This is a genomic window from Edaphobacter sp. (assembly GCF_035763405.1).
Classification (GTDB): domain Bacteria; phylum Acidobacteriota; class Terriglobia; order Terriglobales; family Acidobacteriaceae; genus Edaphobacter.
Genome location: NZ_DASUBE010000126.1, coordinates 1 through 47931 on the forward strand (window position 1 = coordinate 1; position 47931 = coordinate 47931).

Sequence of the window (47931 nt, forward strand, 5' to 3'; positions counted from 1 at the left end):
CTCATGTACGCGCCTTCGGCTGTGTCCACGCGGATCTTCTCGCCTTCGTTGATGAACGGCGGCACCTGGACGACGAGGCCGGTTTCGAGCTTCGCCGGTTTGGTGACGGACGATGCGGTGGCCGACTTGATGCCCGGCTCGGTCTCGACGACGGTCATCTCGACGACGCCCGGAAGCTCGATGCCGACAGCCTTGCCGTCGTGGAAACTGACCGCGATGGTGAGGTTGGGCAGCAGGTAGTCCACGGCGTCGCCCAGCGTCTCGCGCTTCAGGTGCGTCTGCTCGAAGGACTCCATATCCATGAAGTAGTAGTCGTCGCCGTCGCTGTAGAGGTACTCCATCTTGACCTCATCGACGACGACACGGTCGATGGGGTCGGGCGAGCGGAACCGCTCGACGAACATGGCGCCGGTGCGGATGTTGCGCAGCTTGGCCTGGATGAAGGCGCGGAGGTTGCCGGGCGTGCGGTGCTCGACCGAGAAGACGAGGTGCAGGTCGTCCTTGAACTTGATAACCATGCCCGGACGCATCTGCGTTGCTGGAATTGACATAAGAAAACCCCTGATCTAGCGATCTGTGCTGACGGTCCGTGCGGAACGCAGCCTGAACTTTTGAGAATGGGCGCGGGGAAGGTGGAGGGCCAATGCGCCGCCGAGTCACCCGCTACCTCTTTTATTGTAACGTACTGCCGGGTTTCGACCTTCTGAACAGGCGCTTGAAAAAGTGGCCAATGGAGTGGCCGAAGCCCTTGCCTTTGGATGCAGGCGGGGGCGGGGCCTGCGCGGTGGCCGTCTCATCGGGAGACGAAGCTGCCTGCTTGCCTTGCGTGGAAGACTCGGCGGGTGTCGCAGACGAGGGCTTTGGGTGAGTGTCGGCAGCGCCGTCGTAGTGGAGCGTGGTCGCAACCTGCACGTGCGTCACGCCGGGTGTGGCCTGCGGGACGGCGGGCTTTGCAAGACCGTCGCTGATTGCAGCAGGAAACGGGTGCTGCGCGGCGGCGGTCTTGCTATCGACTTTGCTGCCTGGAGCGGCGGGCGTGAGCGAGGAGAGACCCGCATCCGCGACCGAAACGACGGGCGGCGGCGGGCACCCGCAGGGAGAGGTTTCGTTATCGACGACCTCCTTCAAGCTGGCGTGCTCGAAGAGCACATGCTGGCCGCCGATGAGAATGTACATCGCTCCGCCGAAGGAATCGGTGATGCGGAGCGCAGGGGCGTCCGCGCCGCGATTCTCCATGCACGTGTCGCCGCTGCTTGTGACCCGCATCCGCAGGTCGAGCGGGCCGCTGGCCTTCATGGCGATGCGCAGGTCCGGAGTCATCACGACGTCGCTTGTGGTGACGGGCATCTGGAGCTCGACCGCGCCGTGGTCGAGCGCGAGCAGCAGCGGCCTGGGGCCTGACGTGCTTTTGCCCTCGGTCAGGTGCAGACTGCTGGTGGAGCAGACGCGCACCTCGCCGCCGCGCGTCAGCTTCACCGTTGCCGTGTGGTCTTTCGCTGTGACCGTCGCGCCTCCTTCGAGTGAAGTGCGGCCATTGGCGACGACCAGCGCACCGGCAACGGTTGCGTCCTCGACCGAAACTGTACCGATAGGCTGCGGGACTGGAGCCTGTTGCGCTGATGCGAACGTCACCACTATCGCAAACATCGCCGCCAGCCGAAGCACCATCGTCAGGTCCGCCTACATCTTCAGGAAGTTGTGAACAATCTCTTTGCCATGCGCCGTCAGCACGCTCTCCGGGTGAAACTGCACCCCTTCAATCGGCAGCTCGCGGTGGCGCAGCGCCATGATGGTCTCACCGTCAAGCGTGCGGGCCGAGACCTCAAGCTCCTTTGGCAGGTCTTTGTCGGCGACGATCAGCGAGTGATAGCGCGTGCAGGTCATCGTGTGCGGAATACCGCTAAAGATGGTCTTGCCGTCGTGCTCGATCTCGCTGGTCTTGCCGTGCATCAGCTTAGGCGCGCGCACCACGTTGCCGCCAAACGCCGCGCCGATGGCCTGATGCCCCAGGCACACGCCGAGCAGCGGCACTCGCCTTCCTGCGCGATTAATCTGTGCGAAATGCCGGATCAGGTCGATGGAGATTCCCGCATCCTGCGGCGTACATGGGCCGGGCGAGATGAGAATGCGGTCGGGATGCAGAGCTTCAACCTCGGCGGGCGTCAGCTCGTCGTTGCGGCGGATGACCATTTCGGCGCCCAACTCGCCCATGTATTGGACAAGGTTGTAGGTGAAGGAGTCGTAGTTGTCGAGAACGAAGACCATGGCGATATTTTGATTTTACGCTGACCGGCGTGCTGGTAAGGCAACAGGCTGGGCCGAGCCGGTCTCTAACCGAGAAGGTGGTGCGCATGTCTCACGAATCAAGACGCTGGAAACACTTTGCAGCCATGGCCCTGATCGGCGATGGCGTGATGGCGGTCGTCAGGCCGGAGGACGACGCTCTCGCCTGGAAGCATGGCCCCGCGCCCTGGAAGGCGCTGATGGGCAGCCTCGAAGAACATCCCACGCTGACGCGGTGCATCGGCGCAGCGCAGATCGTGGGCGGCATCTGGTGGGCGCTGCATCAGGATCATCAGTACCAGCGGCAGACCGTGAAGGCAAAGGAATCGCTGCCGTCGTAACCTTTGGCATCAGCTCTGGCGGGCGCGTTCGATGGCGCGGACAACGGCCTGCGCCTTGTTGAGGCTCTCCTCGTACTCCTTCTCGGGTACCGAATCAGCAACTAACCCTGCTCCAGACTGGATGTGTCCTTTTTCGCCGTCCATGTAGAGCGTGCGGATGGCGATGCAGGAATCCAGATTGCCGTTGAAGTCCGCATAGAGGACGCTGCCGCCGTAGACGCCGCGCCGTGCCGGTTCCAGTTCTTCAATGATCTCCATGGCCCGGACCTTCGGAGCGCCGCTCAACGTGCCTGCGGGAAAGCAGGCACGCAGCGCGTCGATTGCGCCGAGTTCCGGCTTGAGGCGGCCTTCGAGCGACGTGACCAGGTGCATGACGTGGCTGTATCGCTCGACGAACATCAGGTCCTTGACGCGCACGCTGCCGAACTCGCTGACACGGCCCACATCGTTGCGCCCCAGGTCCACAAGCATGATGTGCTCGGCACATTCCTTTTCGTCGGCGCGCATCTCGGCCTCGATCTCGCGGTCGCGCACCTCATCGGCGCTGCGCGGCCGCGTTCCGGCGATAGGCCTGTACTCAATGTCGCGTCCATGCACGCGCACCAGCAGCTCGGGCGATGAGCCGACGATGTGCGCCAGCTTCGGCTTGCGTTTGGCGCTGCCACCATCCTCCTGCGCGAATCTGAGGAAGAACATATACGGCGATGGATTCACGATGCGCAGCGCACGGTACACATCGAACGCCTCGACGCCCGGCTCGCAGTCGAAGCGTTGCGAGAGCACGCACTGGAAGACGTCTCCTGCCGCAACGTACTCCTTTGTCTTCTCCACGCCGCGCAGAAACTGCGCCTTCGACGTGCGATGCACCAGCTTCAGCTTGCCGTCTGCCTTCTTCTTCTTCGGCCTGGGTAGCGCTGAGGCGAGCCGCTTCTCCAGTTTGTTCAAGCGCCTGACCGCGCGCTCGTAAGCTCCAGTGAGCGGCTCGCGCTTCAGGTCGGCTGTGACAATCAGGTGAATCTCCTTCTTCACGTGGTCGAAGGCGAGCACCTGGTCGAAGAACATCAAACATGCATCAGGCACGCCCAGCTCATCCTTCGCAAGGGACGGCAGCTTCTCGATCAACCGCACAGCATCATAAGCAAAAAAGCCCACCGCTCCAGCGGTGAAGGGCGGAAGTTCGGGCAGCCGCGCCGGTGTGTGCCCACTCAGCTCGCGCTTCAGCTCATCGAAGATGTCGCCGGTCAGGTTTCGCTGGCGCTTCCCTTCGCTGATCTTGATGGACTGTCCGCGCGCGACCATCTTCTTATACGGCTCGATGCCGATGAACGTGTAGCGCCCAACGTGCTCGCCGCCTTCGACCGACTCCAGCAGGAACGCCTCCGGCTCCTCGGCTGCGATGCGCAGGAATGCCGACACTGGCGTTTCCAAGTCAGCCGTCACCGTGCGGTATACCGGCACCAGCGAATGCTTCCGTCCGAGCTTCAAAAACTCCTGGGCAGAGGGCAGAGCGTTGGTGGCAGGCTTCGACGCAGATTTTGGCATAGGTATAACCATCATAACCCGCGCATAAAAGCATTCTCCCTGTGTTTGCGCCTGTTAACTGCGCACATGCGGGTAATTGCCCACCTTCCCCGCCAAAGCCTATACTCCATCGGGCCTGGCCACAGACCGGTCTGGCGCAGGCTCAATTCTGCTTCCCGCAATGGGGAAACAACGGCCGGAGAACCGCTGATACCAGCGACGGACAAGAAGGAACCCACCATGCAGACCCTCACACTCGAGCAGGAGACCAACCCCTGGGAGGCCCAGGCCGCTCGATTCGACTTCGCCGCGAAAAAACTCAACCTCGACGAGGGCATCTGGCGCGTTCTCAGCCAGCCCAACCGCGAGATCATCATCCACATCCCCGTCGGCATGGACGATGGCTCGATTGAGGTCTTCACCGGCTATCGCGTGCAGCACTCTTCTGCGCGCGGCCCGGGCAAAGGCGGCATTCGCTACTCGCCCAATGTCACACTCGACGAGGTGCGCGCGCTGGCCAGTTGGATGACGTGGAAGTGCGCGGTCGTCAACATCCCCTTCGGCGGCGCCAAGGGCGGCGTTATCTGCGACCCCAAAAAGATGTCGCAGGGCGAGCTGGAGCGGCTGACACGCCGCTACACCGCTGAGCTGATCGAGTTTCTCGGCCCGGAAAAAGACGTCCCAGCGCCGGACATGGGCACCGACGAGCAGACCATGGCATGGATTATGGATACCTACTCGATGCACATGCGCCAGACCGTCAACGCCGTCGTCACGGGCAAACCGGTCAACCTGGGCGGCTCGCGCGGACGCAAGGAAGCCACAGGGCGCGGCGTCTCGGTCGTCTGTGACGAAGCGCTTAAGCAACTGGGCATGACGGCGAAAGGGTGCAGGGTCATCGTTCAGGGCTTCGGCAACGTGGGGTCGAACACAGCGAAGCATCTCGCCGAGAAGGGCTACGCGATCATCGGCATAGCGGAGTACGATGGCGGACTCTTCAATGCGAAAGGCATCGACATTCCTGCATTGATCGAGCACCGTAAGCAGGCAGGCACGATCACAGGCTTTGCCGGAGCCGAGGCCGCCGACAAAGACGAGCTCATCACCCGCCAGTGCGACATTCTGATTCCCGCAGCCACGGAGAACGTCATCACCAGTCACAATGCTGACCGGATACGCTGCCGTATTCTATGCGAAGGAGCCAACGGCCCCACAACGCCGCTGGCGGATGAAGTGCTCGGCGACAAGCACGTCTTCATCATTCCGGATATCCTTGCCAACGCAGGCGGCGTGACGACCAGCTACTTTGAGTGGGTGCAAGACCGCATGGGCTACTTCTGGACGGAGCCCGAAGTAAACCAGCGGCTGGATCACATTATGTCGCAGAGCTTCAAGGACGTGACGGCCTATGCGAAGACCCACGGCGTGAACAACCGCATTGCAGCCTACATGCTGGCCATCGACCGCGTGGCCTACACCACAAAGCAGCGCGGCATGTACGCCTGACCCGCCTTAGGCGAACAGCGTGTACATCGGCGAATCGATGGAGACGGTCTGGACGGGTCCCGTAAGGCGGCCCGTCCCCTGCTCGCGGCGGAAGACCGTCACGTTCGCCGAGTCCTGGTTGCCGCACAGAATCCACTGCGCCGTTGGATCGAGCGTGAAGTGGCGCGGTGTTTTGCCGCCTGAGGAGATGCGCTGCACCAGCGTCAGGCGCCCATGGTTGGCATCAATCGCAAAAACCACCAGCGTATCTTCGCCACGATTGCTGGCGTAAAGGAAGTCGCCGTCGGGCGAGACCGCGATCTCGGCAGCAGTGTTCTTCTCCGCCGGAAAATCCTTGGCGATGGTGCTGACGTGATGGTTCGTCGTCACCAGCAGACCCTCGGCAGGCTTGAGCGCATGGGTTTCGGTCCAGAGATAGTGGTCGATGGTCGAGTCAATCTCGTTGATACCATAGAGCCATCGGCCATTGGGATGGAAGACGACGTGGCGGTTGCCTGAGCCGGGCCTTCCGTTTGTGAACAGATATGGCTGGCTGGTGGTCAACCGGGCGGTCTCTGGATCGATGCTAAAGACAGAGATGTGATCGGTGCCGAGGTCGCAGACCAGCAGAAACCGGTTGTCCGGCGAAATGGTTGTGCAGTGAGGATGCGAACGGTCCTGCCGGGCGGCGTTTGGACCAAGCGCGCCGAACTTCGCGTGGTCATTGAAATCAATGCGTTCGACCGGAGAACTGAGATCACCGTCGGGTTCAATGCGGAACGACGCGACGGTCGAGCCGAAGTAGTTGGCGACGAACGCTGAATTGCCGGTTGAATCGACCGAGACATACGCCGGGCCAGCGCCGCCGGAGAGCACTTTGCCGATGTAACGCAGCCCGCCGTTTTTTTCCATCGCAAAGGACGAGACCGTGGCAGCAGGATCGTTGATGGCATTGACGGCGTAAAGGTAGCGCGGGCCGCCGCGAGCGGGCGTCAGCGCAAGAAACGATGGCCGGGCTGTGGCAGCGGCGAGCAGCGGCGGAGTCAGATGGCCGGTCAGCGTGTCGAAGCGCGACTGGTAGATACCCTTTGCGCCCTTCATCGTGTCGGTGCCGAAGTAGACCCTGACTGGCGGAGGAGGCGCGGGCTTCTTTTTGTGAAAGAGAGAGGCGAGATCCTGCGCAGAGGCAGTTGCCGCCGGAAGGAGCAGGAGAAATCTGCGCCGCGTCAGCATTGGCACCTTCAAGCCGGCTCGCCGGGCAAGTGGATGGCCATCTCATCCTCGGCCCGGATATTTTCGTTGATGACAGGCAGACTGGGCAGCTTGTCGGTGCGGCCCGCCTCCTTCACTACGGCGTTGGCGTGTTCAAGCACTTCATCGACCGTCATGGTGTACATCTCGCGGCCGTTGTCGTAGCCGGAGAGGATGGCGTGCTTCAGGTAGCGTCCGGCAGTCTGCGCGGCCAGATAGTCAGTGATGACATGGCCGGTGCGGCGCTTCTGCTCTACCCAGGCCTGGTTGGGCATGGCGATCCAGACCGGCTTGCCGTTCACGGCGAAGCGAATGTCGGTGGCATCGGCGTGGCGAGTCGCAATCGCCACCACCGTTCCCTTCCAGACGCAGCGGAGTTTTTCTCCGGTCCAGCGGTCGGTTACATTGAAGTCTTCATACATGGTCAGTTCCAGATTAAACGCTGCAGGCCGCAACCGCAAGACGTCCATCTGCGCCCTTCCCGTCGAAGATAGTCGTAATGATGATTTTGCGCTCAGCATGTCTTATAGTTAGTCACTCCTGCGCTCAAGCTCGATTGGAGCGACGGTTCGTGACCAGACTGTGACTTTAACCCTCACCAATCTCTTCGGACTGCTCGGCGGACTGCTTGTGCTCGCCTACGTGGCGAACCGCTTTTCGCGCCGGACCCGTGTGCCCGACGTGATTGTCCTGCTGGGCAGCGGTATCATTCTGGGCCCGGTACTGCACTGGATCGACGCCGCTCGGTTTCCGGAGATCATACGCGGTGTGGGCACGCTTGCCCTTATTCTGATCCTCTTCGCCGCCGGCCTTGAACTGGACTTGCGCCGCTCGTGGAGGCAGTTCTTCTCCGGGATGGTACTCGGCATTCTGAGCTACGCCCTCACCATGGGGGGCGTCACCTGGTTCTGCCTCCGTGCGCTTCACATGCAGAAGCTGCCGGCGATGCTGGTGGCGGCTCCGCTGGCCTGCATGAGTGGATCCATTGTGCTGCCCATTCTGGATCAGCTCGATCTGCGTTTCGATCTGAAGACAACGCTGGTCATCGAGGCGTCATTCGGCGACGGCCTCGGCGCGCTCGTGGTGGGAGTGCTTCTGAGCATGGCGGACGGTACACACATGCAGAGCGCAGGCGCCATCGTGCGCGGCATGTTTGCCATGTTCTTCTTCCGGTTTCTGCTGGCGGTCGTCATCGCTATCGTGGCTGCGTTTCTGTGGGTGCGGCTACTGCCGCATATCTCCGACAAGCAGTTCTGGCAGGCCCTCACCTTCGCCGCAGTGCTGATGGTCTACTCGGCAACGCATGCGCTGGGCGGCAGCGATCTCGTCGCGGTCATGGTCTTCGGCGCAACGCTGACCAGCCTGCTCGATCCGCAGAACCCCCTGCAGCAGGGCTTTGAGCTGCTGCCCGCAGGCCGGAGCAACCAGATTCACTCCTTCCACTCGGAGCTGGCCTTTCTGGTACGGAGTTTCTTTTTTGTGCTGCTCGGCGCGATGATCCGCTTCAGCGGCCTCAAGGAAGAGCTTCTTTCGAGCGTCGGCATTCTCGTGGTGTTCCTTGTCGCACGGATGATCGCCGTTACCGCGAGCCGCGTGGCGTGGCGCGGAACCTCCTCGCGCGAGCGCGAACTGGCTACATTGCTGATTCCGCGCGGTCTGATCACGGCCGTCCTCGCGCTCGCAGTCGTTCAGGCCATGCCCACAGAGCTTGCCTTCCTTCCCTCACTCACCTTTGCGCTGATCCTGTTCACGAATGTGCTGGTGCTGATTGCATCCATCCGCGCCGTACCGCTGGCGGTGCCCCGGTCCGAAGAGGTATCGACGGCGAACAGCCTCCCGCCTTCCTGATGAAGGAGACGGTCGAGAGGCACTTATGCTCCAAGCTCCGCGCGGATGGCATTGGCGATGGTCTCGGCGTGATGGCGCATCAGCGGCTCTGATTCGGCCTCGATCATCACTCGCGCCAGCGCCTCGGTGCCGCTGTAGCGGATCACGACGCGGCCTGAGTCGGCCAGTTCCTTCTCAGCCGCTGCGATGGCTGCAACGACCGTGGGAATCGTGTCGAGCGGCTTCTTTTCGCGCACCTTGACGTTGACGATCACCTGCGGAAAGACCTTGAGGTCCGCAACCAGATCGGCGAGAGGCTTGCCGCTGCGATGCACCATGTCGAGCACCAGCAGCGCCGTCAATAGGCCATCGCCCGTCGTGCTGCGGCCCGAAAAGATGATGTGACCGGACTGCTCGCCTCCGAGCGCCGCGCCGGTCGCGATCATCTGTTCGAGTACATACTTGTCACCCACGTTGGCGCGGTGCATCTGGATGCCGCTGCGCTTGAGCGCGGCTTCGAGGCCCATGTTAGACATCGTGGTAGCAACAACGGTGTCGTTAGCCAGCAGACCACGCGCCTGCAAATCGCGCGCAGCCAGCAGGAGCACGGCGTCGCCGTTGACCACGCGGCCACGATGGTCGGCGAAGAGTACGCGGTCGGCGTCGCCGTCAAAGGTGATGCCGAGGCTTGCGTTGCAGCGGACGACCTCGGCGGCAACGGCCTCCGGGTGCAGCGCTCCGCATCGCTCGTTGATATTGCGACCGGTGGGGCTGGCGTGGGTGATGGCGACCTCGCCACCAAGATCAGCGAATAATTGCGGAGCTACGCTCGAAGCCGCTCCGTTTGCGCAATCCACCACAATACGCTTGCCGTCGAGCGAGAGCCCAGGCACGGCAGCCAGCAGAAAGTGAATATAGCTGGCGCGGTCAGCCTCGTTCACCGCAGGCGGAGCTGCGTGTTCCAGCGCCGCCGGAGATACGTTCATCTGACGAAAGATCTCTTCCTCGATGGCCAACTCGGTTGCGTCGGGCAGCTTGTATCCGTCCGAGCCGAAGACCTTGATGCCGTTGTCCTGCCAGGGATTGTGCGAAGCCGAGATGACGACGCCGGCTGAAAAGCCCCGGGAGTGCGTCAGAAACGCGATGGCAGGCGTGGTGATGATTCCCGCGCTCTCGACCGATGCTCCGCCGGCAGTCAGTCCCGCTGTCAGCGTCGCCGCGATCCAGTTGCGCGACTCGCGTGTGTCCATGCCGAGCAGCACACGCGGCGCAGTGCCGAGATGGTGCGCCAGCGCAACGCCAATCGCATAGATTGTGGCGGCGTCCAGGGGGGGCTGCCCAGCCACACCGCGAATACCATCGGTTCCAAAGAGCTTCTTCATCGTTTTCCTGTCTCCGTAAAGTTGGTCGCTGTTACCGTGGCATCGAGCGAGCCCGTGCCGAGTCTGACGTGAATGTTTTGTCCTGTAGCGGTATCCGCCGCCGAGTGCAGTAACCCACCATCTTCAGCGTAAATGAGCGCATAGCCCCGCGACAGCACCGCTACGGGCGAGAGCGCCTCAAGCTGAGCGGACGCGCGTTGCAAGCGAATCTGGAACGCCGCGATGGTCTGGATCGGAGCGCGGCGCAGCCGTTCATTCGCGCTCTGTAATTGGCGCTCGGCTGCGGCAATCAGATGAGAGATATTTTGACTTCGCAGCCGCTCGGTCAACACTCCCAGCCGTTGTGTCTGCACCTGAACACTCCGGCGTGCCGCTGCTTCAAACCGCAGTTGAAGCTCGTCGATGCGCTGTCCGCGACGATCGACCGCGTCGCGCAGACGCTCCATCACCGACTCCGGCGAGAGCTTTGCATAACGCTGGCGCGCGTGCATCAGATGGAAGCGGCCTGCACGATGAATGCGCGATGTCAGCGAGTCGATGCGCTCTTCGACGCGATGCTGCGCCGCCGTCACCAGTTCAGCAGCAGCCGAAGGCGTAGGCGCGCGCAGGTCAGCGACGAAGTCAGCAATCGTGAAATCCGTCTCATGGCCAATCGCCGAGACGACAGGGATAGCGGATGCGGCAATCGCGCGTGCCAGCGCCTCATCATTGAATCCGGCGAGGTCTTCCATTGATCCGCCGCCCCTGGCGATGATGATCACATCCACAACACGGCGCTCGTTGAACCAGTGGATACCCGCCGCGACCGTGGAGCTGCACGTTGCGCCCTGCATCGTCGCGGGATAGACCAGCAGGTTCAGCCGCGCATGACGGCGGCGACCGACTGTGACGATGTCGCGGATGACTGCGCCCGTAGGCGACGTGATGACACCGACACAGCGTGGAAACGCAGGCAGCGGACGCTTGCGCTCTGCATCGAAGAGGCCTTCGGCCAACAGCCGCGCCTTGAGCTGTTCGAAGGCAAGCTGCAACGTGCCCGCTCCGCGCGGCTCCAGTGTTTCGGCGATGAGCTGCAACTGACCACGCGATTCGTACACCGAGATACGCCCACGTACCAGCACCTGAAGCCCATCGGCAGGCCTGAACCGCAGCAGCATCGCCTGACGGCGAAACAGAACCACCGGCAGTTGCGCTTCGCCGTCCTTGAGCGTGAAGTAGATGTGACCCGAAGGCGCTGGGCGGCAGTTGGAGATCTCACCTTCGATCCACAGGTCGCTGTAGCTCTCTTCAACTTGTTGCCGGATGCTGGCGACCAGCGAGCGCACGCTCCAGATGCGTCGCTCGGGTGCTCCCTCGTCCGGAACCGGCAGGATGTCGGCAGGCGTCGCGCTCTCCGCCTGAGCGGCCCTGCGGCGCGCCGGCACCTTAGCCGAACTCGCCGGGTCTTCTGGCGCAAAAAACAGGTCTGCCTGATCAGACGGATCAGTGCCGCGCTGAGATGCTCGCCGGGCTGGCTGCGCCTTGCCACGGCGCGCACGCAGACTGGCCAGTGTAGGCGGATTGTCTTCAGGGGCAGGCACGATGCTCCAGTTTACCGTGCAGGCGACATCATTTGCGCTATGGACGGAACCGGCCAATCACCCACAGCACGACGCTGATCAGCACGCTCAGTGCGATGCAGGTGACGATGGGGAACGAAACCGACCAGCCATGCCCACGCCACGTTACATCTCCCGGTAGATGTCCGAGTGGAAGATTCAGCTTTGTCAGGCCGATAACAACAAGACCGACTACGACCAGGACAATGCCGAAGAGTACAAGAAGACGGCCCAGATCGAACATGGCACAAAAAACCTACGCGGTGGACAGCATCGCCGCGGCCTCGCGCAGAAGCTCCGACGGCTGGCACGGCTTGGTGAGAATACCTACAGGACGCGGCAATTTGCTGGCCTGCTCGCGGACGTTCTTGAGATTCGAGTAGAACGCCGTGAGCACAATAATGCGACAGGCAGGAAACTCGCCGGTGATGTCATTGACCAGCGAAAGGCCATCGCGCTCCGGCATGGTCACGTCGCACAGCAGCAGGTCAGGGACGAACTCGCGGGCGCACTCGAGCGCCTCGTGAGCCGAGTATGCGGCCTTCGACGCAAAGCCGCTCTTGGCAAAGACGAGGGCGAGTGTGTCCGCGACAAGGCGATCGTCATCCACAACCAGCACGCGCCGCATGGCACTCTCCTTTCCTCCGCTTCCATAGGATGGACTCAGAAGCCCACTCAATGGTCATCAGGATAGGCGGAATCATACGCCATTTTCAGTGAACTTTTCGTGTATTTTTTCGATCCCGGTACGAATCGATTTATATAAAACGGGAGGGCGGAAATAAGTTCCACGCAGCCGGCACATTCCTCTCTACGGCGCGACAAATGTACCCAATCCGCTACAACGGATGCTCTGCTATGGTTGACCCAGAAGCTCCGTTTTGACTTCGCTGAAGGACATTCGCCCTGCACACCGCCGCTCTCATCGCCGGAGTTCTGTGTTGTCTGGCCGTCGCGCTCGACGCCTTCCAGACAATTATCCTTCCGCGCCGTCCCTCCGGACGCTTCCAGGTTACGCGCTTCTTTCTTGCCGCTACGTGGGCACCGTGGGCCAATGTCGCGGAGCGTATGAAGAACCCGAAGGCGCGTGAGCAGAGCTTCAGCATCTACGGGCCGCTCTCGCTGCTCATGCTGCTTCTCATCTGGGCGTTGCTGCTGATTCTCGGCTTCGGGCTGTTCTTCTTCTCGATGGGCTCACCCTTTGCCGACTCGATCGTCGGCTCGGGCGCGGGCGCCTGGACGCGCTTCGGCTCGGACCTCTACGTAAGCGGAACGACGCTGGGAACGCTCGGTCTGGGCGATGTATTGCCGCGCAGTCCGCTGGCGCGCACGCTCGTCATCTGCGAAGCAGGCGTGGGGCTAGGGTTGGTTGCGCTCGTCATCGGCTACCTGCCGGTGTTGTACCAGGCATTTTCACGGAGAGAGGTCAGCATCGCGCTGCTTGATGCACGCGCCGGCTCACCGCCCACGGCCATTGAATTATTGCGTCGACACAGCTTCGAAGGTGGCGATCATGCGCTTGAGGCGCTACTGTCCGAGTGGGAGCGGTGGTCAGCCGAGATACTCGAGTCACACATCTCCTATCCCATTCTGTGCTACTATCGCTCGCAGCACGACAACCAGAGCTGGCTCTCGGCGCTGGTGGCCATCCTCGACACTTGCGCGCTGCTGATCTCCGTGCTCGAAGAGAGACCGTCGCGGCAGGCGCAGTTGACCTTCATCATGGCGCGCCATGCGCTGATTGACTTGTGTCAGGTCTTCCATCTCCAGCAGAAGAAGACCTGGCAGAATCAGGCCCAGCAGGATCGACTGCCCACCTCCGAATTCGACCTTCTCTGTAGTGCGCTGGCGGATGCACATCTGCGCCTGTGCGGCGACCCGGCGACGTTGCGGAGGCTGCGCACGATTCGCTCGCTATACGAGCCCCACGCGCTGGCGCTGGCGGGGTACCTCAGGATGCCGCTACCAGCCTGGATTGCTCCACCTCGCGAAAAAGACCAGTGGAACCTGCTGACCAGGCTGCGCTCGGAAGCTGTTCTCGATGCGGAGCAGGCCAAAACGGGAGTCACTTCCTCATTTTTACGCGAGGACGAACATAGCCACTAAGCATGAAGGAATCTATGGCAACCGATAACCCACAACCTGCAACTGATGTCATGCTCACGATTCGCCCGGCCACGCCCGAAGACGTCCCGCAGATCCTCGCCTTTATCCGCGCCCTCGCCACCTATGAGCGCGAGCCGGATGCGGTCTATGCCACCGAAGCGGACCTCCTTCGCGATGGATTTACGGAAGGCTCTGCTCCACGCTTCTACTGCTTGATGGCCGAGCTGCGGCAGAGTTGTCACCTCGTCCCTGTCGGCTTTGCGCTCTATTTCCACAACTATTCCACGTGGCGCGGACACCACGGCATTCATATCGAAGACCTCTTCGTCCAGCCTGAGCATCGCGGTAAAGGCATCGGAAAGGCTCTGCTCACCCGCGTCGCCGCCATCGCACATCAGGAAGGCTGCTCGCGCCTCCAGTGGGATGTGCTCACCTGGAACACTCCAGCGATTGGCTTCTACGAACAACTTGGTGCAAAGGTGCTCACCGAATGGCGCACCATGCGCGTCACTGGCGAAGCCATCGCAACGATCGCCGCACAAGACAATCAGCCTCCACGGGTTTCGTAGAGGCTGATGGGGAAAAAGGAATGTTGACCGCTTTCAACGCCGGTCAGATATGTGTTCAGATATGGCAGCTCACCATGCCGCGTTTCTCCAGATACCGCTGGTGGTACTCCTCCGCTTTCCAGAACGAAGAGGCCGGAACGACCTGAGTCGCAATGGGGTTGCGATACGTACCGGAGGCATTCAGCTCAGCTACCCGGGCTCGTGCCTCGCGGAACTGTTGGTCGTTATGCGTGAAGATGACGCTGCGATACTGGGTGCCGAAGTCGGGTCCCTGACGATTCACCTGAGTCGGGTCATGGAGAGAGAAAAACGTATCCAAAAGCGACTCGTAAGAGATGCGCGATGGATCAAATTTGACTTGAACGACTTCCGCGTGGCCGGTGCGGTCAGTACATACATCCTGATAGGTTGGGTGTTCGAGTGTGCCGCCTTCGTATCCTACGGCTGTATCGATGACGCCTGTGAGTTCGCTGAATCGGGCTTCTACTCCCCAGAAACATCCTGCACCAAATGCTGCTGTTTCAATTGCCACTCGTATTGCTCCTTCTACGCCTATTGGATGCATTCGGCCCGCGATTGTCATCACCCGCGCTGTGAAAAAATCAACACAAACTCAACAACTTAAGTTGCACAGCGGGAAGTATTTTTGCGCTGTCCGAACACAGAGTCAAGAGACGAAAGTGTTAGACACTCAGGGGGTGCCTGGAAGGGTACATGATCAGCCGAAACGCCTCCCCCAGGCTAGCTGGCGGGGCGCCTGCCCGAACGCGATTTTGACGCTGGAGCCCGGTGTTGCTTCACAGGCTTTCGCTTCGCGGGAGCCTTCAGTTGAGCAAACTCCGGCGTCCTCTTCTTCGGGACGACCTTCTTGCCCTCGGCCGCGCGGCCCAGCGCCGTGACCTCACCCGGCGTCAGTTCGCGGAACTCGCCTGGAGGGACATCCAGACGCAACGCGCCATAGCCGATGCGGCGAATCTTTTCGACGTGATGGCCAATCTCCTCGAACATCTTGCGTATCTGTCGATTGCGTCCCTCGGTCAGGGTCAGTTCATACCAGGGGTTGTCGCCGCCACGCACCTGCTCCACCTTGGCCGGAGCGGTAATCACGCGGTCCCGACGCCCGCCGCGCACCTCGTTCAGCCGCCCGCGATCAATCATGATGCCGCGGCGAATCTGGTCGATCCCACTCTCCGTCGGCACGCCGCTCACCTTGACCAGATAAGTCTTCTCAACACCCGTTGCGGCCTTCGAGAGCGCATTGGCCAACGCGCCGTCGTTGGTCATCAGCAACAGGCCCTCGCTCAGGTAATCCAGTCTTCCCACTGGGTACAGCCGCACATGGTCGCCATGCGGCCCCTTGTGCTTTGTCATCAGCTGCATCACAGTAGGGCGGCCCTCCGGGTCATCGAGCGTCGTGACATAGCCGCGAGGCTTGTTGAGCATGTAGTAGCGTTGCTGCTCCGGCCCATGCAGCAGCTTGCCGTCGACGCGAATGTGGTCGCGCGCAGCATCGTGGCGTGTGCCCAGCTCCGTCACCACGTTGCCATTGACCTGCACTCGACCGGCAAGAATGAGTTCTTCGGCCTTACGGCGGCTGGCAATGCCGGCCTGCGCAAGGATCTTCTGTAGGCGGTCGCCTTTAGGTTCAGTATTTTCGACCATAGGCTCTATTATCGCCTGTTCCGTGAACTGCCAAAATCGCGGGGGCACCCTGCCCGGATTTCACTTGACTAACTGGCCGCGGAGAGGCTTTATGGATGCGTCTCTTTTTCGGGTTTTCCGCCGCGCCAGAACTCCCGGCTGCACGGCCAGCGTTGCAATGGGCCCCTTCAAAATCCTGCGCCCAAGGCATGATCGAGGCGCCGGTTTCCAGCACAAAGGAGATTCCTGTCATGGCAAAGTTTTGTGGATCATGCGGCGCACAGCTTGGCGACGCCTCTTCGTTCTGTCTTCAGTGTGGAGCGCCGCAGAACACCGCGCCTCTGCCGCAGCCCTCGGCCCAGCCTCCGCAGCCGCCCCCCGCGCAGGACTACGCGCAGGTGACTGCTCCGCCAGCCCAGCCTGCTTACACACCCGTCAACGCGCCACAGCCAGCGCAGTACGCTCCGGTGAACCCTCCGGGCGGCGCGCAGCCTTCCTATTCGGGGTACCCAGCAGCGCCGGTAGCCAAGAAGTCAGGCTCCGGAGTGAAGATTGTCCTCGCTATTCTTGCTGTGCTGTTTGTCGGCGCAGTCGTCGTGCTTGGCGGCCTCTTCTACGTAGGGCACCGCGTGGTCAACAAGATCAAGACCGAAGCCGCCGAAAAGGGCCTGTCGCTTCCCAGCGGAGACAACAGCTCTGCATCTGCATCTGCATCGACAGCAACGCACACCGACTACTGCGCCCTGCTTAACAAAGAAGATGTCGGTGCAGCCATCGGAGTGCCCATCGTTGCCACGCAAAGCACAGACGAGGGCTGCTCGTATCTCGCCAAAGGGACCCAAGCCGACATGACCGCAAGGCACATGTCCGCGCTGGCAGGCACCCGCGGAGCCGATAGCCAAACGCAGGACCAGGTCCATCAGATGGCAGGCACGCTTTTCAAAGCGTTGCAGGAAGAAAACAAGGAATCCGGCGCCGATGCCAATGGCAATGTGCCGGTCCTGGCATTCTCAATCGACACCACAGGCGCTCGTGAGCAGATGCAACTGAACTCGAAGGTGCTGGGCGTCCTCGGGCCAAACGGATCGACTGCAATTCCTGGTATTGGCGACGAGGCATTCGACTCGTCTGGGGCCATGATGTTCGTCCGCAAAGGTGACAAACTCATCCGCATCATCTATACGACATGCCCATGCAATACCGAAGCCATCAAGCCGCTGGCGCGCAAGCTGGCCGATGCAATCTAGCTTCCCGAAGCGGATAAGAGGCTTCCCGGCCTCTCATCCGCGTCCTAATTCTCTGCCGGCTCCGTGACTTGCTCTGCAACCTGTTCGATACCCTCACCCGGAGTCTGCACGACAGCCTCGCCTTCCGCGGGCTCATTCTCCCCATCCACACTCGCGGTCTGTTCGTGCTCAGCGCCTTCTGCCGATGCCGGCTCAGAGTGCTCCATGGGAATCTCTTCCTGCTCGGCAAGTTCTCCTGCCATCTTTTCGAACTCTTCGATGCTGGGAAGCTCGCCGATGTCCTTCAAGCCGAACCTCACCAGAAAGTCCCGCGTCGTCTTATACAGAATGGGACGCCCGATGACCTGCTTGCGTCCGGCTGTCGTCACGAGCTTGCGCCCCATCAATGAGCCGAGCACGCCGCCTGAATCCACGCCGCGAATCTCTGAGATCTCGGGAGCGGTTACAGGCTGCTTGTAGGTAACCACCGCCAGCGTTTCAAGCGCCTGTAGCGAGAGCTTCAGCGGCGGCTTCAGCGACTTCACAAATCCGCGCACTGCGTCGTGATACTCGGGCTTCGTAGCCAGGCGATAGCCACCGGCCACCTCGCGTATCTCCAGACCGCGATCCCCGTTGGCGTAATCGGCGATGAGCTGGTCGAGGATCAAACGGAAGTACTCACGCAGCCTGCGCTCCTTCTCACGCGCCTCACGCGCAGCCTGCTTGTCCTCCTTCGCTTCAGGCGCGGAACTTGCCTGCTCCTCGTTTGCAGTCGCGGCTGGCGCAAGATCCGTTGCCGTCTCATGGAACGGCACCGTGTCTTCAGCGGAACTCATGGCAGCGGCGTCGGCTTCCGCGTGATGATGCGCGGCGCGCGTGGCGGCTGCCTCCTGAGTCGCGGCAATTTGAAGGGCATGGCCAAGTGCCGCTGTTGGTTCGGTCTCGGCGTTCAACGTGTCCGCATCCGCAGACCCGTCTTCGAGAGTGAGCGCCTGTTGCGCCGATTCCTGGTGATCCAGCTCCGCTTGGCCCTCGTGGCCAAGCAGGCCCACAAGCTGGGCTAGCGTGACTGGTTCTTCGGAGGCGTAGATGACTGCTTCGATCTTTGCTTTGAGGCTCATAGTTTCGGTGTTCTACTAAGCATACCCAACAGCGCCCATGATTGCTTTCGCTAAATCAGGAGACCCAGACATGATGACCCGCAGAGAATGGATGAGACAGGCTGCCGGAGCCGCAGCAGCCGCAGCGTTGCCTACTGTGCTGACCAGTTCCGGCCATGCGGCAAGCGACAAAGAAGCGACCCCCGGCGCAGGTTCGCTGAAGGCCCACGCAGCAGCGCGTGGTCTGCTCACAGGCTGCGCCGTCAACGCAAACCTCTTCCGCGACGACCCGGCCTTTCGCCAGCTTCTGGCGGAGCAGTACAGCATCGTGGTCCCAGAGAACTGCCTGAAGTTCGGCTATCTGCGCCCCACGCCGGACACCTGGAACTTTGCCGACGCCGATGCGCTCGTCTCCTTTGCCGAAGCCCACAGCATGAAGGTGCGCGGCCACAATTTCGTTTGGCACGAGGCCCTGCCCAACTGGTTCGCCTCGACGGTGAACAAAGACAACGCGCGCAAATTCCTTGTCGATCATATCAACACCGTCGCAAACCGCTACAAAGGCAAAATACACTCCTGGGACGTGGTGAATGAGGCTATCTGGATCAAGGACGGCCGCGCAGATGGGTTGCGCTCTTCTTCGCCGTGGTTCCAGATGCTTGGCCCGGAGTACCTCGACCTTGCCTACCGAACCGCGCGCAAGGCCGACCCCCACGCCCTGCTGACCTACAACGATTACGGCATCGAATACGACACGGAAGATGACACGAAGAAGCGCGATGCAGTGCTCAGGCTGCTGCGCCGGATGAAGGCCGCAGGCACGCCCATCGACGCACTCGGCGTCCAGTCGCATATCCACACCGGCGATTCGTCTTTCGCTAAAGGCACCCGAGAGCTGCTCGACGGCGCTCGCTCGCTGGGCTTGCAGGTGTTCATTACCGAAATGGACGTGAACGACGACGGAGTCGCTTCCGATGACATCGCCGTGCGCGATCAGGAAGTTGCCGAGGTCTATCGCAACTATCTGAACGCCATGCTGCGCGGGCCTGAGGTCAAAGCCGTGCTGACATGGGGCGCTACCGACAAAAACACCTGGCTCAATAACGGGCCGAAGTTCCACCCCAAGCACCCCACGCGAGCAGAAAGGCCGCTCCCGTTCGACGCGGACTACAAACCGACACCCGCGTTCTTCGCCATACGCACCAGCTTCGACGAAGCGAAGCGCCGATAGCGGAGCCGCGGTCCTTTGCATTTCCATTCCATACCCTGAGCAAAGCCGAAGGGGAAGGAATCTGCTTTTACCTGCTGCTTCCCGAAGTCACTTCAGCGCCAGTCGTCACGCGCCTGCGTCTGGTCGGAGACCACCTGGTCAAAGGTTTCGGATTTCTTGACCAGAATATCGCCAAGCTGCACGGGCTGATGCAGCAATACTGCCTGTAGGCGCACCAGCTCCAGCATCGCCAGAAACATGCAGATCAACGCGCGCTCCGTGTGTGTGTTGTGCAGCAGACGCTTCAGACTGACCGGCTTGTCCTCCATGACGAGGCGGCGCTTCACATAATCAATCATCTGCGCTACGGTAACGGACTCCTCATCCACATTCAGGATGGGTCGCTCGCGCATCCGCGTCAGGATGTCCTGAAAGACACGCACAAGATCGACGGTATCGGCAGCAATCTCCTGATCCAGCCCGGCGTCTTCGCCCTGATCGCGGCGAAAGTTCTTCAGGCCGGGATTGCTCCAGGTCGCCTCTTCAATCTGCTGCTTCTGGAGCAGCATCTGCGCGGCGGCCTTGAATCGTTCGTGTTCGAGCAGTCGCTCGACCAGTTCGCGACGCGGGTCTTCAGCGTCCGCCCCAGTCACATCCGAAGGATCGCGCGGAAGCAGCATCTTCGACTTGATGTGAATCAGCAACGAGGCCATGTAGATGAACTCGCCCGCAGAATCGACGTCAACCTGCTTAAGCTGGTGCGTGTAATCGAGAAACTGGCTTGTAATGCGCGCGATGGGAATGTCGTAGATGTCGATGTTCTGCTTGCGGATGAGGTCGAGCAGCAGGTCGAGCGGCCCATCGTATACCTGGCCGACCGTGACGGAGAAGGGCGACTGCGACGCCTCCTCTTTTTCCCTCTTCTCCTTTTGGGCGGCGGCCAGCTTCGGATCGGGCAACGGCTCAGGCACAGGAGGGTGCTGGAGCGCGAAGGGCTCCTGCACAACGGGCTGGCCGGACGCCGGAGATTGCAGCTCCGCTCCTGCTTCCTGCTCGACAACTTCGGGTTGAATGATCTCGTCAGCCATGCACAGTTCTTCTAGTCACCGATGATCTGGTAGCCCGCCTCGGTGTCAGTCACGTCAATGCCTGGTGCGCCGGGAAGATGCAGAACGTAGTTCCCACCTTCACGCACCATGGAAAATTCAATGTTGTTCTTGCCCGCCTGCTTTTTGGCCGCGACCCAGGGAGCCAGATAGAGCTTCTGCGGAACCACAAAGTCACGGACGCGATAGTCTTTGCCCCAGCAGAGCAGCACCAGCATCTCGTAGGACTTGGGCTTGACCGAAAAGCTCCACGACTCCGCGCCATCGTCTTGTTTCGCAACCGCCACAAAGATGCGCCGCCCATTCTGCGTAATCCACACGCCATCAGCATCAGCCTTAAGCGACGTTCCTGCCGGGACGAGGTCCTTCTTCCAAAGCTCCCGCAAGTTGCGCGCCAGCACGGGCGCGGGCACATCCCACCAGTGCTTGAAGCTGGCCAGATTACGCGCGATCTGTGCGTCCTCCACACTGGAGGCAGCACGCTCCAGACGCACTCCGGAGCGGTCGCGCGAAAGCCCCGTCACCGCGCGAACAGCCTGCATCGTCTGCTCAGCGCGCTTCGCAGCCTGAACGGCTCCAAGGTAGAGCACCTCCCACACCTTCTCCGGGTTATCTTCCAGCGCCTCGCGGCGATCGCGGATGGGCGCAAGGTGCTGGTTGATCGAGTGCGCCGCCAGCATCTTGCACTCATCGCACCGGATCGTCGCCGCCCTGCAACCAGTCGTAATCTGCGTGAGGACCTCTTCGGAGCTGAACAAGCGATGCATGTCGCCAACCGGGCAGATCTCGGGGTCGCCTGGGTCCGACGGCACAGAACGCTGCCCGCCGTTGGTCATGCTCTGCATCTTGTAGACAACCTCTGCCGGTTTGGCCGAAAGCAGGATGCTGTTGCCGTAGCTCTTGGACATCTTGCGGCCATCAATCCCAGGCAGCTTGGGCGATGGCGTCAGCAGCACCTGAGGCTCAGGCAGCAGCAGCCGTTCCGGATCAGGTTCCGTAATCACCCCCGAGCCTTCCGCACCAGGCACCACCCGCTTCGGGCTGTAGAAGTAATTGAATCGTCGCGCAATCTCGCGCGTCAGTTCGACGTGCGAGACCTGGTCCTGTCCAACCGGAACAAAGTCAGGCTGGTAGATAAGAATGTCGGCAGACTGAAGCAGCGGATACCCCAGAAAACCATACGTCGCCAGGTCCTTCTCCCGAAGCTGTTCCTGCTGGTCTTTGTACGTTGGAACGCGCTCCAGCCAACTGAGCGGAGTAATCATGCTGAGCAGCAGATGCAACTCGGCGTGTTGCGGAACATGCGACTGAACGAAGATAGTGCACTTCTCCGGGTCAAGGCCAGCAGCAAGAAAATCGAGCGCAACCTCGAAGAGGTTCTGCTTGAGTTGGCTCGGATCGGCATAGTCGGTCGTCAGCGCGTGGTAGTCAGCGATGAAGAAGTAGCACTCGTACTGATGCTGGAGCTGCACCCAGTTGTAGAGCGCGCCCATGTAATTGCCCAGATGCAGGCGTCCGGTGGGCCTCATACCGCTCAGTACGCGGGGGCGCGAGGAGTTGATAGTCGTGTCAGTCATTTGCAGTCAAATGCAAGGGTAAATGATTCGGCAGGAAAAGGCCGCACCGCCGCACACACTCAGAGCGTAAACAGAAGGTGGTTGAAGGTGCTGAAGATCGGGCCAAAGAAGCTGTAAATGAAACCTCCGCCAACGAGAAAGAGTGCGATGAGCAGGACCATGCCCAGGCGGTCGTAAATCTGGACCGCGCGATAGGGGAGATAGTGGCGAAGGATGTGGCTGCCGTCGAGTGGCGGGATAGGAATGAGATTGAAGACGAAGAGCAGCAGGTTAATGAAGATGACGTAATACAGCAGAAGCGCAATGGGCGTAAGGACGGGCAGCCCAGCCGTAGCAACGCCCGGGGCTCTGGTGACAAGCGCAACGGCAGTTGCCACTGCCTGCGTTCCGCCAGAGTGCTTGATGACTATGAGCAGGATGAGCGCAACGATGGCAGAGAGCAGATTGCTGGCCGGACCGGCAAGTGTAACCAGAATGTCGTCGCGCCGGTAGTTCTTGAAGTTGCGCGCAGTGACAGGCGTGGGCTTGGCCCAGCCGATGAGCATTCCCCCATAGTAGAGGCCAATCAGCGGAAAGATGACCGAACCAAAGAGGTCGAGGTGCTTGAGCGGGTTGAGCGTGACGCGCCCCAACATCCGCGCCGTCGGGTCGCCCAGCCGCCAGGCCGTCCAGGCATGGGCGCACTCGTGAAAGCTGAAGGCGAAGACCAGCACGACGACCTGAAACACAATCAGAACGACTTCTTGGTTCATGGATATAAGTTTACCGGAGCTATCAGCCTACTCCTTATAAAAACCAGTCGTTCCCGGCTGAGTCTTTTGCCGCTTCGTCTTTGCCGGAATACCGACCGAAACGACCGACGGTGGAACGGGCCTGGTTGCCACGGCCATCGCCCCAACCATCGCATCTTCACCCACATTCGCCCCGGCAAGGACAGTGGCGTGGTAGGTCACGCGAGCGCGGGGGCCGAGCACGGTCGGCTTATTGATCACATCGGCCTGCACATTGATGTCGTGGGTGTGGGAGTAGATATTGGCGTAGTCCGAGACGCTGGTGCCCTCGCGGAGAATAAGTTCGCCGCGATCATCGAGCATAACGTTCTTGTGAATCGTACAGCGGTCTTCAATCGTCAGGTTGTAGCCGAAGGTGAACTCAACGTTGTGGAAGATTTTGACGTGCTTGCCCAGGTGCTTGAAGATATGCCGGCCTAACATGCAGCGGAAGCGATAACCAAGCCAGTTGTTGAGGCCAAGCGAAGAACGGTCGAACATCTGCCAGAAATAGATGAGCGGCTTACGGATGGCATATTGCTGAGGATCAACGTCGCCATAGTACTCAGGTTCGAGCGTGGCGTTGCGTGGGTCAAAGGACTCGACAAGAACGTTCGAGGCCAGCTCAGTGGTCAGTGAAGCCATGGCACGCCCGCTGTGCGCCCGGCCCAGGTAGATCTGGTACAGTTCGTCGCGGACAATCTCCGAGCGGCGGTCAGGCGACTGATGCCGCGTAAAGTCTTCGTTCAGTTGCGAGAGCCAGCGGCGGTAGACAGCCTCTGCTTCGGCGGTGGGCTTGGGATCGCGGTAGTTGAGGACGGGCATGGGGGTTCCTCCGAGAGCTTGCTATTCGATGGCGAAGACAGCATACACGGTGGCATTTTTTTCGATCTGGCGCGGATTGATGGCAAGCGGCTCAACCTTCTGCTCTGCCATCGGAGCGGCAGCCATCGCACGCATCAGCGGACGCACCGGCGTAGCCTGAACCTCGTTGCTGGCATAAAGCAACGCGCCGAGTTTGGCGTTAAGACTCTGCGCCATCTGCTCGGCCTGATCGCGTGCACGCTTTAGCGCCTTCGCAGCGGCCTCGGCCTGCGGCGCATTCTCATCCTTGAACGACCAATCAATCTGCCCCGACTGGTCGGCCCCGGCTTTGACAGCAATGTCCAGGGTCTTCGCGGCATCGGCAGCCGGCACCCGGACGGTCCAGCTCTGCGTCACCTGAAACTGCCGTCGGGCGCGCTCGGCGGCATCGAGCTTTTCAACCTGATATGGCTGCACCGGCGAGACGTTCTGGTTCTCGCTTTCAATCGCGTCCTTAGGAATGCCCGCTCCAGACAGCGCATTCATAATGGAGTTCGAAATCTTCGAACCTGTAGCGTAAGCGGCTGCCGAGTCCGGGCCGTAATCGATGAACCCGACGTGAACGGTAGCCGTGTCGGCCAGCGCAATCACCTTATCAGTCGCAGTGACAGCGATGGTGCGGTTTTCCTTGCTCACCTGAATGGTCTGGGCCGACGCAGGCAGGGCGGCTGGAACGACGGCGGCGAGGAATGCTCCGAGAAGAACGAGGACCGGTGTCTGCTTCGGACTGCGAGCGGGGCTGACGTGCGCGATAACGGCAAACGGTAGCTTCATTCGAGGTTCTCCTTATGGTTGCTCGGTCGCGCTGAGCAGGTCTGCGAGTGTGGTTTTGTGTTTTGGTTTGGAGGCGCGCTTCTGCTTGGGGTCAGGCAGGACGCGGGCAGGCGGCGGCGTACCGACGCGGTCCCGTGCGTTGGCCTTGGCGGCCTTAACCTTCGAAAATGTCCGCTTCTTTGGCTTGCTCATTCTGCCCGCCGGATTTCGCAACTTTCGAACTCATGGGAGATTATGCCTTACTCTTGCCCATCGCGGCTCATGTGATGCACGATTGCAGGGTGGCCCGCATGCGCAGGGATGCGTCCGGCGTCCGGGGCCCGCGAGGTGCAGGATGGAAGAGCGCGATTTTTTTGATGAGAAACCCGAGCAAAGGACGCACACGATGACGTGTCCTCACTGCGGCCAGCAAGGGGAGTACGAATTAAGCTGGCTGGTCAGGCGCAAGAAGGCCCAGTTGCCCAAGGGGGCCGACGAGCGCGACAGGGCGCGGTTTGCCAAGGCCCAAAGTTACATGGTGCGTCGCGACGACATGGTAGGGTGCAAGAACGTCCGGTGCAGAAAGCGGTTCGACGTGGCGGGAATTCAGTCGGTGGCCTTTATATAGCAATCGAGCGTCATCATCCGGTGCAGCTTTACCAGGGGATGACGATTCCTATATCCTTCTCGATCGAAGACACAGCACGCTTTTTCCGCTCCCGCACTCCGACGAGGGAGACGGTGTGATTTAATAGTGCTAGCTGGCGCCCGGCGGGACGGCAGCACCGAACAGAAACGTTACGCGGGAGATTTGTACAGAGACATGGCAAACACACTGCTTCCCCCTGAAGAGCGAAACCTGACACCAGACGAGGTCGAGCAACTGGACCGGCGGCGGCGGCGCGGGCAGACCTGCCTGACGTTGAGCTGGCAGTGCCTGATCATTGCTCTGCTGGTGCTCTGCTGGGCCGGGCAGGACTGGACCCTGTCGCCGGGTTGGGACAAGCCGATGGTCTACTGGGATGCAATCCTGTTCCTCGGCTGGATTGTCTTTGGCGCACTGGGCATTCGCTATCGCCGCGGGCTCACGGAGTTCTTCAGCTACTAACTGGTCCAGAACAGACCAGCTTCCACGGAGGCTGTCAGGATTTTTGCCGCGATGGCGTTAGAGCGTCGCCGGTGGATGGATTCGGATGGTTGATGTGACGCTTGCCGCTGTGACGTGTACCCACCCTTCGGGAACCATGCTCTTTCCGGCAATGTGGGTTTCAACCACCCTGGCCGAGCCAGCGCATTTTTCCTGGCTTGAAACCGGCTTGCTCGTAGCAGGCATCGTAGCTTCCATAACGCTGTTCTTCTGGCGTTTCGGGCCGATCCTGCGGAACATCTTCCACTCCAAAAAAGATGCCGACTTTTCACTGCACCCGGTAGGGCGCCGGGTGTGGGACTTCTTCTGGGAAGTTCTCTGCCAAGGGAAGGTCATCCGCCAGCGCCCGCTGCCGGGACTGGCCCATGCGTTCGTGTTCTGGGGATTCCTCGCATTCGCGCTGGTCAGCTCAAACCACATCGCCAACGGGCTGCAAATAGGATTTCTCTCCCCAGAGAGCTACATCGACAAATTCTATTTTTTATTCGCGGCGGCCTGGGCCTTGCTGGTAGCCGTGGGGATTACCGGTCTGTTCATCCGGCGCTTTTTCGTGCGGCCCATCTGGCTGGGCAAGAAGGTCTCCATCGAGTCCGGGTGGATTGCCTTCCTCATTTTTCTGCTCATGGTCAGCTACCTCGGCGCATTCTTCGTCAGCCCCGACGGCGCTGCCGTGAAAGCCCTATGGTGGACCCACACGCTCACCCTGCTGGTCTTTCTGCCGCTGATTCCGCACACGAAGCACCTGCATCTGGTCATCAGCCCGGTCACAGTATTTCTCAAGCGCGACGGCTTCTCGAAGATTCCGCCGCTGACGGGCGACGAAGACTTCGGCCTGGTTGCGGGCAAGGACGTGACGCAGTTGGTCTCGTTGCAGGTCTATAGCTGCGTGGAGTGCGGCCGCTGTACCGAGCACTGTCCAGCGGCAAACTCGGGCAAGGTGCTCGACCCCAAGGAGATTGCGCTTGGAGTCCGCTCGTATCTGAACACGCTTGGACCGGCGAGCGACGTGGCGCTGCTGGCCGAGGCAAGGCCAGAAACCAGCTTTGCCCCGCTGCTCTCCATGGAAGCGGCGTTTGAGTGTACAACCTGCGGTGCCTGCGAGTATCAGTGCCCGGTCGGCATTCAGCATGTGCCGGTGATCGTCGGCCTGAGACGCGGGGCCACCAACACCGGCATGTGGGAGGACACCTACGGCACCAAACTCTTTCTGGCGCTCGAAAAGAACGGCAACGCGCTGGGGCTCAGCTCAATGGAACGCGACAAGTTCATCCAGAAAGAGGCGTTCCCCATCTTCGACGGCACGCAGGAGTACTGCCTGTGGCTCGGATGCATGGGCGGCTACGATCCCAAGGGCCGCGAGATCATCGCCGACTTCGCTCGCGTGATGAACTATCTGGGCGTCACCTTCGGCGTGTTGAAGAAAGAAAAATGTACAGGCGACCCGGCGCGGCGGCTGGGCAACGACCTGGCATTCCAGACGCTCGCCGAAGCTGGACTCAAAACATTCGAGACCGCAAAAGTGCAGAAGATCGTCGCCATCTGCCCGCACTGCGTCAGGACCATCGCCAACGACTGGCGCGAGTACGGCATCGCTCCCGAGATCGAGCACCACTCCGAATTCATGGCGAGGCACAAAGACCATCTTCCGAAACAAGCCTCCGGCGAGAGCATCGTCTATCACGACCCCTGCTACCTGGGGCGCTACCGCGATGTCTATGAAGCTCCGCGCGAGATAGTGCGGCAGGCCGGCACTCTGGTCGAGGCCCCGCGTTCACACGAGCGTAGCTTCTGCTGTGGGGCTGGAGGCGGACTGGCCTTTCTAGGTGAAGAGCAGGGCGAGCGCGTCAGCCACATTCGCGCCGCTGAACTCGCAGGCACAGGCGCCAAGGTGGTAGGCACGGCCTGCCCCTTCTGCAATACGATGTTTCGGGATGCACTGGCAGAGATCAGCGAGGCCCCGCCGCAGTTGCTGGATATTGCACAGTTGACCGCACGGGCTCTGCCGAACGCGAGCGAGTCAGTAAATCAACAGGTGCGCTAATTCCGTTGTGGGAGAGATATGAAGATACTGGTAGCGATCAAGCAGGTACCGGAGCGTGACGCGCAAGTTCACGTTGCCGCCGATGGCAAATGGATTGACGAAAGCGACTTAAACTACACCATCAACGAGCCGGATGCATACGCGCTCGAAGAGGCGCTGCAGCTCAAGGAAAAGAACGGTGGCGAAGTCGTCGTCGTCTGCGCCGGGCCGGAGCGCGTAACGAGCACGCTGCGCGAGGCATTGGCCAAGGGTGCTGACCGCGCCATTCACATCGAAGCGGACGACCTTGGTGCCCGGGACACGCTCGGCGTGGCGCAGATTCTCGCCGACGCAATGAAGGCCGAGTCTCCCGACCTCATCCTTACCGGTTTGCAGTCCGACGATCTCGGCTTGGGCCAGACCGGCGTCGTCATGGCTGAGCTGCTCGGAATTCCTCACGCCACCATCATCATGCATGTAGAGGCGACCGGAGGCGGCCTCAAGGTGAAGCGCGAACTCGAAGACGGCTGGTTCCAGCACGTCGAGATGCCTCTGCCGGCTCTGCTCACAATCCAGTCGGGCGGCAACAAACTACGTTACGCCACGCTGATGGGCATCAAAAAGGCCAAGACCAAAGAGACGAAGACCGTGCAGGCCGCAGCCGCAACCGCTCCGGCGATTGCACTCGAGCGCGTGTACCTGCCCGAGAAACAGAAAAAAACCGAGATGCTGACCGGAACGCCCGACCAGGTGGCCGCAAAGATCGTCGAGAAGCTGAAGTTCGAAGTGAGGGTGATATGAGCGGCGTTCTGGTAGTGATGGAGCAGCGCGACGGCAACTGGAACCGCATGAGCTTTGAGGCGCTGACGGCGGGCCAGCAGCTTGCGGCAAAGCTCGGCGTCGAGTGCTCGGCCATTGTGATGGGCGACGGTGTCGGCTCCTTGGCGGTAGAGGTCAGCAGCAAGAAGCTGGCGAAGATCATTGCGATCGAGCACACTTTGCTGAAGGCATACACATCAGACGCCTACGTCGCCGCGCTCGATCAGGCCGTCAAGCAGGCAGCACCGGCGTATGTCATCTTCCCGCATACCTATCAGGTCAGGGACTTCGCTCCAGCTCTGGCAACACGCTTCCGGTCCGTGCTCATCAGCGATGTCATTGCCATGCATGACGGGCCTGTATTCGTCCGGCAACTGCTGCAAGGCAAGTTGAACGCCGACTACAGACACACAGCGGCGGGGCCGTGCTTTGTCTCGATACAGGCCGGAACGTTTCGCGGAGATGCCGTCGAGGCCGGAACTGCCGCGGTCGAAACGTTTGCGCCAACCCTCGACGCTGCGCAGATTCGCAACAAGCCCGGCGAACTATTCCGCGAGTCGGCACAGACGGTCGATCTGAGCGCGGCGCCGGTCATCGTCTCGGTAGGTCGCGGCATCGGTGAGCAGGAGAACATCCCCCTGGTCGAAGAACTGGCGAAGGCGCTGGGCGCTGAGCTGGCTGCCTCGCGTCCCATCTGCGACAACGGATGGCTGCCCATGGAGCGGCAGGTGGGCAGCTCCGGCCAAACCGTCTCGCCGAAGCTCTATCTTGCGGTAGGTATCTCGGGCGCAATCCAGCATCTCGTCGGCATGAAGGGCTCAAAGACGGTCATCGCCATCAATAAGGACGAAAACGCGCCCATCTTTGAGGTAGCCGACTATGGCGTCGTGGGCGACCTGTTCGTGATCGTTCCCGCATTAACCAAAGCGGTACTGGCAGCCCGGGGGTAGGAGATCCCCAAAAGAACCATTCGGTGCTAATGGGCAACTATCCAATCAAGTTGCCCCTGGTGGGGCGGATTCCTTCTATACAGTTGCATTTTTTTGCAACACGCGGTACTGCTGAATAGGACGCATCCGTGGTTCGCGCAGAACCACCAGATTTCCGGCGTTGAGGTGTGGCCGCCGAACAGCGATAATAGCAACCAAAACTGTCTGCACCGTGGTTGTCCAATGGGCGGAACAGCAATCGGCCCCCTACAGCATCTCTGATGACCTTGTAACCCTGCCGGCTCAGGAGGAGAGATTGAGTGGTTGATGCCCCGGTTCCTATATGGAACCAATGGGATGCATGGGGCGTATATCCACATCAAGTTGCAAGACAAAACGAACGATTGGCTACTGAAGGAAGGATCTTGAGAGACAAGCGTCAGTTTGAAGTCATCGAAAGCCGCCAGATGGATCACCTGCGGGTGTTCCACGACGTGGCGCGCGCCCTGACGTCGAGCCTGGAGTTGGAAGACATCCTGGGCACAATCATGGACAAGATGGCCAAGTTCTTCGGCCCGGAGCGATGGTCATTCCTCATGGTGGATGACGCCTCGGGCGATCTGTACTACGCGATTGCGGTGGGTGAGAACTCGCAAAGCCTGAAGGGGCTGCGCGTTCCGCTGGGCGAAGGCGTTGCCGGATGGGTCGCCTCGACTGGCAATCCGCTGATTGTGCCCGATGTGCGGCTGGATCGGCACTGGTCCACATTTGCAGCAAACCACCCCGAGCTGAATATCCACTCGATTGCCTGCGTGCCCGTACGCTCCAACAACAAGACGCTCGGCGTCATTCAACTGCTCAACAGCAAGCTGGATCTGCTCTCCGAATATTCAGTCTCGTTTCTACGCATCCTGTGCGACTATGCAGCGATTGCCATCCAGAACGCACGGTCGATGACGCTCATTCAGGAGTTGACCATCACCGACGACGTCACCGGCCTGTTCAACGCCCGACACCTGTACACCATGCTCGACAACGAGGTCAAAATCGGCAAGCCGTTCAGTCTGCTCTTCGTCGATCTCGATCACTTCAAATCTGTGAACGACACGCATGGCCATCTGATCGGCAGTCGTCTGCTGGCCGAAGTAGGCAATCTGCTGAAGCGCAGCCTGGGACCGAACAACTCTGCATTCCGGTACGGCGGAGACGAGTTTGTGGCCCTGCTACCTGGAATGGGCAAGGCCGCCGCAACGGGCGTCGTCATGGCCGTGTGCGACGATCTGCGTTCGTCGCGCTTTCTCGAAGGCGCCGGCCTTTCGCTAAACCTGTCAGGCAGCTTTGGACTGGCGACTTATCCGGAAGACGGCAACTCCGTGCCGACGATTCTGCGCTCTGCGGACACGATGATGTACGAGGCCAAGACGACACGCGACAACGTGGCCGTTGCCGGAAAAGGACTGATGCTTGAGCGCGAGCGCGTCGCCAATATCGGCAGGGGCTCGCGGCAGGCGGTTGGCGGACTCTACGTTGAGCGCGACCCGGCACAACCAGTTTAAGGAAGCTCTGATTTAGTTTGGTTTTGTTAAGGGCACGGCTTCATAGCCTGTCCTGAGCGTAGTCGAAGGATGCCGCAAGCGGCTTCGATTCAATGAGGCTTCAGCCTCTGAGGAAATATTCGCTGACTAAGAGTGTTCCCGGAGTTGAACTCCACTCAACGATTAGCCCGGCGCTCAAGCGTTGCAGGGCGTCGTGGTTCAGGCTTGATGACGTCGCGGTTCTCCGGCGCAACCGGGTGAACGCCAAAATCCCAGACGCTCAGATTCACGGCATTGTCGGAGATGACTTCCATCAGGGCATACTCGCCGAAGTCCAGAGGCTGCGTGGGGGTAATCTTCATCCAATGGCCACCCGGTAACACCTCGGTGGTCGTCTCGACGACATCCTGCTGTAGGTGGCCGCTGCCCAGCAGGTTGATCTGGAAGCTGGCAATGACGCGCTCGTCGGTACGGACATCAGCCCGCACAATCACATAGCGGCTCTGAGAAGAACCGCCGCCGGGTCCATTTTTGATGGCACTGGTAACCCCATGAGTATCGACCGTAAAGGGAGCCCCTGCCGTGGGGGCTACGGACTCGTCACCAACGCGCAGATAAAGCACAGGTTGTGCAACATGGACCTGCACGTAGGACCGCTCACCCTTGAGCGTAATAATCTGGTGCGCCGCCGCGAGCGGATTGATGACCGCGCGCAGCAGATTATGCGCCGTGTTGCGGTTCAGGTCGCTATTCGTCTGCGGCAGCGGCACGAGCTCAGGCGTGCCATGGAAGGTATCGAGAATGAGCGTGTCATACTCTTCCGGCAGGCGAAGGTCCTTCGCCACCTCAGGCGTCAACGCCGCACGATCAGCCTCTTCTTTCAGCAACTCAGGATCAATCGGCGGTGCCTGCGTCGGACTGGCATTGTCGCCGGAAGCAGCCGCGTGCTCCTGCTCCCAGCGGCGCGTGGCCGCGAAATCGACCAGCGAGGCCGGGACCTCTTCCTCTTCGCCGCCACGCTCGGCGCTGATGTAGCGAACGACGTTGCCGACCACGCGATAGCTCATCACAATCTGATAGCTCCCATCCCTGAGGATGAGCCGCGTGCGGTGCGGGGTCGTCGTGTCCGGCGACGAGGCCGGGACAGGAAGCGGCTTTTGCTGCGCAGCCTGCCCCAGACCAACCGACGCAGTACAGAAGACCAGCCCTGCCGCAACCAGAAGAAACGTCGCCGCCTGAACAAAGCCTTTTGCCGGAGTAACGGGATGTGTAGTCATAGCGCCGATGGCAACAGTTTAGACGCTTCGCCACGCGCGCGGTTTGCATCACGCTTCGCCGAAGGGCTCCAACTGGCTGGCAGACGGCGCTGCGGTGAAGAGGCTAACGGCAAAAAGGCAAAGAAGCGAAGCAAACAGCGCAGGAAAGATGGCGTCTGCAGCGGCAAGCGTGGGTGGCAGATGCGAACGCATAAAGGCAGTGTCCCAGCAGACCGTAACCACTGTTCCGGTGGCGATGCTGGCGACAGCAGCGGCCGCTGTAGCCCGCTTCCAGAAAAACGCCGCCAAAATCACCGGAGTAAGCGACGCCGCGTAGATCGTATACGCATAGAGCGACTTCGCCAGAACCGACGTGATGCTGACCGACTGATACAACGCCCAGATGCCAAGCAGAACAACCATCAGGCGCGAGACGATAAGCACGCGCTTGTTGGAAGCATCGGGCGAAACATAGCGGACAAAGATGTCGTTGACCAGATTCGTGGCAGGTGAGAAAAGGTAGTTATTCGCGGTTGAGACGATCTTAGCGAAGATGGCACCAACCAGCAGCGCACCAAAGAGCGAGAGCGCCCGGGAGCCGGTGAAGCCATGCAGACCGCAGTAAGCAAGTATCTCGCGCGGCGCGGCGGCCACCTCGCCCGTGGGATAGAGAACCGAGCCGACGACAGCAATGGCGACAATTACCGTCTCCAGCACCAGCGTACCCGCCAGCCAGCCCACAACGGCTTGAGTCGCAGCCTTCTCTGACTTGGCAGAGAAAAATTTCTGGTACATCGACTGATTGCCCAGAAGCAGCAGGCACGTAGGCAGAAAGAGTTCCAGCGCCGACGACACGCGCTCGCCACTCGGCAGAACTCGTCCGTTGAAGAACGGGATGTCGCCGAGGAACTGGAAGTGCGTGGAAGGAAGAGCTGCATGAACAGCAGCCCATCCTCCAGCCCGATGCGTGAGAAGAGGAAAAGCGATCAGCAGGGCAGCGGTCGCAATCACGCCAATGGCGACATCCATATAGGCAACCGATGACATACCCGCAATGGCGGTGAAGAAGATAACAAAGACCGCAATGATGAACTGGCCAAAGGTCGGCGAAATGTACGCGGGAAAGATCAGGTGCAGAATATCTCCGCCCCCGACGAACTGATAGCTGGTGATCGCGGTATAGGTAAAAAGCACCGCAATGACACCGAGCACGCGCGCAGTCTGGTTATAGCGCGCTTCCAGCAGATCGGGAATGGTGAACTGCGCAAACTTCCTCGCCCTCGGTGCAATGAAGTAGATGAGCAGCAAGCCGGCCCATCCTCCGCCGCCCTGCCACAGCGCAGCGAAGCCGTGACGATAAGCATTCTCGGCCCCGCCCAGCAGTGACCCCGACCCGATCCAACTGCATAGCAGCGTGAAGACGAGGACATAGGTCGGAAGCGTGCGTCCCGCAACAAGATAATCGGCCTTGGTCTTAACCTTGTTGAGACGGGTGAGCGAGACAGTCAACAAAGTAAGAACGATGGCGGCCAGAACGATAACGTAGACATTCATGCGATGGGGAGATTGTAGCCTGCGGGGACAGATGTGTAACTTGGTTGGTAAAGAAATCAGCAGGAGCATGCGATGACCGGTCGATTGAAACAGCATTGGATATGTATTGGGCTGATGGAGTGCCTCCTGCTCGGCTGCTGCATTGCAGTCGCGCAACCCCCAACGCCAGAGCAGCGACGAACGGCCGGCGTGGGAGAGGCCGTAAAGCCAGAGGCCCCGGCAAAGGACCTCACCGCGAAGCAGCAGGCCGCGCGTCTGGCCCAGTGGCGGCAGACGATCCGCAAGCAGCTCTACATCCCCACGCCGCTGCCGAAGCTCGACGCAAAAACCTGGTCTACGTTTTCGCCTATGCCCGGCGTGCTGGCCGACCGCGTCACCTACAACACCGCCGATGGCATGGTGGTCCCCGCGATTGTCTACCGGCCCGATCCAAAGATAGTGAAGTGGGAGGGGAAACTGCCTGGCATCGTCGTCGTCAACGGACACGGTGGCGACAAATTCAGTTGGTACGCCTTCTACAGCGGCATGCTCTTTGCCAAAGCCGGAGCAGTCGTCGTGACCTACGACCCCATCGGCGAAGGTGAACGCAACATCGACAAAAAATCCCGCGCCGGCGCGCACGACAAATGGGTGGACCCACCCGCAGGTCTGCCGCGAACAGATTGGGGCCAGCGCCTCGCCGGGCTGATGCAGGTCGATGTGATGCAGGCGGTCAGTTATCTGATCTCGCGCCCCGAGGTGGACCCGTCACGCATCGCCACCGTGGGGTATTCGATGGGCTCCTTCATCACCGGAATCACCGGAGCCATCGACACCCGAATTCACGCCGTGCTCTTGAGCGGAGGCGGCGACTACGACGGCCCCGGAGGCTACTTCGACTCCAATCCCCTGCCCTGCCAGTCGCCTCCATACCGTTCGCTCGCCGTGCTGGGCGACCGCGGCGCAATTCTCTACGCACTGAACGCAGCACGCGGACCGATGTACGTCATGAACGGTGCAGCAGACAAAGTGATGGACATCCCACACCACGACGCCGCATGGTTTGCCGCCGTCCGCCAGCGCGCAATTGCCCTCCGCGGCACAGACAAAAACATGTTCACCACGATCTTCTACCCCGGCATCGACCACCGCACCTCGTGGGTAGACCGCGACGGCGTCGAATGGCTGAACCAGCAACTCCATTTTGCAATCTGGAATGCAAAGACGATCACAGCCGAGCCCACCACCCACGTCAGCACCTGGGCCCGGGCTAACAATGTGGACATCACCAAAAACTACATGCGCGAAGACCGCGAAGGCGGCCTCGACGCACTCGGCACCGGATTCCCCGGCATCCAGCGCAAAGACCTGATGGTACTCCCCGAAACCGACTGGCTTGCAATGAAGGACCGGCTGACCTATGCGGCATGGGCTCAGAAAGCGATGGCAGCAGAATCCAGCGCGGCAAAAGCACTGACGGCGAAGTGAGTCGCAGCATGATGCGCAAACACCCGAAACGGCATCTACTCTCATAGAGGAACCATGTTCAGTTGGTGGCGGCAGCAGCCGTTTCTTGTAACCAAGGTGCGACAGCTTGCGCGGCTGGCTCGGGAGAGCCACGCCCAACCGATGACCGGCGTCCCACAACCCGCCGTACTCGTCGGCCCGGAAGAGCTCGGCGTAACCTTCATTGGCCACTCCTCCTTCCTGCTGCAAATCGGCGGACGCCGCGTCCTGGTAGACCCTGTCTTTGCCAAGCGCCTGATTCTGCTGCGCAGGCAGCGATTCCCGGGACTGCTCATCGAAGAGCTGCCCCCCATCGATGCAGTACTGTTGACCCACGCGCACATGGACCACCTGAACCTCGCCTCGCTGCGCCGCGTTGTGCGGGCCACACGACAGCTCGCGGGCCACGCTCCCGAGGTCGTAGTGCCCGCAGGCGTGGAAGACCTCGTAGCCGACCTTGGCTTTCGTCGCGTCCACACGCTGGAGTGGTGGCACGAGCTGGAAATGCAGGGTCTGCGCATCACCATGACTCCCTGCAAACACTGGGGCGCGCGCATGTTCCGCGACACCCACCGAGGCTATGGCGGATACGTCGTGAGCAACGGCGAGTTCTCGGTCTATCATTCCGGAGACACAGCCTACTTCAGCGGCTTCCGCGAGATCGGCGAGCGGCTGGGGCCGCAGATTGCCCTGCTGCCCATCGGCGCATACTACCCGGACAGCTACCGCGTCGTGCATACCAGCCCTGAAGACGCGCTGCGCGGCTTCGTCGAGATGGGCGCCGATCGCATGGTGCCCATGCACTACGGAACGTTTCAGCTAGGCCGCGAGCCAATGGACGAACCGGTGCGGCGACTGTTGGCAGAAGCCGAACGGCTCGGAATCAAACAAAAGATCAAGGTGCTCGAAGAAGGCGCAACAATGCGACTTCCTACGCGATAGCGGCACAGCCCATCAATCGCTATGTATTCGGCGAGCCGAGATCGAGCGGCCTTTGGCTGCCATCCTGGTTCGCCCACCCCGGCAACTCCTGCGATCCGGTAATCAACCGCACGCCGTCATTGAAGGTGAGGTACGTCCATGCCCATTGCCTGAAGACAGCCATGCGGTTGCGGAAGCCAATAAGAAAAAAAATGTGGACGACGAGCCACACAAACCACGCCGGGAATCCGCTCCAGTGGCCTTTGAAGGGCCACTTGATATTGGCAACCGCTGCCTTCCGCCCGATAGTGGCCATATCGCCTTTGTCGAAGTAGTGAAACGGCGCGTTGATGCCGCTCCCATCGCTGCCAAAATCCGCCGCGACCAGTCTTGCAATGCGTCGCGCAGCATAAGCGCCCATCTGCATGGCAGGCTGGGCAACGCCAGGGACCTGCTTGCCATCCTGCTCTACATGCGCCAGATCGCCGCAGATAAAGATCTCCGGATGGCCCGGCGGATTGAGATGTGCATCGACAAGTACGCAGCCCCTGCGATCCGTCTCGAAGCCCAGCAGCTTGCCAAGCGGAGATGCCTGCACACCCGCGGCCCACAACGTCACCACCGCATCGATGCGCTCGTCGCCAAGCATGACATAACCCGGCTGCACATCCGTAACCTTCGCATGAGTGCGAACATTGATGCCAAGGTCACGAAGCTGATCGAGCGCCTTGGCCTGTAAGTCTTCAGGATATGCGCCAAGAATATGCGGCGAGCCTTCCAGAATCAGTACCTGCGCCATCTTCGGATCGATGTGGCGAAAGTCCTTCGTCATATACAGCTTGGCAATGTCACTGATGGCGCCTGCCAGTTCCACGCCGGTAGGGCCGCCGCCGATGATGACAAAGTTCAGCGGAGGATGGCTGCCGACCTCCTGCATCTGCCGCTCCGCAAGCTCGAACGCGAGCAGCACACGGCGGCGAATCTCAGTCGCATCTTCGACCGTCTTCAGGCCCGGTGCAAGTTTGGCCCAGTCATCGCGGCCAAAGTAGGAGTGCGTAGAGCCGGTAGCGACAATCAGATAGTCGTATTCAATCTCCGCGCCGGTCTTGAACTTCACATGCTGCTGCGCAATGTCGAAGCCGACCGCCTCATCCATCAGCACTTCAATGTTCTGATAGTCGCGCAGAATCGAGCGAATCGGCTGTGCAATCTCTCCAGGCGAAAGCACCGCGAGTGCCACCTGATAAAGCAGCGGCTGAAAGGTGTGATGATTCCTGCGGTCAACAAGCGTCACATCCACCGGCAGGTTGCCCAGACGCATCGCCGCGTTGATTCCACCAAACCCGCCTCCCAGAATCACGACTCGCTTGCGTACACCCACATTGTCCGACATCTGTGCCATAGCAGCCTCTCCAGATTCATTCGTGTCTACCTCTATTGTGATGCCTCGCACAGATTCCCGGCTTCTCTTTTCGCTCCCCGGTCACGGATGCTTTTGAATGGCGAGCGAAATAAACCCTTGCGTCCCAGTGGCCGCCACTATATTCGTGCTCTCGGCCGCACCCGATATCTGGATCGGAGCCACGGTGATGAGTCCACTCGCATCGGAGACCATGGACGACTCCGATGAACCCTCCACCGGCGGAACAGGACACCGCCCTCTGACCGGACAAAGCGCCTGCCAGGCGCTGATGGTTTGGTGAACCGCAACCGTTGCCCCGGCCACAGGATCGTTCGCAGTATCGACGACCTGAAGCACAACCGGCGTGAGTGTGCTGTTCGCCGCAACCGACTGCCCGGTGCCACTGACAATCACCAGGCGAAGATCCGACGCATCCACCCCCTGCGCCGCGAAGTTCGTACACACAGTCACCCACGCGCAGGCGCGAGCCACGGCCTGCGCTCCCGCTGCAAGCGGGCCCGCTGTAGCAGCGGTCTGAGCTACTCCCATCCCATTTGCCGCGGACTGACCCGGCGAAACGGCAATGAGCCCGGCAACCGGCGTCCAGCTAACGGTCACACCAGCGGTAAAACCGAGGCTGTCCGCAAGGTTCACTGCAGGTGCCCACGAGACGACGGCTCCCGCAGCGATGTACTCCACAGGGCTGTAGGCAACCACGGATCTGACCTCGTTCGCTGCCGTAAACGAGATCGTCACCACTCCGGAGGAGCCAGTTGCAGTGAGCGTAACGCTACCCGTAGTAAGGGGCGTGATCGTCGTCGATGCCGTTCCAGAGGCATCCGTAGAAAGAGTGCACGAACTCAAGCCGCAGGCCCCGAACGTCACACTGCCTGGGCTCGCAGTGAAGGCAATACTCTCACCAGCGATTGGGGTCACGCCATCGGCAGCAAGTGCCTGCACAGCAAAAGGTATCGCTGCCCGTTGCCCGGCCGCCACCGTCCCCGAAGGCCCCGACACAAGGTTGAGCGTTGGAGCAGGCGACCCATACGTAAGCGCCTGGGACATGACCGCGACACCGCCGGTAACAAGATCATTGACAGCCACATCAGCCACAATCCCTGTGCTGGAGCCAAGATCATGCAGCGGAGGCACACTGGCCGTAATCGTATTCGTCGTCCAGTTCGTGACCGTCGCCGGCACGCCGTTCACCGTCACCGTGTTGCCCGGACGGAAACCCATGCCGGTGATGGTGACAACCCCGCCCGCCGCGCCAACGTTTGCAGGCGAGATCGAATCCGCATACAGCACGCGGGCTTGATAGTTGTAGTCAGGACGGCCATCTCCGCGTTCGTCCGCAATGGCCATCCGCAACTGAACAGGCTGCGCTGTCTCCGTCGTCAGCGAAGTAACACCCGTAGCTGGACTGTTGAACGGCTCTGTCTCGGAGCCTAACGTAGGCAGTGTGCCTGTTGGGTCGGACATCTGCCACAAGCCGATGACCGGCTCGGCCTTCGCGCGCGTCGCAAAGCCATGTTCATCCTCTGCCGCAACCTCAACCGTAAATATGCGCCCACCCTTGATGGCCAACGAAGACCACGCCGTGCGGCCATTTCCGCAGAGCAACCCCGCCCACCAACCCGACGAAGCCGCACCGACAGGCGCAGTCTCTGTTCCACTATTCCCCGGGTTGCACGCGCTCGCCGGCCCGTTGGTGGAGAGCCACATCTCAGAGACGCGATAGCTGGGCAAAACCTCCGCATCGAGCGTAGAGTTCGACCCCGACGGTTCCACCGTGTTATCGATATAAGGCCCAACCGCATATTGTCCCGTGTAGAGCGGGTTGATCGGCTCCGTCTCCAGAAAAACATTCTGCCAGTCGCCCGGCAGCATCGGTATCCGCGTCAGGTCGTAGTAGCCCTCGTAATATCCGTAGGTCGAGCCCATGCTCCCGGTCATCGACGTGTCGCTTCCCGTCACGGCCGTCGGCGCCGTGCGCCGGTAAAGAGAGCCGGTGACATACGACGCGGTGTACCAGTCCTCCTCCTTGGAGGTGTCCGTATATTGCGCCCAGCGGCGCGCCAGCACATTAACGCCGCGCATACCCTGCCAGGTCGGAAAGAGCACGCGACCGTAGATCCGATTGGCATTCAGCAGAGTGTCCGCTTTACCCGCCGGAGCCTCTCCCTGACTGATGAAATAGAGTCCATCGAGCGCGGAAATATCATCGGCCCGAAGCACAAACGGCTGAGGCATGCACTGATACGTATATGGCCCGCAGATAATGTCAATCGGATGCATCACCGGCCAGTTCATCGCCTGCATGTACGTAGGCTGAGGGCTGCCCGTAAAGACGTTGTCGTTCGTCTGCGACCAGCCCAGGCCAAGCACGCGGCCAAAGGCACGCATCAACTGGTACTGCATCTGGAGTTGTTGCTCCGGCGCAGGCCCGGTACAGCGCCCATTCAAGACAAGAACAGCGTGTTGAATGTAGCCCGCAGGCACAATCGAATCGACGCTCTCCGTCACCGCATTCTGGCGACAACTGGAAGGTTCGCTCGCTCCGCTTCCCAGCAGCAGGTCCGTCACCGAGCCGTCGTAGTCATAAATAATGGCGATCTGCTTTGCAAGATAGTTTGTGCTCTCCACATCGATGGGAAAAACCAGGCCAGACGAAGTCGGATACACATTCGCACCGCTGACGTGCTCGTCGAGCTGACCGCCATACCCCAGCACCAGGCTCGACGTAGGCACATTCCACACATTCGCCGCTGCCGCAACCAAAGCATCCGCTGCCGCATGATTCACATACGAACTCAGGTCGCCGGGATCAGTGAAGTAGAGCGGGTGGTCGGTGTACCAGACAATCGGAACTCCGTCCGTCGTGAAGTACGGTTGTCCCGTCACCCAGCGCGGCCCTCCGGCCCAGAGGTGCACACCTGCGGCCAGCCAGCAGAACGCCAGCATCATCGCCCATCGAAGGCGCTGCCCCGGGCGTTCGTCAACGCACAGCATCAGACACCTTCTGCCACGACTTCAACATCGCAATCACGCTCTCGACCGAAGTCTGCTGCGCCGCAACGGAACTCGCGTTTCCGCGGCTGCTTCCCGGCTTTGACTGCACAAAAATCGTCGCGTCTTCCGTGCCGCGAGAAACACCACGCGCCATCGCATGCGCGTCAAGCGGCAGAAGTGTGTCTCTGCGATGGTCTGTATGCGCGGATTGAACCCGATACGCGACCGGACGGAAGACCTGCGCATCGACCCAGCGCAGATCGACCACTGGATTCTGCGCCGTCGCACTGCCCGCAACAAGCGGCGAGCTGCCAAGAATCGGCACCGCGCCATCCATGCCATCAACCGGAGAACTCAGCCCCGACGCACTCGGCGTGCGAAGAAACATCAGCAGCCGTTCGCCGACACGGTAGCGCCGTGCGCCTCCAGCCCACAACCCTGCCCACTCTCGCAAAATGTACGGCTCACCGGTCGCGCAGCCACGCACAGCCTGGTCCACGCGAAACTCAACTTCGACCACACCGGAGGCGCCATTCTCTCCAGACTGGCGGCGGACCGCCATCACCTGGCCGTCAAAGATAACGCCTGCCTCGTCCGACATCTCGTGCAACGCCTCATCCACCGTGTGCGGAGGGGCGTTCTGCCCCGAGGCTGCCACCGCAGCGAGCATCAACCCGCAGGCAGTCAGAACACAACCGCATCGAAATATCCGCGAAACTCCAGCCATCCCCGACGCCCGTCCTCTCCCTGTCTTTCGTCAGGAGAGGCGAGGCACAGCCGCAGTGCTCCGTTTCGGCACACCCGCCGGGCACATGACCGAAGGCTAAATCTCGGGATAAAAATCGAAGAAAGCGTCGAGGCTCATGCGCAACTGGGCCTCAATCTGCTCCCTGCTGCCCTCGAGCAGATGCATCGTAACGTGGGCTTCGTTCCCGTTTTTGAGCGTGATCGGCGCTTCGCCAACAGCAGCTACCTCATCGGCGGGCAGCAGTCTCATTCCGTAAACCAGGGTCAGGTTTGCCATGGCCTCATTCTTTCACCAAACCGGGGCCTTGCATCCTTTTGCGTGCCAGCGCATTTACAATAGTAGGGTTCCCTATGCCTGAAAATACGACACGCGATACCGTGATCCTTGGCTCCGGCTGCTCCGGACTCACCGCCGCCATCTACGCTGCCCGCTCGAACCTCAAGCCATTGGTGCTCGAAGGCCACGAGCCCGGCGGCCAGCTCTCCATCACCACCCTGGTCGAAAACTTCCCAGGCTGGCCCGAGGGCATCCAGGGCCCGGAGCTGATCGAGAACATGAAGCGGCAGGCCGTGCGCTTCGGCGCCGAGCTGCGCATGGCGCACCTGAACTCCGTCGATCTATCCAAGCGCCCGTTTGAGCTGAACATCGGCAGCGAGACCATCTGCACCCGCACGCTCATCATTGCCTCGGGCGCGAGCGCGCGCTGGCTCAACCTGCCCAGCGAACAGGCGCTGATCGGGCACGGCGTCAGCTCCTGTGCCACCTGCGACGGCTTCTTCTTCTCGGGCAAGGAAATCGCCGTCATCGGCGGCGGCGACAGCGCCATGGAAGAGGCCCTCTTCCTCACCCGCTTCGCCACCAAAGTCACGCTCATCAACCGCAGCGAGCACTTCCGAGCCTCAAAGATCATGCTCGAACGCGCCATCGCCCACCCGCAGATTAACTTCCTCGCCAGCACCACAGTCGAAGAGGTGCTGGGCGTCGAAGAAAAAGACGTGAAGGGCCTGCGCCTGAAGAACAAGATCACCGGCGAAGAGTCCATCCTGCCCGTCTCGGCAATGTTCCTCGGCATCGGCCACGAACCGAACGCCAAAGCGTTCAAGGGCATGCTCGACCTCGACAGCGACGGCTACATCCTGACGAAGAACAACGTCTTCACCACCCTGAACGGCGAGATCGTCCCCGGCGTCTTCGCCTGCGGCGACATTCAGGACCGCCGCTACCGCCAGGCCATCACCGCAGCAGGCTCCGGCTGCATGGCCGCCCTCGAAGTCGAAAAGTATCTCGAGGAGCACGGACGATAACGCGCCTTCATAGTGGAACAACGGCGATGTAGGCTACCGAAATAACTCATCGCCCTTGCTTTTCGGTGGGAGCGCAGGGCTTCGGCCCTGCAAAATCTCCGGCAAAATCGAGGAGCTTCAGCCCCGGACCATTCTCCACTTAGCCCCCAATTTCCATCCTGCACGGTGTTGTATTTCCATCCCGCAGTCTTGCATTTCCATTCCGCAGCGAAGCGGAGGAATCTGCTTTTCGCTTTTACATCCCGTGCCGCGCAGGATTCTCCTTGCCGCCGCGAAACTTTTCACGCAAATCCGTATCTAATTCAACAACAACCTCCATACTCCACAGAAATGTCGCGCCTATCGCGCTCAAGGCCCCGACTTGCGAATCGCCCTCTTTACTCTGCTTCTACTCTCAACGCTCGCCGCCCCAGCCCAACAGCTTGCAGACCTGCCCGACGCTCCGCAGCCTACCCAAACCACAGCCAGCCGGCAGCAGGCTCTTGCCGCCTCCGCAAAGGAGGCGGACCTGCAAAGCACCCCCTCCGTTTCCAAACAGCAGCCCAAGCGCATCCTCGGTATCATGCCCAACTATCGCGCCGTCAGCGCCGGGGCCATTCCGCCGCCGCCCACGCCCAAAGAGGCCTTCGGTATCGCCACGCGCAACAGCTTCGACTACTCCTCCTACGTCTTTGTCGGCATCACCTCGCTCATCGCCGAAGGCGGAAACTCTCATCCGCAGCTTGGCAAAGGCGTCGCCGGCTTCGGACGCTACTCCTGGCGCGGCTTCGTCGACAAAACAGACGGCAACTATCTCGTCATCTTCGCTCTTCCCTCGCTGCTGCACGAAGACGGGCGATACTTCGCCAAAGGCGAAGGCAGCGTCTTCAAGCGCGCGCTCTATGCCTCCAGCCGCATCGTCATCACTCGCACCTACAGCGGCAACGAGCGATTCAACAACTCTGAAATCTTCGGCCGCGGCATCGCGCAGGCCATCTCAACCACCTACTACCCCAGCAAGTCCCGCACCGTCGGCCAGCTCTCGGAAAAGTACGCCTACGCACTTGGCCGCGACGCCCTCACCAACACCTTCCGCGAGTTCTGGCCCGACATCGCCACACACCTGCTCCACCGCCATCCGTAAGACCGGTGCCCAAACTCCTGACGCGGAACGCGACCCCCACTCTAAAATCAGAGTGCATGTCCATCGCAGAAAATCTCGCCTGTCTGCACGATCAAATCGCCGAAGCCTGCCGTCGCGCTGGCCGTGTCGAATCCGACATAGCCCTGATGGCCGTCAGCAAAGTCCACCCCGTCGAGATGATTCTCGAAGCCTACGCCGCAGGGCAGCGTCTCTTCGGCGAAAACCGTGTGCAGGAGTTCCAGCAGAAGTCCCCCCACCTCGCCGGCCTCACCGATCTGCACGTTCACCTCATCGGCCCGCTGCAATCCAACAAAACCAACAAAGCTGCCGAGCTCTTTGACGCCATCGACGCCGTCGATTCGCTCAAGATCGCCCATCGGCTCAATTCTGCCGCCGCCGCACTGGGGAAAAAACTGCCCATACTCATCGAAGTCAAGCTCAGCCATGAAGAATCCAAACACGGCGTCGCCCCCAACGAGTTGCCCGCGCTGCTGGAAGCCATCGCTGAACTCAACGCCATCGAAGCCGTCGGCCTGATGACCGTTCCGCCGTGGTCAGAGGACGCCGAAACCGCCCGCCCCTACTTCCGCGAGCTGCGCCGCCTCCGCGATGCTTCTCAAAAAGCACACCCCGCGCTCACGCAGTTGTCCATGGGCATGACCAACGACTTCACCGTCGCCATCGCAGAGGGCAGCACCTGTGTGCGCGTCGGGACAGCGATCTTCGGCAAACGAACATCAGGTGCAGCATGAACTACGATCCGCCCAACTTCGCCGAAGATGTAGAAGACGGATGCACACTCCGCGTCCGCGTGCATCCGGGAGCGCGCCGCAACGACATCGCCGGACTCCACGCCGGAGCAGTCAAGATCTCCATCTCCGCTCCGCCCGCCGACGGACGCGCCAACCAGGCTCTCATCGAGCTTCTCGCAGAGCTGCTCCACGTACCCCGCGCCCGCATCTCGCTCGTCAGCGGAGCCACGGGCCGCAGCAAAGTCCTCCGCATTACAGGCAAAAGCGCGGCCGAAGTACAGGCCGCGCTCTTCCCCATCCAGTCCTGCTGATTTACTTGAACGTCGCAGTCGCGTTCGGCTCGACCGTGATTCCCTTCCCCTCTTCGGCACTGATCTTGACGTTCGTTCCGACCACGTTCGCATACGCAATCGTCATGCCCTTCTTCGCCTGAATATCAACATTCGTGAGCACGACATCCTTCACAGGAGATTCCGGCAACCCGACAATCACTCCAGCCCAGGGGCTGTTCACCGACTTCACATTCTCAATCGTAATGTTGTGGAAGAACGGCGTCAGCCGCCCAATCGGGGCAGGAGCAACCTCCCCCCCGGGCAGCACCTTCGGATAGTACTCGCTGATGAGAATGGAGGTCTTCACATTCTCCATCGTGATGTCCTTGAACGAAATGTCGTAAACCTGGTTGCCGCGGTCGCGGTTCGCCTTGATACGAATGCCCTGGTCGGTGCCATTGAAGTGAATGCGTTCAGCATGAATGTGGTTTGCGCCGCCCGCCAGCTCACTGCCAATCGAAAGCCCGTGCCCATGCATAAAGTCGCAGTCGGTAATCGTGATGTTGTGGCTGGGCGAATCCGGCCCAGGCGAATTGATAATGCCGCTCTTGATGGCGATATTGTCATCGCCCACATCGGCATACACATGGTCGATCACGATGTTCGACGAGCTGAACGGATCAATCGCGTCCGTATTGGGCGAGTGCTGCGGAGCCAGCACGCGGATGTTCCGAATCACCATATCGTCGGTGTAGTAGGGAACAATCTGCCAGCTCGGCGAATTCTGCACCGTGACATCCGTCAACTGAACATGCTTGCAGTGGTCGAAGACCACCAGCCGCGGACGAAACTGAATCTTGCCCACAATCCCCGCGCCATGCTCCGACCGTGCCTGCTTCCACCAACTCTCGCCGTTGCCGTCAATCGTGCCGCCACCCGTAATCGTCACGTTTTCAGCATTCGTCGCGCTCACCAGCGACTGCGTCCCCGGAGCGCGAAACTCCGTCTTCGCCGGATAGTCCGCATGATCAGGCGAGCCGAACAAAGTCGCGCCCTTGGCAATGTCCAGCGTGATGTTGCTCTTGAGCACCACCGGTCCAGAGACAAACGTCCCGCCGGCGAGCATCACCCTGCCACCCCCGGCGCTCGCGCAGTCGTCAATCGCCGCCTGAATCGCTCTGGTGTCTTTGGTGACGCCATCAGCCTTCGCGCCATAGGTCCGCACATTGCAGACCTTAACTGCCGCCACGGCGGGCAACGTCATCGCCGCCACCATGCCTGCCACTGCCAACCGGATAGAAAACTTAGTCATTCGTGTCTCCGAGTATCGTCCAAGTGCGCCGACTGCGCCTCAGAGCATCATACCCGGAATTGGTCGTACCACGCTCGGCTATTCCCGGACAACCGCTTTCACCAGGTTCCGTGGGTTGTCCACGTCAATCCCGCGCCCAATGGCCATAAAGTAGGCCAGAAGCTGCAACGGCACCACCTCGTACAGCGGCGAGATGTACTCCACCGCCTGCGGAATGCGGATCGTGTGTTGAACCAGTTGTGCGATCCGCGTGTCGCCTTCGTTGACGATAGCGACCACCTCCGCGCCCTGCTCCTGCATATCGCGCAGCAGATTAGCGGTCTTTTCATAGCGCAGCAGCGAATCCGGAGCGTGGGGGTCGCGCGTCGCAAGAGCAATCAGCGGGGTCTGCGGATTCACCAGCGCATTCGGGCCATGCTTCAGCTCGCCGGTCGGATAGCCCTCAGCCTGGATGTACGCCGACTCCTTCAATTTCAGCGCCCCCTCGCGAGCGATAGCATAATGCACGCCGCGCCCCAGATACAGAAACGACTCCGCCTCGTGCAGATGCGGCGCAAGCGCAGCCACCTGCGCCTCCCACTCAGGAAGCATCCGCGCCATCTCCGCCGGCACCACGAGCAGGTCGCGCAGGTGCGACTCCACCACGGCGCGTGTCATGCGCCCGCGAACGCGCGCCGTAAACAACGCAAGCAGTGAGAGCACCGTGAGCTGCGTTGTAAAGCTCTTCGTGGCCGGAATCGCGCGCTCAACGCCTGCCATCGTCGGCAGCGAGCAGTTCGCCAGCTTCGCCATCGTCGAATCAGCCTTGTTGGTAATGGCAATACTCGTCGTCCCCCGCGCCGTAGCCTCGCGCAGCGCCTCGGAGGTGTCCGCCGTCTCACCCGACTGCGAGATCACCATGAAGCAAGGCTCCTTCAGCGTCTGCGTGGAACGATAGATATACTCGCTCGCATACTCGACATCGACCGGAATCCCGGCCAGGTCCTCGAACAGGATCTCAGCCATCAGCCCGGCATGTCGGCTCGAACCGCTCGCCGAGATCAGCAGGCTCTCCCGCCCCACCAGCGCCTGCCGCGCGGCAAGAAAGGTCTCTTCGCGCAAGCTGCCGCCCTCTGTGTAGGCGGCAAGGGTCTCACGGATCGCTGCGGGCTGCTCGAAGATCTCACGCAGCATCGCGTGAGGAAACGTTCTGTTCTCTGAAAGCATTACCCCTATATACCTCGGGGAACTTACCCGCCGCCCCCCTAACCCTTGTTTTATCAGGTGTCCTGCGAGGTGTCCAAAGAAATGTGGACACCTCTGTGATATTTTTTCGTTGGGCGCTTCGAGCGGCTTTGCTTGGTGCCTTTCCGCTGCTGGCGCGTCCGGTTTGCCCACCCTGCCGCGCCAGCCCTTCACTCCGGTTTGTCTGAGTACACCGTGTAGCTGACGTGGCTGCGCAGGCCGCAGCCCGGGCACCGCTTCACCCGCTGCGATGGGTTGCGCGGTCGCCACGTGTGGCCGCAGTTGGTGCACCCGCCGCGCGTGCGGCGTGCCTGTTCGGACTCGTACATCATGACCACTTCCGCCTCTGAAAGCCTGTCGTCTGGCATCTTGTCACCCCCTTCCTACCGTCTCCATTGTGCCCGCGTGCTTACACCCACCGCCGATCTTCCGGGGGTCGCGCGACGCGCGACGCCCGGGCTTTTGCTTTTGCCGTTGCTTCTGCGCGGGCGTCACGGCACCATCCC

At 60.8% G+C, this 47931-nt stretch carries 47 protein-coding genes; 19 read left to right on the plus strand and 28 right to left on the minus strand.

Annotated features, from left to right (window positions below):
* The 3 genes from efp to VFU66_RS12475 form a co-directional block, all read right to left on the minus strand.
* Positions 1-551: elongation factor P (efp, locus tag VFU66_RS12465; RefSeq protein WP_326446586.1), on the minus strand; the 551-nt coding region annotated here is incomplete at its 3' end.
* Between the two features lie 121 nt (positions 552-672).
* Positions 673-1668: a nuclease gene (locus VFU66_RS12470; RefSeq protein WP_326446587.1), complete on the minus strand. Its 996-nt coding sequence runs from the start codon at positions 1666-1668 to the stop codon at positions 673-675.
* Between the two features lie 12 nt (positions 1669-1680).
* On the minus strand, positions 1681-2265 hold the full coding sequence (locus tag VFU66_RS12475) for an anthranilate synthase component II (protein ID WP_326446588.1): 585 nt from the start codon (positions 2263-2265) through the stop codon (positions 1681-1683).
* Between the two features lie 86 nt (positions 2266-2351).
* On the opposite strand from VFU66_RS12475, the gene VFU66_RS12480 reads away from it, so the two are divergent.
* On the plus strand, positions 2352-2624 hold the full coding sequence (locus tag VFU66_RS12480; protein WP_326446589.1) for a hypothetical protein: 273 nt from the start codon (positions 2352-2354) through the stop codon (positions 2622-2624).
* 9 nt (positions 2625-2633) lie between these two features.
* Here VFU66_RS12480 and trpE read toward each other — a convergent pair whose 3' ends face one another.
* The gene (gene trpE, locus VFU66_RS12485) at positions 2634-4166 is read right to left on the minus strand and encodes an anthranilate synthase component I (protein ID WP_326446590.1); all 1533 of its coding nucleotides are present in this window, start codon (positions 4164-4166) and stop codon (positions 2634-2636) included.
* 219 nt (positions 4167-4385) lie between these two features.
* Between trpE and VFU66_RS12490 the strand changes: the two genes are divergently transcribed.
* Positions 4386-5651, plus strand: a complete 1266-nt coding sequence (locus VFU66_RS12490) for a Glu/Leu/Phe/Val family dehydrogenase (RefSeq protein WP_326446591.1) — start codon at positions 4386-4388, stop codon at positions 5649-5651.
* A 6-nt stretch (positions 5652-5657) separates the two neighbouring features.
* Here VFU66_RS12490 and VFU66_RS12495 read toward each other — a convergent pair whose 3' ends face one another.
* Both VFU66_RS12495 and VFU66_RS12500 read right to left on the minus strand, forming a co-directional pair.
* Complete coding sequence (locus VFU66_RS12495; protein ID WP_326446592.1) at positions 5658-6863, minus strand: lactonase family protein; 1206 nt, start codon at positions 6861-6863, stop codon at positions 5658-5660.
* Positions 6864-6871: 8 nt separating this feature from the next.
* Positions 6872-7351, minus strand: a complete 480-nt coding sequence (locus VFU66_RS12500) for a hypothetical protein (protein WP_326446593.1) — start codon at positions 7349-7351, stop codon at positions 6872-6874.
* A 112-nt stretch (positions 7352-7463) separates the two neighbouring features.
* Here VFU66_RS12500 and VFU66_RS12505 point away from each other — a divergent pair, with 112 nt between their 5' ends.
* Entirely contained in the window at positions 7464-8729 is a 1266-nt protein-coding gene (locus tag VFU66_RS12505) for a cation:proton antiporter domain-containing protein (RefSeq protein ID WP_326446594.1), read from the plus strand.
* A gap of 23 nt (positions 8730-8752) precedes the next feature.
* Here the strand turns inward: VFU66_RS12505 and glmM are convergent, their stop codons facing one another.
* The 4 genes from glmM to VFU66_RS12525 are packed head-to-tail and all read right to left on the minus strand — an operon-like array spanning position 8753 to position 12316.
* Positions 8753-10090: a phosphoglucosamine mutase gene (gene glmM, locus VFU66_RS12510; protein ID WP_326446595.1), complete on the minus strand. Its 1338-nt coding sequence runs from the start codon at positions 10088-10090 to the stop codon at positions 8753-8755.
* Positions 10087-11670 (minus strand): exodeoxyribonuclease VII large subunit, encoded by a 1584-nt coding sequence (xseA, locus tag VFU66_RS12515; RefSeq protein ID WP_326446596.1) that lies wholly within the window; start codon positions 11668-11670, stop codon positions 10087-10089. Before xseA ends, glmM begins: the two co-directional genes overlap by 4 nt.
* Before the next feature lie 37 nt (positions 11671-11707).
* Positions 11708-11932 (minus strand): DUF2905 domain-containing protein, encoded by a 225-nt coding sequence (locus VFU66_RS12520; protein WP_326446597.1) that lies wholly within the window; start codon positions 11930-11932, stop codon positions 11708-11710.
* Between the two features lie 12 nt (positions 11933-11944).
* Positions 11945-12316, minus strand: coding sequence for a response regulator (locus tag VFU66_RS12525; protein ID WP_326446598.1), 372 nt, complete (start codon positions 12314-12316; stop codon positions 11945-11947).
* A gap of 440 nt (positions 12317-12756) precedes the next feature.
* Between VFU66_RS12525 and VFU66_RS12530 the strand changes: the two genes are divergently transcribed.
* Both VFU66_RS12530 and VFU66_RS12535 read left to right on the plus strand, forming a co-directional pair.
* On the plus strand, positions 12757-13794 hold the full coding sequence (locus VFU66_RS12530; RefSeq protein WP_326446599.1) for an ion channel: 1038 nt from the start codon (positions 12757-12759) through the stop codon (positions 13792-13794).
* 14 nt (positions 13795-13808) lie between these two features.
* Positions 13809-14363, plus strand: a complete 555-nt coding sequence (locus VFU66_RS12535; RefSeq protein ID WP_326446600.1) for a GNAT family N-acetyltransferase — start codon at positions 13809-13811, stop codon at positions 14361-14363.
* A 55-nt stretch (positions 14364-14418) separates the two neighbouring features.
* Here VFU66_RS12535 and msrA read toward each other — a convergent pair whose 3' ends face one another.
* Together msrA and VFU66_RS12545 are read right to left on the minus strand one after the other, a co-directional pair.
* Positions 14419-14895: a peptide-methionine (S)-S-oxide reductase MsrA gene (gene msrA, locus VFU66_RS12540; RefSeq protein ID WP_326446601.1), complete on the minus strand. Its 477-nt coding sequence runs from the start codon at positions 14893-14895 to the stop codon at positions 14419-14421.
* Between the two features lie 209 nt (positions 14896-15104).
* Complete coding sequence (locus VFU66_RS12545; protein ID WP_326446602.1) at positions 15105-16025, minus strand: pseudouridine synthase; 921 nt, start codon at positions 16023-16025, stop codon at positions 15105-15107.
* Between the two features lie 230 nt (positions 16026-16255).
* Between VFU66_RS12545 and VFU66_RS12550 the strand changes: the two genes are divergently transcribed.
* The gene (locus VFU66_RS12550; protein ID WP_326446603.1) at positions 16256-17251 is read left to right on the plus strand and encodes a zinc ribbon domain-containing protein; all 996 of its coding nucleotides are present in this window, start codon (positions 16256-16258) and stop codon (positions 17249-17251) included.
* A 44-nt stretch (positions 17252-17295) separates the two neighbouring features.
* On the opposite strand, the gene scpB is transcribed toward VFU66_RS12550, so the two are convergent.
* Positions 17296-18351: an SMC-Scp complex subunit ScpB gene (gene scpB, locus VFU66_RS12555; RefSeq protein ID WP_326446604.1), complete on the minus strand. Its 1056-nt coding sequence runs from the start codon at positions 18349-18351 to the stop codon at positions 17296-17298.
* 70 nt (positions 18352-18421) lie between these two features.
* Between scpB and VFU66_RS12560 the strand changes: the two genes are divergently transcribed.
* On the plus strand, positions 18422-19561 hold the full coding sequence (locus VFU66_RS12560; RefSeq protein WP_326446605.1) for an endo-1,4-beta-xylanase: 1140 nt from the start codon (positions 18422-18424) through the stop codon (positions 19559-19561).
* Between the two features lie 92 nt (positions 19562-19653).
* On the opposite strand, the gene VFU66_RS12565 is transcribed toward VFU66_RS12560, so the two are convergent.
* Genes VFU66_RS12565 through VFU66_RS12590 form a run of 6 tightly spaced genes read right to left on the minus strand, consistent with a single transcriptional unit; the run spans position 19654 to position 24823 of the window.
* Positions 19654-20628, minus strand: coding sequence for a segregation and condensation protein A (locus VFU66_RS12565; protein ID WP_326446606.1), 975 nt, complete (start codon positions 20626-20628; stop codon positions 19654-19656).
* 11 nt (positions 20629-20639) lie between these two features.
* Complete coding sequence (gene trpS / locus VFU66_RS12570; RefSeq protein WP_326446607.1) at positions 20640-22223, minus strand: tryptophan--tRNA ligase; 1584 nt, start codon at positions 22221-22223, stop codon at positions 20640-20642.
* A 59-nt stretch (positions 22224-22282) separates the two neighbouring features.
* Positions 22283-22975 carry a site-2 protease family protein gene (locus VFU66_RS12575; protein WP_326446608.1) on the minus strand — a complete coding sequence of 231 codons (693 nt, stop codon included), beginning with the start codon at positions 22973-22975 and terminating at the stop codon, positions 22283-22285.
* 27 nt (positions 22976-23002) lie between these two features.
* Entirely contained in the window at positions 23003-23818 is an 816-nt protein-coding gene (locus VFU66_RS12580; protein ID WP_326446609.1) for an acyltransferase, read from the minus strand.
* Positions 23819-23839: 21 nt separating this feature from the next.
* Positions 23840-24631, minus strand: coding sequence for an SIMPL domain-containing protein (locus VFU66_RS12585; RefSeq protein ID WP_326446610.1), 792 nt, complete (start codon positions 24629-24631; stop codon positions 23840-23842).
* A 12-nt stretch (positions 24632-24643) separates the two neighbouring features.
* A complete protein-coding gene (locus VFU66_RS12590; protein ID WP_326446611.1) occupies positions 24644-24823 on the minus strand; it encodes a hypothetical protein in 180 nt (59 codons plus the stop codon).
* A gap of 193 nt (positions 24824-25016) precedes the next feature.
* Here VFU66_RS12590 and VFU66_RS12595 point away from each other — a divergent pair, with 193 nt between their 5' ends.
* The 6 genes from VFU66_RS12595 (at position 25017) to VFU66_RS12620 (ending at position 31081) form a co-directional block, all read left to right on the plus strand.
* Complete coding sequence (locus VFU66_RS12595; protein WP_326446612.1) at positions 25017-25238, plus strand: hypothetical protein; 222 nt, start codon at positions 25017-25019, stop codon at positions 25236-25238.
* A 195-nt stretch (positions 25239-25433) separates the two neighbouring features.
* Positions 25434-25718: a hypothetical protein gene (locus VFU66_RS12600; protein WP_326446613.1), complete on the plus strand. Its 285-nt coding sequence runs from the start codon at positions 25434-25436 to the stop codon at positions 25716-25718.
* 85 nt (positions 25719-25803) lie between these two features.
* Positions 25804-27798, plus strand: coding sequence for a (Fe-S)-binding protein (locus VFU66_RS12605; protein WP_326446614.1), 1995 nt, complete (start codon positions 25804-25806; stop codon positions 27796-27798).
* 18 nt (positions 27799-27816) lie between these two features.
* Positions 27817-28578 (plus strand): electron transfer flavoprotein subunit beta/FixA family protein, encoded by a 762-nt coding sequence (locus VFU66_RS12610; protein ID WP_326446615.1) that lies wholly within the window; start codon positions 27817-27819, stop codon positions 28576-28578.
* A complete protein-coding gene (locus tag VFU66_RS12615; protein ID WP_326446616.1) occupies positions 28575-29546 on the plus strand; it encodes an electron transfer flavoprotein subunit alpha/FixB family protein in 972 nt (323 codons plus the stop codon). The genes VFU66_RS12610 and VFU66_RS12615 overlap by 4 nt, the downstream gene beginning before the upstream one ends.
* Before the next feature lie 404 nt (positions 29547-29950).
* Entirely contained in the window at positions 29951-31081 is a 1131-nt protein-coding gene (locus tag VFU66_RS12620) for a sensor domain-containing diguanylate cyclase (RefSeq protein ID WP_326446617.1), read from the plus strand.
* Positions 31082-31236: 155 nt separating this feature from the next.
* Here the strand turns inward: VFU66_RS12620 and VFU66_RS12625 are convergent, their stop codons facing one another.
* Positions 31237-32337 carry a hypothetical protein gene (locus VFU66_RS12625; protein WP_326446618.1) on the minus strand — a complete coding sequence of 367 codons (1101 nt, stop codon included), beginning with the start codon at positions 32335-32337 and terminating at the stop codon, positions 31237-31239.
* Between the two features lie 48 nt (positions 32338-32385).
* The gene (locus tag VFU66_RS12630; protein ID WP_326446619.1) at positions 32386-33870 is read right to left on the minus strand and encodes a sodium:solute symporter family protein; all 1485 of its coding nucleotides are present in this window, start codon (positions 33868-33870) and stop codon (positions 32386-32388) included.
* A 72-nt stretch (positions 33871-33942) separates the two neighbouring features.
* Between VFU66_RS12630 and VFU66_RS12635 the strand changes: the two genes are divergently transcribed.
* Together VFU66_RS12635 and VFU66_RS12640 are read left to right on the plus strand one after the other, a co-directional pair.
* Positions 33943-35337, plus strand: coding sequence for an alpha/beta hydrolase family protein (locus tag VFU66_RS12635; RefSeq protein WP_326446620.1), 1395 nt, complete (start codon positions 33943-33945; stop codon positions 35335-35337).
* 54 nt (positions 35338-35391) lie between these two features.
* Positions 35392-36297, plus strand: coding sequence for an MBL fold metallo-hydrolase (locus VFU66_RS12640; RefSeq protein ID WP_326446621.1), 906 nt, complete (start codon positions 35392-35394; stop codon positions 36295-36297).
* Positions 36298-36316: 19 nt separating this feature from the next.
* Here VFU66_RS12640 and VFU66_RS12645 read toward each other — a convergent pair whose 3' ends face one another.
* The 4 genes from VFU66_RS12645 to VFU66_RS12660 form a co-directional block, all read right to left on the minus strand.
* On the minus strand, positions 36317-37678 hold the full coding sequence (locus tag VFU66_RS12645; RefSeq protein WP_414649438.1) for an NAD(P)/FAD-dependent oxidoreductase: 1362 nt from the start codon (positions 37676-37678) through the stop codon (positions 36317-36319).
* 81 nt (positions 37679-37759) lie between these two features.
* The gene (locus VFU66_RS12650; protein WP_326446622.1) at positions 37760-40690 is read right to left on the minus strand and encodes an IPT/TIG domain-containing protein; all 2931 of its coding nucleotides are present in this window, start codon (positions 40688-40690) and stop codon (positions 37760-37762) included.
* On the minus strand, positions 40677-41417 hold the full coding sequence (locus tag VFU66_RS12655) for a hypothetical protein (protein WP_326446623.1): 741 nt from the start codon (positions 41415-41417) through the stop codon (positions 40677-40679). Before VFU66_RS12655 ends, VFU66_RS12650 begins: the two co-directional genes overlap by 14 nt.
* A gap of 96 nt (positions 41418-41513) precedes the next feature.
* Positions 41514-41714, minus strand: coding sequence for an allantoinase (locus VFU66_RS12660; RefSeq protein ID WP_326446624.1), 201 nt, complete (start codon positions 41712-41714; stop codon positions 41514-41516).
* A 74-nt stretch (positions 41715-41788) separates the two neighbouring features.
* Here VFU66_RS12660 and trxB point away from each other — a divergent pair, with 74 nt between their 5' ends.
* From trxB to VFU66_RS12680, 4 genes are all read left to right on the plus strand, one after another.
* Entirely contained in the window at positions 41789-42742 is a 954-nt protein-coding gene (trxB, locus tag VFU66_RS12665) for a thioredoxin-disulfide reductase (protein WP_326446625.1), read from the plus strand.
* Between the two features lie 361 nt (positions 42743-43103).
* Positions 43104-43865: a hypothetical protein gene (locus VFU66_RS12670; RefSeq protein WP_326446626.1), complete on the plus strand. Its 762-nt coding sequence runs from the start codon at positions 43104-43106 to the stop codon at positions 43863-43865.
* Between the two features lie 56 nt (positions 43866-43921).
* Entirely contained in the window at positions 43922-44617 is a 696-nt protein-coding gene (locus VFU66_RS12675; RefSeq protein WP_326446627.1) for a YggS family pyridoxal phosphate-dependent enzyme, read from the plus strand.
* Entirely contained in the window at positions 44614-44928 is a 315-nt protein-coding gene (locus VFU66_RS12680; RefSeq protein ID WP_326446628.1) for a DUF167 domain-containing protein, read from the plus strand. Before VFU66_RS12675 ends, VFU66_RS12680 begins: the two co-directional genes overlap by 4 nt.
* A gap of 1 nt (position 44929) precedes the next feature.
* Here the strand turns inward: VFU66_RS12680 and VFU66_RS12685 are convergent, their stop codons facing one another.
* The 3 genes from VFU66_RS12685 to VFU66_RS12695 form a co-directional block, all read right to left on the minus strand.
* The gene (locus VFU66_RS12685; protein WP_326446629.1) at positions 44930-46201 is read right to left on the minus strand and encodes a glycoside hydrolase family 28 protein; all 1272 of its coding nucleotides are present in this window, start codon (positions 46199-46201) and stop codon (positions 44930-44932) included.
* A gap of 78 nt (positions 46202-46279) precedes the next feature.
* Positions 46280-47407 carry an SIS domain-containing protein gene (locus tag VFU66_RS12690; protein WP_326446630.1) on the minus strand — a complete coding sequence of 376 codons (1128 nt, stop codon included), beginning with the start codon at positions 47405-47407 and terminating at the stop codon, positions 46280-46282.
* Between the two features lie 188 nt (positions 47408-47595).
* Complete coding sequence (locus tag VFU66_RS12695; RefSeq protein ID WP_326446631.1) at positions 47596-47793, minus strand: hypothetical protein; 198 nt, start codon at positions 47791-47793, stop codon at positions 47596-47598.
* Positions 47794-47931 lie beyond the last annotated feature (138 nt).

Coding starts and splice junctions, on each gene's coding strand:
- VFU66_RS12565 (WP_326446606.1), bottom strand. CDS start 20,628: ATGGCTGACGAGATCATTCAACCCGAAGTTGTCGAGCAGGAAGCAGGA.
- VFU66_RS12655 (WP_326446623.1), bottom strand. CDS start 41,417: ATGGCTGGAGTTTCGCGGATATTTCGATGCGGTTGTGTTCTGACTGCC.
- VFU66_RS12595 (WP_326446612.1), top strand. CDS start 25,017: ATGACGTGTCCTCACTGCGGCCAGCAAGGGGAGTACGAATTAAGCTGG.
- VFU66_RS12580 (WP_326446609.1), bottom strand. CDS start 23,818: ATGCCCGTCCTCAACTACCGCGATCCCAAGCCCACCGCCGAAGCAGAG.
- VFU66_RS12695 (WP_326446631.1), bottom strand. CDS start 47,793: ATGCCAGACGACAGGCTTTCAGAGGCGGAAGTGGTCATGATGTACGAG.
- VFU66_RS12500 (WP_326446593.1), bottom strand. CDS start 7,351: ATGGACGTCTTGCGGTTGCGGCCTGCAGCGTTTAATCTGGAACTGACC.
- VFU66_RS12650 (WP_326446622.1), bottom strand. CDS start 40,690: ATGCTGTGCGTTGACGAACGCCCGGGGCAGCGCCTTCGATGGGCGATG.
- VFU66_RS12495 (WP_326446592.1), bottom strand. CDS start 6,863: ATGCTGACGCGGCGCAGATTTCTCCTGCTCCTTCCGGCGGCAACTGCC.
- VFU66_RS12660 (WP_326446624.1), bottom strand. CDS start 41,714: ATGGCAAACCTGACCCTGGTTTACGGAATGAGACTGCTGCCCGCCGAT.
- VFU66_RS12560 (WP_326446605.1), top strand. CDS start 18,422: ATGATGACCCGCAGAGAATGGATGAGACAGGCTGCCGGAGCCGCAGCA.
- VFU66_RS12545 (WP_326446602.1), bottom strand. CDS start 16,025: ATGGTCGAAAATACTGAACCTAAAGGCGACCGCCTACAGAAGATCCTT.
- VFU66_RS12690 (WP_326446630.1), bottom strand. CDS start 47,407: ATGCTTTCAGAGAACAGAACGTTTCCTCACGCGATGCTGCGTGAGATC.
- VFU66_RS12490 (WP_326446591.1), top strand. CDS start 4,386: ATGCAGACCCTCACACTCGAGCAGGAGACCAACCCCTGGGAGGCCCAG.
- VFU66_RS12535 (WP_326446600.1), top strand. CDS start 13,809: ATGGCAACCGATAACCCACAACCTGCAACTGATGTCATGCTCACGATT.
- trxB (WP_326446625.1), top strand. CDS start 41,789: ATGCCTGAAAATACGACACGCGATACCGTGATCCTTGGCTCCGGCTGC.
- trpS (WP_326446607.1), bottom strand. CDS start 22,223: ATGACTGACACGACTATCAACTCCTCGCGCCCCCGCGTACTGAGCGGT.
- trpE (WP_326446590.1), bottom strand. CDS start 4,166: ATGCCAAAATCTGCGTCGAAGCCTGCCACCAACGCTCTGCCCTCTGCC.
- VFU66_RS12615 (WP_326446616.1), top strand. CDS start 28,575: ATGAGCGGCGTTCTGGTAGTGATGGAGCAGCGCGACGGCAACTGGAAC.
- glmM (WP_326446595.1), bottom strand. CDS start 10,090: ATGAAGAAGCTCTTTGGAACCGATGGTATTCGCGGTGTGGCTGGGCAG.
- VFU66_RS12635 (WP_326446620.1), top strand. CDS start 33,943: ATGACCGGTCGATTGAAACAGCATTGGATATGTATTGGGCTGATGGAG.
- VFU66_RS12575 (WP_326446608.1), bottom strand. CDS start 22,975: ATGAACCAAGAAGTCGTTCTGATTGTGTTTCAGGTCGTCGTGCTGGTC.
- VFU66_RS12525 (WP_326446598.1), bottom strand. CDS start 12,316: ATGCGGCGCGTGCTGGTTGTGGATGACGATCGCCTTGTCGCGGACACA.
- VFU66_RS12530 (WP_326446599.1), top strand. CDS start 12,757: ATGAAGAACCCGAAGGCGCGTGAGCAGAGCTTCAGCATCTACGGGCCG.
- VFU66_RS12520 (WP_326446597.1), bottom strand. CDS start 11,932: ATGTTCGATCTGGGCCGTCTTCTTGTACTCTTCGGCATTGTCCTGGTC.
- VFU66_RS12685 (WP_326446629.1), bottom strand. CDS start 46,201: ATGACTAAGTTTTCTATCCGGTTGGCAGTGGCAGGCATGGTGGCGGCG.
- VFU66_RS12480 (WP_326446589.1), top strand. CDS start 2,352: ATGTCTCACGAATCAAGACGCTGGAAACACTTTGCAGCCATGGCCCTG.
- VFU66_RS12600 (WP_326446613.1), top strand. CDS start 25,434: ATGGCAAACACACTGCTTCCCCCTGAAGAGCGAAACCTGACACCAGAC.
- VFU66_RS12645 (WP_414649438.1), bottom strand. CDS start 37,678: ATGGCACAGATGTCGGACAATGTGGGTGTACGCAAGCGAGTCGTGATT.
- VFU66_RS12640 (WP_326446621.1), top strand. CDS start 35,392: ATGTTCAGTTGGTGGCGGCAGCAGCCGTTTCTTGTAACCAAGGTGCGA.
- VFU66_RS12605 (WP_326446614.1), top strand. CDS start 25,804: ATGGTTGATGTGACGCTTGCCGCTGTGACGTGTACCCACCCTTCGGGA.
- VFU66_RS12610 (WP_326446615.1), top strand. CDS start 27,817: ATGAAGATACTGGTAGCGATCAAGCAGGTACCGGAGCGTGACGCGCAA.
- VFU66_RS12475 (WP_326446588.1), bottom strand. CDS start 2,265: ATGGTCTTCGTTCTCGACAACTACGACTCCTTCACCTACAACCTTGTC.
- VFU66_RS12625 (WP_326446618.1), bottom strand. CDS start 32,337: ATGACTACACATCCCGTTACTCCGGCAAAAGGCTTTGTTCAGGCGGCG.
- VFU66_RS12470 (WP_326446587.1), bottom strand. CDS start 1,668: ATGGTGCTTCGGCTGGCGGCGATGTTTGCGATAGTGGTGACGTTCGCA.
- VFU66_RS12680 (WP_326446628.1), top strand. CDS start 44,614: ATGAACTACGATCCGCCCAACTTCGCCGAAGATGTAGAAGACGGATGC.
- VFU66_RS12550 (WP_326446603.1), top strand. CDS start 16,256: ATGGCAAAGTTTTGTGGATCATGCGGCGCACAGCTTGGCGACGCCTCT.
- scpB (WP_326446604.1), bottom strand. CDS start 18,351: ATGAGCCTCAAAGCAAAGATCGAAGCAGTCATCTACGCCTCCGAAGAA.
- VFU66_RS12675 (WP_326446627.1), top strand. CDS start 43,922: ATGTCCATCGCAGAAAATCTCGCCTGTCTGCACGATCAAATCGCCGAA.
- VFU66_RS12630 (WP_326446619.1), bottom strand. CDS start 33,870: ATGAATGTCTACGTTATCGTTCTGGCCGCCATCGTTCTTACTTTGTTG.
- VFU66_RS12585 (WP_326446610.1), bottom strand. CDS start 24,631: ATGAAGCTACCGTTTGCCGTTATCGCGCACGTCAGCCCCGCTCGCAGT.
- VFU66_RS12590 (WP_326446611.1), bottom strand. CDS start 24,823: ATGAGCAAGCCAAAGAAGCGGACATTTTCGAAGGTTAAGGCCGCCAAG.